Genomic DNA, 45308 nt, shown 5'->3' with positions numbered 1-45308 from the left:
CCTTTAGGGATGGCTATTTAGCGTATCGTATCTATAACTATAAAAGTTATCAGACTATAGTACTAAACAGCCCGTTGTAAAAGCATAGACTTTATATGGCCTATTGCTTTTGTCGGGTTCAATCCTTTAGGACACACGCTTACACAGTTCATGATTCCATGACAGCGGAATACGCTGAATGCATCATCAAGCTCGTTAAGACGCTCTTCGGTAGCAGTGTCACGGCTATCAATCAAGAAGCGATATGCGTGTAGCAGACCTGCCGGACCGATAAACTTGTCTGGGTTCCACCAAAAAGATGGGCACGATGTTGAACAACATGCACACAGAATACACTCATACAAACCATCTAGCTTGGCACGCTCTTCAGGTGACTGAAGATGCTCACGCGCTGGCGGCTGTTTGCTGTCATTGATTAAGAATGGCTTAATCTTTTCATATTGAGTATAGAACTGAGTCATGTCAACAACAAGGTCACGTACTACAGGTAGACCTGGAAGTGGACGAACTACTATTTTACCTTTGCCCAAAGCAGAAAGCGGAGTAATACACGCTAGGCCATTTTTGCCGTTCATGTTTACACCGTCTGAACCACATACACCTTCGCGGCAAGAGCGACGGAAAGAAAGCGTCGGATCCTGCTCTTTAAGTGCAAGTAGCGCGTCTAGCACCATCATGTCCTGACCTTCCTCTACTTCTAGAGTGTAGTCTTGCATGCGAGGCTTCGCATCTACTTCAGGGTTGTAACGATAAATCGAAAAAGTTAATTGCATGATCGTTGCCTCTCTTAATATGAACGCACTTTAGGCGGGAATGCTTCCCTAAGCTTAGGCGCCATATTCACTTCACGTTTAAGCATTTTATCAGTGTTCGGATCGTAGATGCTGTGGCATAACCAGTTGTCATCGTCACGGTCCGGGAAGTCGAAGCGGCTGTGTGCGCCACGGCTTTCCGTTCTGAAGTTCGCTGCTACTGCTGTGCTGTACGCGGTTTCCATTAGGTTATCAAGCTCTAAACATTCAATACGTTGAGTGTTAAAGTCTGAACTCTTGTCGTCAAGGCGTGCATGCTTAAGACGCTCGCGAATTTCGCTAAGTTCCTTAAGACCTTCCGCCATGGCTTCACCTTCACGGAATACTGAGAAGTTAAGCTGCATGCATTCTTGCAAGTCTTTCTTAATTTGAACTGGGTCTTCGCCCTTTCCTTTCTCTGAATTTTCCCAACGATTGAAACGTGTCATCGAGGCTTCTAGGTCAGACTCAGACGCGTCGCGTGTTGGTGCCATGTCAGATAATGTCTTACCAAGGTGTAAACCAGTCGCACGACCGAATACAACAAGGTCAAGTAGAGAGTTACCGCCAAGACGGTTCGCACCGTGTACTGATACACAGGCAATCTCACCACAAGCAAATAGGCCATTTACTACTTTGTCGTTACCATTTTCATCAACCGTTAGGCACTGGCCATCAACGTTTGTAGGAATACCACCCATCATATAGTGACAAGTAGGAATTACTGGAATTGGCTCTTTAACTGGGTCAACGTGTGCGAATGTACGCGATAATTCAAGAATACCTGGCAGACGAGATTCAAGAACGTCTTTACCTAGGTGGTCAAGCTTAAGCTTAATGTGTGTACCCCACGGGCCTTCACAACCACGACCTTCACGAATTTCAGTCATCATTGAACGTGCAACAACGTCACGACCTGCAAGGTCTTTCGCGTTAGGTGCATAACGTTCCATGAAGCGTTCGCCGTCTTTATTTAAAAGGTAACCACCTTCACCACGACAACCTTCCGTTACCAATGTACCTGCGCCAGCAATACCCGTTGGGTGGAACTGCCACATTTCCATGTCTTGAACCGCAACGCCTGCACGTAGTGCCATACCAACACCGTCACCGGTATTGATGTGCGCGTTTGTCGTTGAAGCATAGATACGACCCGCACCACCAGTTGCAAGAACAACGGCACGAGACTTGAAGTAAACTACTTCGCCAGTTTCGATGTCAATTGCTGTACAACCTACAACGTCACCGTCTTGGTTTTTCACTAGGTCTAGTGCATACCACTCAGAGAATACTTTGGTTTTGTTCTTTACGTTCTGTTGGTAAAGAAGGTGAAGTAGTGCATGGCCTGTACGGTCTGCTGCAGCTGCCGTACGAGCGCCCTGCTCGCCGCCAAAGTTTCTTGACTGACCGCCGAAAGGACGTTGGTAAATCTTGCCGTTTTCAAAACGAGAAAATGGTAAACCCATGTTCTCCATTTCGATAATAGCTTCTGGACCAGTTTTACACATGTACTCGATAGCGTCTTGGTCACCGATGTAATCAGACCCCTTAACGGTGTCATACATGTGCCATTCCCAGTTGTCTTCGTGTGAATTACCTAGCGCTACGGTAATACCACCCTGTGCAGACACAGTGTGAGAACGGGTTGGAAATACTTTTGAAAGCAGTGCGCATGATTTGCCAGATTCTGAAATCTGTAGTGCCGCGCGCATACCTGCACCGCCAGCACCAATTACAACTGCATCAAACTCGTGAACGGGTAAACTCATTTTACACTCCCCACAGTACGAATAGGCCAACAGCTACATAGCCGAACGCGATGATATTTAAAATATATTGTAGTCCTGCGCGCAGACCTGCTGATTTAACATAGTCTGTCAGCACCTGCCAAAGGCCGATGCGCACATGGATCATCACTGCTATTAGCGTTGCCAATGTGAAAACTTTCATAGCTAAGCCAGAGAACAACCCTCGCCATTCGATAAATGTTAGGTTATCGGTGGTGATAAAGAACCACGCCATGAAAACCGAGTACGCGAAAATAATTGCTGCGGTAGCGCGAAGTGACACGTAGTCTTGTACGCCGTCACGCTTAATGCTTGCTTGGTTGGTTACCATATTGCAACTCCCAATACTACGGTCAGTACAACCCAAAGTGCGATAACTGCTTTTGCACTTGTATTGCCCGACTCTAATTCTTCCCAGTGACCTAAATCCATAACAACGTGTCTTAGGCCTCCTAGAATGTGATATGTCAGCGCTGAAGCTGTGCCAATTGCGACAAATTTTCCAAGGAAACCGTCCATTATTGCTTGTACGTCCGCAAAACCTTCAGGCGAGTGAACAGAAACTGCCCATGCCCAAATAACAAAAAGTAGCGCGAAGAACATTGCAACACCGGTTACACGGTGGAGAATTGACGAAATAGCAGAAGGCGGAAATTTAATAGTATTGAGTTCTAAATTTACTGGTCTTTGCTTTTTCACAATGTATGCCTGTTTAATCCGTAGGGGATAATGAATTTCTTACCTTATTATGTCCTGGGTAAGTGAATTCGATTTTTAACCTGTTAATTGCCTCACTCCATGAGTTGTTAACAATTTGTGAATTATTCTTTAATGCCTGTAACAGAATAATTATTCCATTCTCAGAGCACCGCTGAGTATATCCAGCGTAGTATATAATTACAATTTTTTGTGCCGTAGTAAGACTTTAGTCTTTATATACACTTTTGAGGTAATTATTTTTCATTAAAAATAGATCAAAATTGTACGCAACACCTTAAAATGGGCGCTTTGACAGTGTTTAAAGTTTACCAGCAGCTAATTGGAATAACTATGCATATCAACGAGAAATTAAGCACTTTTAATCTATTCGCGCATTTAATCCACACTAAAAGGTTACTTTTTAATCTTAACTGATAATATATTTATCGTTCGGTGGTTTACCTTTGTCGAAAAGCCATTGATAATTGAACTGTATCGGGCAAAGTGAATTCCAGCCACGTTAATTAATAGTTATCTGATTGCTATTATTTTTTTAAGCAATTTGGAATATTTATTGTGCAAATATGCAATTAAATTGACTTGGGGGTGCATAATAAAGTACAAATACGCCCACTTTTCCCAACGAAGCGGACATTTTCGTCCGTTTTCGCTGCAAACAGAACCATTCTGAGGAGAGCATTTTATGGCAGATCAGAAAGCCATTCTTAAAGCCGGCGGTAAGGAAATCGAGCTTCCTATCTTGTCTGGCACCGAAGGACAAGATGTAATCGACGTCCGTACGTTAGGCCAACACGGTTATTTCACGTACGACCCAGGTTTTATGGCGACAGGATCTTGCGAGTCTTCAATTACCTACATTGATGGCGCTCAAGGTGTATTACTACACCGCGGTTTCCCTATCGAAGAATTAGCGCGTGATGCAGACTATCTAGAAGTTTGTCACATGCTTCTTCACGGTGATGCACCAACAAAAGAACAGTACGAAGAATTCAAAGACACGATTACTCGTCACACCATGGTACATGAACAAATTAATATGTTCTTCCATGGTTTCCGCAACGACGCGCACCCTATGGCAATGCTTTGCGGTACCGTTGGCGCTATGTCTTCGTTCTATCATAGTGATTTAGACGTTTCTAACGAAGAGCAGCGCAAACGCAGCGCACACCGTCTAATCGCTAAAATGCCAACGCTTGTTGCTATGTGCTACAAGTACAACATTGGCCAACCATTCGTTTACCCACGTAACGACCTAAGCTACGCAGCTAACTTCCTAAACATGATGTTCTCTGTTCCAGCAGAAGAATATCAAATTAGCCCAGCTGTTGAGCGTGCGATGGACCGTATCTTTACGCTTCATGCTGACCATGAGCAAAATGCGTCAACGTCTACCGTTCGTCTTGCTGGTTCTTCTGGTGCAAACCCATACGCATGTATTTCTGCTGGTGTTGCATCACTTTGGGGCCCTGCTCACGGTGGCGCCAACGAAGCATGTCTGAATATGCTTGAAGAAATCGGTACTGTGGACCGCATTCCAGAGTTTATCGCACGTGCTAAAGATAAGAACGACCCGTTCCGTCTTATGGGCTTCGGTCACCGCGTATACAAAAACCACGATCCTCGTGCCACTGTAATGCGTGAAAGCTGTCACGAAGTACTAAGCGAACTTAACGTTAAAGATCCACTACTAGAAGTAGCAATGGAACTTGAAAAAATTGCGTTAAGTGACCCGTACTTCGCCGAGAAGAAACTGTTCCCGAACGTTGATTTCTACTCAGGTATCGTACTTAAAGCGATTGGTATTCCAACTAACATGTTTACGTGTATCTTTGCCCTATCTCGTACAGTAGGCTGGATTTCACACTGGCATGAAATGATGAGCGACCCTAAACAAAAAATCGGTCGTCCTCGTCAGCTTTACACTGGCCATAACCAGCGTAAGTACACGCCAATTAAGTAGTAAGTCAGGTAATACTGAACTAAGAGCTACGTTTAATAGTAAAAATAGCGCCTTCATGGCGCTATTTTTGTTTACACAATTTATATTTAAGGAACACCCATGCCCTATTCTGCGGTATTTCTAGGTATTGCTGGTCTCATTCCTTTTGTTGCTATGCCATTGGCTTATCAACTCAACCTTTTATCACTAACACAAAGTGCGGTTTATTTTGTTCAATATTCTGCTGTGCTACTGTCTTTCTTTGGCGGTATTCATTGGTGGGACTCAGTCAGTAACCAGCGTTATGATAAGCAAATGCTCATCGCTATGTTGCCAACTATTGTTGGGTGGCTGTGCTTAGTATTCTCACACGATGTGAAGGTGTTTGGTGTCTTATCATTAAGCTACGTCGCCGTACTTATTTACGACAAGTTCATCCTTAGCCTTCCTAAAGAGCAGATTGTAAGTTACATAAGCCTGCGAATGGGGTTAACCAGCATTGTCGTTATTTGTCACGCTTGGATGATTTATTTACTTGTGTAGAGTAGAGCTTGTATTGGTTTTTGTTAAACTCAGCACTCTTTAAACGCACCTTAAAACGCTACTCCTTAGCATAGGATAAGCACTTTATCGCGAAAAAATGGCCCAAACACACTCGAGATTGGTTATGCGTAACCAGGCAACTTATTGATACTAATAAATATTAATAAAAAAGGCGATAATATTAAATTATCGCCTTCACTATTACTCATTTTCGTCTTTTACAACGAATAGTATTCGCTATTCAGAACGAATGAGCGAAAGTAGCTCTTCTGTTTTCTGTTCCATCAAGGCTATGTCGCCCTTGCTCTCTACGTTTAAACGTATAACCGGCTCAGTGTTCGATTTACGTAAATTAAAGCGCCATGTGTCGAATTCTAATCCTAACCCGTCAGTTGTGTCGATAACGCTAGCGAGAGGTTGATACTTGCTAGTAACTCGTTCAAGTGCCGCGTCAGCATCTTTGAGTTTACTGTTAATTTCACCTGACGAGGGGAACGCCTGAATACGTTCTTTTACCATACTTGCTAGTGTTTGTTTTTTCACACATACCAATTCAGCAATTAATAGCCAAGGAATCATTCCCGAATCACAGTAGGCAAAATCTCTAAAGTAGTGATGCGCACTCATTTCTCCGCCGTAAACAGCGTCTTCTTTACGCATACGCTCTTTAATAAACGCATGACCTGTTTTGGATTTGATAGGTGTACCGCCGGCATTTGCTACGATATCTTCTGTGTTCCAGTATACTCGTGGGTCATAAATAATTTTGCTGTCGGTATTTTTCTCGATAAAGGCTTCAGCAAGCAAGCCAACAATGTAATACCCTTCAATAAATTCACCGTCTGCATCAAACAAGAAACAGCGGTCGAAATCACCATCCCAGGCAATACCAAAATCAGCACGTGATGATTTAACTGCGTCAGCGGTGTCTGCACGATTTTCAGGTAACAGTGGATTAGGTATACCATTTGGAAAAGTACCATCCGCATTGTGATGTACTTTTATAAATTCAATTGGTACACCCTGCACTTTCATCTCTTTTTCTATTGCATCGAGTGCTGGGCCTGCTGCACCGTTTCCTGCATTTACCACAACTTTAAGCGGCGTAAAATTATTTAAATTTACATAAGACAACATGTGAGAAACATAGTCAGACATGCACGACTTAACAGCATATTTATCGGTTTTAACCAAATTCTCTTCTTTTACATGAGCTGTACCGTTAAAAAACGCGTCAGCGTCAATTGTGGCTCTCTCAGTGTAATGTGCTAATCGCTCTGCTACATAATCGTCTTCTAAGGCTTCCGCTTTCGCTTTAATCGCGTTTAAACCAGTGTCTCCACTAATAGGAATCGAACCAGCCTTAACCAGCTTCATACCGTTGTAATTAATGGGATTGTGGCTTGCAGTTATTTCAATACCGCCGTCAACACCAAGGTGTTTGGTCGCAAAGTAAATTTCTTCTGTTCCTGCCATGCCGATATCAGTTACTGTTGCACCAGCGTCGATAATACCTGCGCTTAACGCTAGTTTTAATGGTGTTGACGTAAGGCGTACATCACTACCAACTACAACAGTTTTCGCATTTAGCTCTTGAGCGAAAGCATAACCAATTCGGTACGCTATCGCTTCTGTTAGCTGTGAGTTTAATTCGCCACGAATATCGTATGCTTTAAAGCAGGTAATTGGGGTTGCCATTTAGATCAAAATTCCCTGTGTTTTAACTATTTATAATTACTTCACCGTCTTTTACTATTCAGACGCACACATGGCTGTTTGAATAGTAAGAGAGAAGAAAATATGTGTGTAAACATCTTTATATTAAATCATCAGGGGAAATGAATTACTATTTCATTTTGTGAAAAAGCCGAATCTGTTTAACATCAGTTTAGATGTTCTAACGTAAAGTAGGTGCTGTTTAAAAGCTTACCCTTATGACGATATTTCTTTGAAAAGCAAAGCGTCGGTTTAAAACCGTTTTTAACGAGTACTTTTTCAGACGCTGGATTGTTGTCCATTACTTCTGAGGTTAGAGTAGACAAACCGATATTTTTAGCTTGCTCTACTAAACGTCTAACGCAACGAGAAGCAATGCCTTTGCCGCTTACTCCTTCTGCAACTCGATAGCCAATTTCCCCTGTTTTGCCTGCAATATTTTTAAGGTTAGCACGGGCTACTATGTTCTTATCTTGAGTGTCATTAATAACAACATAGCAGAACGCTTTATTTTGCCTTTGTAAGTAAACTAACTCGCTAATGTGGTTGCCAACACCTGCCAAAGAGTAAAAATCTTCGTCCCTCGGCGCTATCGACTTTTCGAAATAGGCTTTGTTTTTAAGCTCAAAATCTAAAAGTGATAGCACGTGTTTTTCACCAATACTTTCAAAATTCATCGGTTGTGTTGCCCCTTAAAGGCCATGACAAATAAGTAAACAATATCAACCTTAGCATTTTAATGATAAACGGAAACGCCTTACTGCTTTGCTAGCCTACCACCTTGATAATCATTAAACGCCTCCATAGTCTTTTGCTGAGAATGCATCACAAAAGGGCCAGATTTGACCCACAGGGTCTCGTTCGGCTTACCTGGTACTACTACAAATTTACATTCCTGCTGCAATACAACATTACTCGATACTTTCGCGGCCGTGGGCCGACATAAGGTCTTGTTCGGGCCCTGTCGGGATAACTTGCGTTGGGTTTATCATGGTATGACTGAAGTAATAGTGTCTTTTAATATGATCAAAATTCACCGTATCGGCAACACCTGGTACTTGATAAAGCTCTTTCATATAACCGTAGATATTGGGATAGTCTGCAATTTGCTTCCTATTACATTTGAAGTGCCCGTGATAGACAGCATCGAAGCGGATCAGCGTCGTAAATAAACGCCAGTCGGCTTCGGTGATTTGATTGCCAACCAAATAGCGTTGTTTGCCCAACCTTTCCTCAACCATATTTAAAGCATGGAACAAAGCATTCACTGCCTCTTCGTAGGCCTCTTGTGTTGTAGCAAACCCCGCTTTATACACCCCGTTGTTTATATCGTGATATACCATGTTATTAATAATATTGATTTCCTCACGCAGGGCTTCAGGGTAATAATCATCATTATTATCAGTGAGTGCGTTAAATCCGCTGTTGAAAATGCGAATGATCTCGGCTGATTCATTATTGACGATAGTTTCAGCTTGCTTATCCCACAGGATTGGAACCGTTACGCGAGTGGTTATCTCAGGCTTTGCCTTTGTGTAAATTTGATGCGCATAGTCAAAATTATAAAGCTTATCACCCGTCGCCCCTGGATAATCTTTAAATTCCCAACCTTGATTGAGCATTTCTGGGTGAACTACAGAAACATCAATATGGGTCTCCAGTCCCTTGAGCTTTCTAAATATAAGCGCTCTGTGCGCCCATGGGCAGGCTAACGAAACGTATAGATGATAGCGGCCTGACTCAGCTGGGAAGCTTGCGTCTTCACTTTTGCTAATCGTGTCACGGAACTTAGATGCCTGACGTTCGAATTTGCCACCGTTTTTATTGGTGTCATACCATTTATCTTGCCACTTTCCATCAACAAGTAAGCCCATGTGCCTGCTCCTTCTCTATACTCAATTACCTAATGGATGTATTGAAACATGTAATGAGTTGAACGTATGTCGCTTAAAATCGGATTTATTATTCGAAAAAACTGGAGTGTATTGATCTTTAGTATTCACTTTTGAGATGATGCGCGCCCTACTAGCGTGTTTGAGCGTTTTTACGTAAGCACACGCCTTTGTGTTAGTTTATTTTTAAGTGAAGTGAAGCATGTCTGATGACCCTCGTTTAGGCGGTATTGTGCGTTTGTACGGTGCACAACAAACCAATAATTTAGCCAATAGTCATGTGGCCGTAGTCGGCATTGGCGGTGTTGGAAGTTGGACAGCTGAAGCACTGGCACGTTCGGGCATTGGCAATATTACCCTGATTGATTTGGACGATGTTTGCGTAACCAACACCAACCGGCAAATACATGCGCTCTCAAACACCATCGGAGACGCAAAGGTCGACGCAATTGCAGCTCGAATCAAGTTAATAAATCCAGCTTGCAACGTGAACTGTGTTGAGGATTTCGTGACGCCTGAAAATACAACCACATTGCTCACCAAAGAAATGCACGCGGTGGTCGATGCCACTGACAGTATTCGAGCTAAAGCTTCGATGATAGCTCACTGCAAACGCAGTAAAATTCCCATTGTTACCGTTGGCGGCGCTGGCGGTCAGATAGATCCAACGCAAGTTACAAAAGGCGATTTAGCTAAAACAACGCAAGATCCACTTGCCGCTAAGCTTCGCAGCGAACTTCGACGTAACTATAATTTTAGTAAAAACCCCAAGCGCCGCTTTGGGGTTGAATGTATATATTCTACAGAGCAACTGCGCTATCCACAGCCAGACGGGTCGGTTTGCTACAATAAATCAGCGATGGAAGGCGGCACACGGCTTGACTGTGCAGGCGGTTTTGGTGCTGTTGTTACAGTAACGGCCACATTTGGCATGTTCGCCGCAGCAAGCGTAATTAATAGATTAACTGGACAAAAATAGACTTTAGCCGATAACTTACGCACAATAGTCGAAAATGTATAACACCTTGTCTTGAGAGCTTTTTCAGCGCTAACTTGGTGTAATAAAAGTACTGGTGAGAAGGAGAACAAAATGTCACCTGATGAACTCAATAAATTAATGGCAGATTGCGCGAAGGACGCTGTGGTTACTGCAGCTGATGAGTTCGAAATTGTCCTCGACCACTCACCTGCTAGCGTAGCACTGGTAGATGACATTTTACTTAGCTTCGTTGATAAATATCACGATTTAGCATTAGAAGACGAAGCAGTGTTTACAATCTGCAACATCTTTGGCGCCTATATTGGCGAGATATTAAAAGCACAGCTAGATGGTGATTGGATTTACGATCAGTCAAATCCAAAAGCTCCTGCAGTATTCCTTAAAGTTGGTGAAAATACCTATGCGTTAGCAGGTATCTGCTATGAGCGTTTAGTTAACGATAGTCAAATCAGTGTTCAGGCTTACTATGAACAAGCATTGGGCAACCACTTACGCAGCCACTAATGCAATCACAGGTTTCGCACTCAGTTGAAAGCTAACAAAACTGAGTGCGGATGTTACGCCCTTAAAAATGTTTTCAAGGATCGGGGGTCTGCCAATCCTCTACCATCCACTTTAAATGACGACTTTTTGAAATTGCATACAAGGCTATGCTGTAAAAAACAATTTTTACGCCCGTAATATATTCAAACCCCCAGTGATGGTGCATGGTGTAATAAAGCTGAACACTCAACAACGCTAATACGCCTAATTGTGCTAACGGGATAACAAAGCGTCGCCAAGCTAGATACCCTTTTTTCCACAAGCGATCTCGTTGACTTACCAAAGATAAAGCAATTAAAACTGGTAGGCTTGCCGCCAAACCCAATCCCAACGATTCTTTTTGCGGGTAAAAAAACGCAAGAAGTTCGTTAGTTTGCGTACGAGAAGCAAGTGAAAAAACAAACGCGAGCCAGTCTATGCATAAGAGAATACATAAGCTATAGAACCAGCGAGGAGGAAGAATTCGCCCTGACTCATCGTAAAAAGTTAGCGGTAATTTCAGCATGTATTCTCTTATATTTTTGAAGCCCTGAACTCGCAAAACCTGTTAGGTAATGGCATGCGGTAAACGTAGTTTCTTTTCAAGAAAGAGTTAAGTGGGGATGAGCACCTTATTTTTAAACCTTGCCATATATGGTTGGCTCGTGAAGTTTATTTTTATCAGGGTTATAATCGCCTGTGAAAAGCAATCACTGGTCTATATTAGCGGTCCCTTTAAAGCTTATACCGCCTAGCAGAGTTATATATACTGCGCATAGGTGGGTTTTGCTGTATAATCCGCGGCCATTTTAAGCTCAGTCATTTTCTAGGTGATATTTTAGATGACAGTAGAAACGTTTAATCCAAATAAAGTAGTAAATAAAACCACGACGCTTGAAACGCCGGTGAAGGTATTAAGTGATAACAAACCTTCGCAGCAAAGCAATGGCAGCAGAATTGGTTTTGTTAGCTTAGGTTGCCCTAAGAACTTGGTTGATTCAGAGCGTATTCTTACTCAACTTCGCACCGAAGGTTATGATGTGGTGCCTACCTATAATGATGCAGACTTAGTTATCGTTAATACCTGTGGATTTATCGATGCTGCTGTTGAAGAGTCGCTAGATACCATAGGCGAAGCACTCAAAGAAAACGGTAAAGTAATTGTAACTGGGTGCTTAGGCGTTAAAGAAGACGAAATCAGAGAGCTTCACCCTAATGTATTGGCTATCACCGGCCCCCATGCTTATGAAACGGTAGTGGAACAGGTGCACGAGCATCTTCCCAAACCTGAGCACAATCCGTTTGAAGATCTCATTCCTGATCACGGCGTTAAATTAACGCCTCGTCACTATGCCTATTTAAAGATTTCAGAAGGCTGCAACCACCGATGCACATTCTGCATAATTCCTTCTATGCGTGGCGACCTCGTCAGCCGCCCTGTCGGTAATGTGCTTGATGAAGCTAAGCGTTTGAAAGATGCCGGTGTTAAAGAACTATTGGTTATTTCACAAGACACCAGTGCTTATGGCGTTGATGTTAAGCATAGAACAGGGTTCTGGAACGGCATGCCGGTTAAAGCACACATGCAGCAGTTGTGTGAAAAACTGGGCGAAATGGGTATTTGGGTACGCTTACACTAGTTTACCCTTATCCACATGTAGATGACCTTATTCCCTTAATGAACGAAGGTAAAATTCTTCCGTACTTGGATATTCCGTTTCAACACGCCAACAAACGCATACTCAAATTAATGAAACGTCCTGGCAGTGCTGAACGCGTACTTGAGCGTGTTAAAAAATGGCGTGAACAATGTCCATCACTGGTAATCCGCTCGACATTTATTGTAGGTTTCCCTGGGGAAACGGAAGAAGAGTTTGAAGAACTATTGGATTTCCTTCGTGAAGCTCAACTAGACCGTGTTGGCGCGTTCGCTTACTCACCTGTTGACGGGGCAAGAGCAAACGACCTACCTGACCCAGTACCAGAAGATATAAAACAAGCCCGCCTTGCGCGCTTTATGGAAGTACAGGGTGAAATCAGCTCGGCTCGTCTACAAGCTAGAATTGGCAACGAATATCAAGTTGTCATCGATAGTGTCGATGCAGAAGGCGCAGTAGGTCGAACATATGCAGATGCACCAGAAGTTGACGGCTTAGTACATTTAAACGGCGTTTATGACGTAAAACCGGGCGACCGTGTATGGGCAGAAGTAATACACGCAAACGAGCACGACGTTTGGGCTGTTCTGTCTGAAGAACAGGATGAAGAAGACGAAGGCGCTGATCCCGCGCTGTAACTTTCGGTTAAACAGCGGTCTATACTCACAAGCCATCTATTCGTTACTTCTATAACCCTATCGTCTAATTGCTAGTCGATAGGGTTTTATGTATAACAAACCCTATACACAACTGAACAAGTAATACAAAACACGCCATCTTCTGTGGTACGTGAATAAAATATAGCAATGTTACCCTACCCCAAACCGAGACATTCTTCCCGCCGCATTTTGTCGTTTGGCATATTGGTCATTTTGGCTTATGTGTTTGCACCCCGCGCGCTCGCTAGCACAGAGTGTAAAACTTTACGCACCGCGGGAGCACAGCAGTGGTTTCCTTACGCTTTTAACGAATTTGAAGGGAGGTTAAAAGCCACGGGGATAGCCTTTGACGTTTTAACGCTATTATCGCAAGATTTGGGCGTCACACTAAAAATAGAAACCGGATTACCTTGGAAACGCATTGAATCTAAACTCGACGCGGGTGAACTTGATATTCTGGCGGGTAACTATTGGAACGAAACCCGAAGTCGAAAGTGGCTTATCACCGCACCGTTCGCAACAGATGAGGTATACGTTGTGCTCTCGCCCTCATTGGTGCAGACACGAGGTACCGAGATTTCGCTTAGTGCACTTACGCAATATATTGGTGTGATGCCACGAGGTATAAGCTTAGGTGAAAAATTCGATAGCATTAAGTCAAACTTGAAAATTATCGAAGTTAAAGACCACGATAAGATGTATGAAATGATACGTCGACATCGTGCTGACTACGCAGTTTCACCACAAAGCGCAGCGCAAAGCCACTTGGATGCGCCGGAGAACGATGGCATGCAATTAAGTCAGGCACCTATATCATCAAACAATGTGCATTTTGCTATCTCTGCGAAATCAAAATGTGCATCGCTATTCCCAGAGTTTAACGATGCCCTTAGCGCTCGTTTGAAAGACGGGTCTATTGAGCAGATTATTAACACTTATAATCTAACGCACTAGCGATCTAAGTCTCAATACGAAGACGTAGTTGAAAGGCAAAATAGAAAAATTAAAGGATAAGATAAAAGAGCGCTTAGTTATAAGCGCTCTTCGATATAAGACATTTACGTTTGATTTCGTGGCAACTTAGCAATCAGCCTACCATGGCAATACTTCACCATTTGAATGAATAAAGCGACCCGCGTTAGTAACGTTTAGCTCGTCGATGCGCTGTGACAAACGTTCTGCACAGGTGTCGGCGTCAATATCCCCAGCTCCGTTTACCATTTCAGTTTGAACGAATCCAGGATGGAAAATTCCTACTGCAATGCCTCGTGGCTTCAGATCATTGGCCATGGAAACCCCTGCCGAGTTTAAAGCAGCCTTAGACATTCTATAGCCGTAATAACCGCCTGAGCCATTATCTGCCATTGAACCCATGCGACTGGTGATTAACGCAATTTTGCTATCTTGCGCCATTGCAGGTAATAGTGTTTGGCTAACTAACAATGGTCCCAATGCATTTACTCGAAATTGGTAATCTATGGTATTTGGGTCCCAATCTTCAAGACTTTCACGACCAAGCACACCTGCATTATTAATAAGTAAATCGATGTTTACGTCCATTAAAGGTGCAAGCTTTTCAGCTAACATTTCGGGCTGGGATACATCTACACCTTTGATGATTGTAACACCCGCACTGTTTAGCTCGTCGCAACTGTTTCGGCAAGTGGCGTAAACTTTCGCGCCACGTGCTTTATATTGTTTGGTGAGCGCAAGGCCTATACCTCTGTTGCCACCGGTAATAACTACGTTCATAACGGTTCCCTTGTTACTCTGTGTATACGTTAAAAAGGTTTGACTAACCTTTTACAAGAACTGGCTGTTTCTATAAGGCTTCTTGCTAAATGACTGATAAGCGTCAGCCCTATCTCAGCACTCGTTTCTTATTGTTTTATAGTCTTCAAAAGTCGTTCTAGATCTTCTGGTGTATCAATTCCAACTGGCGGCGGAGCTATTGCTACCTCGCAGTGAATTTTATCGCCATACCATATGGCTCGAAGCTGTTCTAAAGACTCAATTTGTTCAAGTGAACTAGGTGCATAGGCCACATATTGCTTAACGTAGTCAGCGCGATAGGCATAAATACCTATGTGACGATTGTACAGTTGTGTATTAGCAGATTGTGGATTTGCCATCATAAAATCGCGTTCAAACGGTATAGGAGAACGTGAGAAATAGATAGACTCACCTTTTTCGTTGACCAAGACCTTTACGATATTAGGGTTAAACACATCTTCAACACGTTCAATTGGCGTTGAAAGTGTAGCCATTTGGCACTGGGGCGCGTTAGCCAGGTTATCTGCAACCTGCCTGATATTCTCAGCAGGAATGAAAGGCTCGTCCCCTTGTACGTTAACCACAATGGTAGAACTTTCAATGCCCTCTTTTTCGACAACTTCAGCAATACGCTCTGTTCCCGATTGATGATTTACAGACGTCATACATACTTGGGCAAAACCAGCCACTACGTTTTGAATTCGTTCGTCGTCTGTTGCCACAATGATGTTATCGGCTCCCGCCTCTTTAGCACGTTCAACAACGTGTTGAATCATCGGCTTCCCGTCAATAAGCGCTAAAGGTTTTCCAGGAAAGCGACTAGATCCGAATCGAGCGGGTATCACAACTGTAAAAGACATATCTTTATTTCGCCCTTAATTAAAAGTTTGATTGGCGCTTTGTTAGCGCGTTGCGTCGACGTCGTCTAACGACAATGCGGTAGCTTTGCTTTCAATAAGCACAGGAATGCCATCTTTAATATCAAAAGCCAATCTGTCAAAACGACACACTAATTGGGTGTTATCATCATTAAGTACTAATTTTCCCTTACACACTGGGCATGCCAAAACTTCTAAAAGCTTTTTATCAAAGGCCATTGTTATTATTCCTGTCCGTTTTGGTGGATTTTCAAACCTGCATTGGCAAGTTTAACGTTTACTAAATTGAAAAAGTCGGGGGCTAAATGCGCAGTAACTGGCAGAAACCAGCAGTCGTCATGGGCAAATGACGCTGCTTTTACAGCATCTTTTTCTGTCATTAGCACCCTGCCGCTAGGTATATCTGATGGACTGAACGCATGGTGATCTGTCAGCGGTGTAGTCGAAGAAAGTTTTATCCCCATTTCTTCAAGCTGAGAGAAAAAACGCTGAGGAGAACCTATTCCAGCAATTGCGCTACACGGTACTTTTTGTATTTCTTCAAGAGGACTGGTTTTTACTCTGTTTGAAACAGAAGTGAAGTCCCCTGCTACTAAGGTCATCAAATATTGAGGCGCTACCGCATTGCCAAATGTTGGCATTGAACGGCTGTTGTGAACAAGCGCATCAACGGTACTCAATCGCCACTGTCCTTCACGAAGGGGGCCCATTGGCAGCAAATAACCGCTTCCTACTTTTCTGTCGTCCATTACAACAACTTCAACATCTCGATGAAGCGCGTAATGCTGAAGACCGTCATCACAAATAATTAAATCGCAGTGTAACTCATCACTTAAGTAAGCGGCTCCGCGAGCACGCATAGGGTCGATGACTACGTCGCATTGGCTTCGAATAGCCAATAGGCGAGGCTCGTCACCCACTTCAGAAGCATCGTCTTCGCCATTCACTAATCGTGGATATGTAGGTGATTTAGCGCCATAACCTCGACTTAATATACCAACTTTAATGCCCTGGCTTTGATAGTATTCGGCCAACGCCAACACAACGGGTGTTTTACCGTTACCACCTACTGATATATTTCCTACCACCACAACGGGTACATTAGCCCTGAAGACTTTTTTAATACCCATATTAAACATTAATCGGCGAATTGCAGAGACAAAGTAAAACAACAGAGCAAGTGGTGCGAGAAGCCATACCATCGGGTGGCCAAAATACCACTTGTCGTGCTTGGTTTTACTTTGCGATTGACTCACTTAGCCTCACCAAATTGCAGTGCGTGAAGTTGCGCGTAATGACCACCTTTTTCAAGTAGTTCGTTATGTTTACCCTTTTCAATAATACGGCCCTGCTCCACCACCATAATGCAATCTGCGTTTTCGATGGTAGATAAGCGGTGCGCCACAACAATGCTGGTACATCGCTTTTGCAGGGTTTCCAGTGCGTCTTGAATTAGACGCTCAGACTCTGTGTCCAGGGCAGATGTCGCTTCGTCTAGAATAAGTATGGGGGCTTCTGCCAGTATCGCTCTCGCTATAGCAATACGCTGACGCTGACCGCCAGAAAGCATTAGACCATTTTCACCGATAGTCGTATCTAAACCTTCAGGCAAGTTTGATAGGAACTCTTCGACGTGCGCCATCTTAGCTGCATTTTCAATATCTTTGCGTGATACATTTTGTTTAGCACCATAAGCAATATTGTTCGCTATAGTGTCGTTAAATAATGTAACGTTTTGCGACACCACGGCAAACTGCGCCCGCAGATCCTTTAAGTCAATATCATTTAGCGACGTGTCATCTAAGCGAATTTCGCCCTCTTGCGGCACATAAAAACGCGTGAGCAGTGATGAAATCGTCGATTTACCACTTCCCGAGCGCCCCACTAATGCAATTGATTTTCCCGGGTTGGCGGTAAAGCTTACGTTTGACAACGCGGGAGTTTGTTTACCTGGGTAAGAAAACGTAACGTCATCAAACTCAATTTTCCCTGTTGCGCGTTTTACTTTGGTTTTACCTTTGTCTTCTTCGTCAGCTTCATCGAGAATTTCAAAAATACTGGCACAGGCTGCCATGCCTTTTTGAAATTGATTATTAATCGTGGTGAGCTGCTTAAGAGGTTTAAGTAGCATAACCATACAAAAGACCACATTAATAAACACACCAGCAGTTAGTTTTTCAAGCATGCCAGGCGTACTAGCGATAAATAGAACTACCGCAAGAGCAATTGACGCTATTACTTGAATTGACGACACACTTAAAATAGAGGTGACGTTCAGTTTCATTGATTGCTGTCGGTTGTGGTTGTTTTTCTGCTCAAAACGCTTTTGCTCAATTTCTTGACCACCAAACATGATCACAACTTTATGGCCTTTTACCGCTTGCTCTACCGACGATGTCAGGTTACCCATCGACTGTTGAATGTTTTTGCTCACAACGCGAAAGCGCTTGCTAACGATAGAAACAATTACCGCCACAACAGGGCCAATCAAAAGAAAGATAAGGGACAACTGCCACGAGTAGTAAAACATTACACACAATAAACCAATTACCAGTGCACCCTCGCGAACTAGCGTTAGCAACGCCTTACCAGAAGCATTGGCGACTTGCTCTGTATCATAGGTGACTTTACTGATGAGCCCGCCAACCGAATGATTGTCGTGAAAAGCTACTGGCAAGTGAATGTATTTTTCAAACAATTGCTGGCGCATGCGCATTACTACCTGTGCACCAATCCAGCTTAATGTATAGCTGCCTAAAAAGTTAAAAACACCGCGTAACAAAAACAACGGTACAATGGCATATGCAGCCAAACGAAGGTAGTCATGGTCGTTATTACCAAGTGATTCATCAATCATTGGCTGAAGCTGGGAGAATACAAAAGTATCTACCGCGGAATAACCAATCATACCAATAATGGCAAATACAAAAGGCACTTTATACGCTTTCAAATACTGTAAAAAGCGCTTAATTTGATAATCCGAGTTGTCGGTTTGTTGCATGTAGTTTTTTTAACCTGTTTAAAACGTTAACGAAAACGCGTTAACTATATTGTACTCGTTCTCGCTGTAATTCACTAATATAGCGGCAAAATTGGTTAGTCTGTCAACTAACTGAATAATGTGTGGCCACTTCATATCTATTTAAAGGTGTTCCCGAATATATGTACCTTCTGTTGCTATTTCCGCTTCACCGCTCAACCTTTAAGATGTCTCGGTGCTATCCCTCTTAAGTACCAGCGCTTCTGCAGTGTACCTCGCTGGGTATCTATAGAATAAGAACGGCTGTTAAACGTTACCCTTACATAGCCGTGCTTACTCGTTAAATACTGTTCTACTTTTTTGTGCTCGTAGCGTTTAGCCACGTCGCTTGCAGGAAATTGCCAACGATTCTCAAACCCTTGCGTAAAAATCACTGCTTCAGGCGCGACATGTTCTATGAAAATACCAGTAGAAGACGTTTTGCTACCGTGATGTGGCGCAATAAGAATATTAGCACTCAGGCTTTGAGAAACAGGTAATGACGCACCTTCTGTGGTCGACTCCTCTTCTATTTTACGTGTATCGTTTATTTCACGTGTGATCAGAGCGTACTCACTCGCCTTTTCAATATCACCAGGGATTAAAACGCTACCAGTTTCACTCGAAATTTTAGCCACACACGACATAGCATTGTTATCTTGCTTATTGCCATTAGGCGGCCAGAAAAAGCTAATGGTTAGTTCTTGCCATCGTATTTGTTTACCACGTTCGCAACCCTGTGTGGGGGAAAAGAAGGTTGCGTGCTGTGCTAACGGGTGTTGTTTAACTGACAGTAGTCCTCCTGCGTGATCGTTGTCACTATGTGTATGAATAACAACATCAACGTCTGTTACATGTGTACTTTCTAGAAAAGGCATTAAGTGTTGCGTTGCGGTAAGTGCAATGCCATTAAACTGAGCCCCTGAATCTATAATAATTGCCCTATCTCCCTTGGTTATGGCAATAGCGCTGGCTTGGCCGGCATCGAAAACGTGTAGCGTCCAAATCGCATCGTTTGCTGGTAACCATTTTTGAATGGAAGTAATAAAAGGAACTGAAAGAAGCATTATGCACAAAGGTTTGTAGCGCCATGCAGGCAGAAGATAAACGACAAATGCACCAATTAAACAGATTGCCGCGCCACTACTGACGTGAATATTTATAGCACTTATTGAGAGTTCACTAAGTACGTTTAAAAGCCACAACAAATGCCCTAAACAAGCATCACTTATCTGTAGTAGCATGCTTGCAAGCTGTTGAACTGACGTGAACGGAACAAAGTGAAGAAGCAAAAGAGATAATAGGCAAACAGGTAAAAGCAGGGTTATTACGGGTAAGGCAATTAAGTTAGCAACAAGAGCAATGACACTGGCACTACCAAACCATATCAGCGTTAGCGGCATCATTATTAGCGTAAGGGCAATTTGCATTTTAATAAGCGACACATACCAGGGTACCCGCTGGCTCCCCAATATAGAAACCAAAAACCAAATGAACACCACAGCACCTACGCTTAGGTAAAAACTCGCGCTTAGCATGGAAAAAGGAAAAAGCAGTAGACTCAAAGTCAGCATAGCCAGGCCAATATTTACTGGCCGCCAGGCGTTTCGAGACAACGATAACATGCAGCCAACCGTTAACAGAATCAACGCACGCACAACGGGTAACGCGCTACCACTTATTAACGAGTAACTAAAACAAGCAAAGACAAGCAGGCAGAGCACCATAGTTCTAATTGGCGCTTTACTATTTAATAACCTTGGAACACGTCGAGCTTTACCCTTTTGATTACATGTTTTAGCCTCTAAACTTCTAACGCCGGCCGACCAGTATTCTGCGCTAACTAATAAATTGAAAACCTGCGTTAGTAAAAAAATAATTGGATTGAAAGCCAATAAACAGACGCCGGCAATAAGCGATAGGTGCATACCAGATATACTGAAAATATGGCCAGTACCGGTACGTTGTAGTAGCCGCCAGTTTTCCGTTGTAAATCCAGACTTCTCACCTAGCAGTAGCGCACGCCACCAAGCATGATTGCTAAGTTTTAGATGGTTTAGGGTTGTAGAAAGTGCATAACGTAGGGAATGTTTGTGTCGTGTTTTATTGTGCTCTATGGATTTGATATATCCGGTCGCGTGAATGAACTGACTGAGTAACTGTTGCTGACGACTAGCCCCAATTGGATTAGCAGTACCATACGCTGGCTTAAGTTTAACAACAGCGGTAAACGTGTCGCCGTTGTGCAAGCACTCAAAGCTATTATATTGGTGCTTAGGGTTTGTAGTCTCTATAGGTGGTTGTGCTTGTTGCTTGTTTCCATTGTTGTGGAATTCGTAACGCTTATGACTGAGACGAGCTCTAAAATTAAAAACGCGAGACAATACGCTATTAAACGATGGTGATAGTAGGGTGTTGTCTAAAAATTCCGAGGTGCTTTTTCGATTTACCGACGTTATTCTGGCAACATAGTAAAAAGCCGCCTCTGCTTTACTAGCTGTGCCGGCAACACATCCCCCCGATACGACTTGACCTGAAATTGTGACATCTTGTTGAATTTTCCCTTGGGGCAGTTGCCAAGAGTAGTAAAAATGCCCTACACTCGCCACCCAAAGTACGCCAAGCACTAGTCCGCCCACGGCACAGGATAACTGAACGTCTATTAATGCTTCACTTGACGTAAGTCTTTTTGGAGAAAACAGCAAGATGATAAGCACGGCAATCAACAGAATAGCAATCATTAATGCCATGCTGTGAGTACTGGGGAGTTTTTGCCAAAAAACCGCGCTTATTGCGCTAGCGCAAAAACAGCTTAAGCAAATTGTGATACGATTGACCATGTTTATACGTAGCAATTAACAGTGGGTGAATGTGGCTGGTGCAAATACATGGTGCGCAGTTCCGTTTGCTGTTATTTTTTCTGTCTTTATTGATTTTATTTTCGAGATGCATTGATATTTATGCCTAAGAAATTTATCCGACGTTTTTTGCCAGATCACCAAAGTATTAAGCAAAACAAAGCTTTGAAAATTTTTGGTAGCGTATTACACGAACCTAATCTTTGGCATTTAAACCGTCGCTCTGCATCAGGTGCGTTTGGCATAGGCTTGTTTTTTGCGTTCTGGCCGGTTCCCTTTCAAATGTGGCTATCTGCAGGTTTAGCTATCCCTTTTCGCGCTAACCTCCCCTTATCAGTAGCAACCGTATGGATAACTAACCCATTTACTATCCCGCCTATATTCTATGGGGCTTATAAAGTTGGTACTACTGTACTTGGGACCAAACCTGAGCACTTTGAATTTCAGTTTAGCTGGCAATGGGTGGTAGAAAGTATCAATACCATTGGCCCTGCATTTTTAGTAGGTTGTGGAATTTGCTCTGTTGTATTTGGTTTAGCGGGTTATTTTTCTTTAAACTGGGTTTGGCGCTTTCAAGTAAAAAAAGCATGGGATAAACGCCGACAAATGCGTAGCAGAGCTGCCCAGTAACGCATCGAGTTAACGAGTAGAAGATAAATAGAAATTTTTTTTACAACAAGATTTAAGGAAAAGAGCCACATTGTAATGTGGCTCTTTTTTTGTCAATTTAGAATGAATAATCTATGCAAACTGCTCTAGAAAATAGGTTAAGCCTAGTGCTATTAACTAAGGCTTAGTTAGAGATACTACTTTTCGTGCTCTGACAAAAAAGCAATCAACGCAGCTTCATCCCACACTTCAACATCAAGCTCTTGGGCTTTCGTTAGCTTAGAACCCGCTTTCTCGCCTGCAACTAAGAAGTCTGTATTCTTACTTACGGAGCCAGCCACTTTTGCACCAAGTAACTGTAAACGAGCCTTCGCATCGGAGCGCCCCATTTCACTAAGCGTACCTGTAATAACGCAAGTTTTACCTTCTAGAGGTAAGTTATCCGAATCTTGTTTTTCAATGGCTGGCCAATTAATCCCTTCTTTCAAAAGCGCGTCAATAACATCGGTATTATGAGACTCTTTAAAAAAGTTGAATATGTGAGTAGCTACCACTTCACCAACGTCCTGAACTTCAACCAAGGCTTCAAGTGACGCCTCGCGAATTGCTTCTAAGGTCTCAAAGTGTGCCGCTAAGTTCGCTGCGGTAGCTTCGCCTACCTCGCGAATACCCAATGCGTATAGGAACTTGGCAAGCGTGGTTTGCTTTGATGCTTCAAGCGAAGACAAAAGTTTGCTCGCAGACTTCTCGGCCATACGCTCTAACCCAACGACATCACCTAGTGAAAGGGTAAAAAAGTCAGCAGGGCTATGCACAAGATCAGCGTCAACTAACTGATCAACTAACTTATCTCCTAAGCCGTCAATGTCGAACGCTTTACGCGAGGCAAAGTGCTTGAGTGCCTGTTTACGCTGCGCTGCACAGATTAACCCACCGGTACAGCGGGCTACCGCTTCATCTGCAAGCTTTTCAACCTGAGAGTTACACACTGGACAATGGCTTGGGAAAGTAATGTCGGTTTCACTCCCCGTGCGATTTGCTTCTACTACAGATACCACTTGAGGAATAACGTCACCTGCACGACGAATAACAACAGTGTCGCCAACCTTAACGCCCAATCTGGAAATTTCATCCTGATTGTGTAGCGTTGCATTAGACACTGTTACTCCGCCTACGAACACAGGTTCTAAACGGGCTACGGGAGTTATTGCGCCGGTTCTTCCCACTTGAAACTCAACATCGAGTAGCTTAGTCACTTCTTCTTGTGCGGGAAACTTCTGCGCGATAGCCCAGCGTGGTGCACGAGCTACAAAGCCAAGAGAATTCTGCAAGTCGATATGGTCGACCTTAAACACAACACCGTCGATGTCATACGGTAAACTATCGCGCTTTTCTAAAATATGATTGTAGTAACTCAAGCAGCCCTTCCCACCCTCGGCAGTGTCTATATCAGGGCATAGCGGCAGCCCCCATTCACCCAACTGCGCGAGGCGCGAACTGTGTGTTGTGGGCAATTCAAAGCTCTCAGGTTGCACTACGCCAAGCGAGTAGGCATAAAACATCAATGGACGCTTAGCGGTGATTTTTGAATTGAGTTGACGCAAACTGCCCGCGGCAGCATTACGAGGGTTGGCAAAGACCTTTTCGCCGGCTTCCTTTTGACGTTCGTTTAATTTTGCAAAACCCTCGCGCGGCATAAATACTTCACCACGTACTTCCACACGTTCGGGATAATGATCGCCACGAAGCGTCAAAGGTACGTTGGATATGGTACGCACGTTAGCAGTGATATTCTCACCAACCTGGCCGTCGCCACGAGTTGCAGCGCGAACTAACTCACCGTTTTCATACAGAATACTCACGGCTAAGCCATCAAGTTTAGGTTCGCAGCTAAAATGTAATGCTGCAGAATCTTTAAGCCTGTCTTTTAATCGCTTTTCGAATGCTAGCAATGATTCTTCGTCAAAGGCATTATCCAGCGACAGCATAGGAACATCATGAGTAACTTGCTCGAAAGCAGATAATGCAGCACCACCCACCTTCTGGCTAGGAGAATTCGGACTTTGAAGTTCAGGGTATTGTTTTTCAAGCGCAATTAGCGCCTGCATATCCCTATCGTAAACGGCATCGGGAACCGATGGGTCGTCTAGTACATAGTACTGGTAGTTGTACTCATTCAAAGTATTGCGAAGTTGTGCTACTTGTTGTTTTGCTTGTTCTAAAGAATCAGACATGGAGTTGTTATCACGCCGTTTTAATAGTTAAAAATTCTACAATTCGTTGCTTAGGGCTATTTACCAAAGCAACTTTATGTTTCAAATGGGGCTGCCCGCATCTAATCAAATAAAATCAGTTTTAAGGGAGCAGCCAAAACGATAACGCTACTTAATAGAAAAGGACCTGGGTATGAGCCAAGTCCTTTATATTGCGCTATCGTGCTTGCATGTATACACAGTGCGATTAAGGCACGAGTGAATAGACTTACGCTAGCTTCGTGCAATCATACGCTTGCGTTCAAATTCACGAATCTTCTCTACGTACTGTTGTAAACCCTGTTTCGTTAATACGCTTCGACGTCCATCTAGTACCTGAGCACCGAATTCGTCTGCTAACTTGCGCGCTGCGTTATGCATCATATTGAACACTTGATGTGGGTCACCCTCAATGGGCAATATCATGAACAATGAAATACCTTGGGTTTCAAAGTTTTCAAGGTTATCAATATCAAAGACCCCAGGTTTAAACATGTTAGCAAGGCTAAACAATACCGGCCCTTTGCCGTTTGAGTTAACATGGCGGTGGAAGATATCCTGATCGCCAAACTTGAACCCTAATGTTAGCAACATAGGCAAGAGCGCAGCACCAGAAATTGGCTCACCTTCTGGTGTTCTCACGTTTAATACCAATACTTCAGGTTCAATAGAAGATGACTTCGCAGGTTTTGATGTACTGCTAGCGCTATCATTATCAGCTTCATTTGCACTAAAGCTCTCATCACCTAAACCAACGCTATCGACCTCGCTCGTATCGAAATCTATACGCATTTGATCATCACCAAAATTTGGCTCTTCACGCTTTCTACTTGGTGTCTTGTTTCGCTTATTACGGGTAAAACGTCTTGGCTGTTCAATTTCGTTGCGACTTTCACTCGACGAAATTGAATCTTCAGGGGCGTCTAAACTAAAATCGCCGACGTTCCCTTGGTTTTTAACTGGCGCTTGCGGCGATGCGGTCTGTTCTTCAAGCGTAGGGTCTACATAGAACTTTTGTGCAGGACGCATTGGTTCCGCACTTGGCTTTTCATGTTGTCTGCTCGACTGCTCTGAAAATTGCCTATGTGACTGCGCTCCTTGCGCGTTATCTTCATTAGTAGAAGAAACTGATTGTGAGTTTTCTTCTGGCTGGCCCTTTGGTACTAGCGAATTATCCTCTTCATCGTCGCCTTCGCGAAGCAAGAAACCAGGGGGTTCAGGGAACTCAGTAACGTTTTCGTCGCTTCTGCTGGCACCTTTGCTCGATTCTCCATCTACAGAACGAGCTTGACCTTTCATATGTGGCTTGGGGTTCGTTACCACGGAACCATAAAGCTTTGGCGCTTTTTCAATTTGATCTTTTTTGTCTAATGACGTGGCAGAATTACCAACGCTGCCCGCATTATTATCAGCATTCTCGGCGTTAGCGCCCTCTTGATCATCATGCTCGGCGTTTGATACAACATGTTGAGATAGAGTACTACTTTCACCGTTTTCATCAGGCGCGTCGTCATCTTCCCCAAACGTTGCTGCACCATGCAAGCGCTCTTCATTGAAATCATGATGTGCAGAATTGTTTGCAAAATTTTCTGAAGCGTTGCTATGAGGCTCTTGGTTTTGCGCTTTGCCAACCACACGCACCGCACCAATGCCTAGTTCATCAAAGCCTTCCTGTGCATCTGCTTCTAAATCGCTATCATCATCTTGCCACTGACGGGGCTCTAAGCGCTCTTTTTCCGAAGGCTTGCTGTTTTTACGAATTTTCCAAATACCATGGGCAAGCACTGCAATAATAAAAACCGTGCCCCCTAGGAGTAAAAATAGACGTAATTGATCTTCCATTTAATTTCTTTCGCCCTTTGTTATGCTTCTGCGAAGGCTACAGCCTCGTCAACATCTACCGCTACCATACGCGAAACTCCAGGTTCCGCCATAGTAACACCGGTTAGGTGACTGGCCATTTCCATCGCTATTTTATTGTGGGTGATATAAATAAACTGCACTGTTTGTGACATTTCTGACACTAAGTTACAAAAGCGCCCTACATTTGCATCATCCAATGGTGCATCTACTTCATCCAGCAGACAAAATGGCGCCGGATTTAATCTGAAAATAGCAAACACCAATGATAAAGCGGTTAATGCTTTTTCTCCACCGCTTAAGAGGTGAATAGTACTATTTTTCTTACCAGGTGGGCGAGCCATTATCGTCACCCCTGTTTCTAATAAGTCGTCATCGGTAAGCGCAAGGTATGCCGACCCCCCGCCGAAGACCTTAGGGAATAACGTTTTAAGGTCATCATTAACCTGCTCGAAGGTATTCGAAAAGCGCGTACGCGTTTCTTTGTCAATCTTGCGAATGGCAGATTGCAGTGTTTCCAATGCTTCGGTAAGGTCGTTGTGCTGTGTATCTAAATGTGACTTTCTTTGTGACTGGGTTTCATATTCTTCAACCGCAGCTAAGTTTACCGCCCCTAAACGCTGCAAATTAGCCTGTGTTTTTTCAAGGTCTTCTTGCCAGCGCTTTTCATCGGCATCTTCGGGTAAGGTTTCTAAAATACTCTTGAGCGACTGTTGCGTTTCATCAAGCTGCTCTAAAATCGTATTCGCACGTACCCGATACCCTTCAATATCAATGTTGAGCTTATCGATATTTGTTTGTCGGGTTTGAATGTCTTTACCCAGTGCCTGATGCCCTTTTTCAGCTTCTCGTAACCATTGTTCTATATCTTCAAGACTACTTTGCTTCGCACTTTTTAATTGCTCAAGTTCCGCTTTGTTTTCCAACAGCGACTGGAGTTCTGCTTCTTGAATTTCTTCAGGAGACGTTAACTGTACAAGCTCTTGTTGCAGTCTTTCTTTGTTCTTTATGTATTCTTCACGCTGCTGCAGGTTACGCGTAACCTGCTGGCTATATAAATTTTGATGATTTTCAAGCTGCTGCTTTTTAAGTGCAAGTTCATGATTTTGAGTTGTTAATGTATCGACTAACGCGCGCAATTCTGATGTAGCTCGCTCATTCGCTTCACGCTTAGCGTTAACATCGTCAACGTGTACTTCGTGTTCTAAAATCTGCGCTTCTTGAAGCTCTAATTTTTCTGAAAGTTGGGCTAACTGCTCATCTTCTTTCGCTAGCATTGTGTCTTGCTTTACTAACTCATCGTTCAGTTTTGAAGTACGTGCAGACTGCTGCTGCCGTTGCATTTCAAGCAAAGAAAGTTTGTTTTTAAGTTGTGTGCGCTGACTCTCTTTCTCTCCTAAGGCATTCGTAATTGAATGCCTATGAACCTCACTGTGTTCAAGTTCCTGTTCAGCATGCTCGAACGAATGCGTAATATCAACTAGAAGGCTTTCTGTTTCTTCGATGCTATCTTTCAATGTTTTAATTTTATTGGCACGCTGCAAAGCACCGTCGTTCGCCTCACCAGGTTTGACGACCCATTGTTCGCTTGCCCAAAGCCCTGAGGGCGAAATCGCGCTACTAAACCCATGAGCTATGCCTTCAGGTTCGCTCTCATCTGCAAAGGCACTTTTAAAGCTACTTACAATCGTTTTCGCAAGTTCTTCATCGTCGCGACAAAGGTAAATGTCATTAAAGAATGCGGGGACACGCTGCGTTGAAGGACCACTGTTACTAGATTCAGCTAACAATGCATGCGCTAAGGAACCGGCTCTGGCCGCGGTTACAAACGCCTCGTCGGTGAATACTTTTATACCACTTGGTAGACTTTCTTTGGTTTGAAGTAGAGTTTGTATAGAGCAACTTTTAGCGACCACAGGGTCTTTAGCGTGTTGCAAAATAGACTCAATACACGGCGCAAGTGCTTGGTTAGAACTAAACTGCTGCCACAGTTTTTCTAAACCCTCTAACAACACATCTTCAAAGCTTGAGGCGTCTTGCTGAAGCGCTTCTAGTGCAGCTTTTGTGGAAAGTGCAGTTTGTAACTGGCCCTGCGCATCACGGCGCTTCGCCTCGATCGCGTTTACATCTGCGTGTTGCTTTTGCACTTGCTCGCTGGCTATTTGAAGTGACTGCTTTACTTCATCAATGTCAAAATCAAGCTCGCTACATTGCTCTTCTAAAAGCGCAACTTGGCTGGTGTAGTCTTCTTCATCTAATTGTTTTAACTCGTCTTGCAGTTCGCTAATGCGCTGGGAAGTACGAAGCTGCATGCTCATTGTAGACTGAATTTGGCTATGGCACTGCTGCACATTTTGACGAAGTTGATTGTACGTCTGCTCTTGCTCACGTGCTTTTACGTTGAACTCTCTTAAGGCCTGCTCAGCGTCTTCAAAGCGCTCTTTTGCGTGTTCTAATTCAGCTTCTTTTAATACAAACTCGGGCTCAATGCTTTCAAGTGCCTCATTTGACACTGCAAGCGCTTCCTGTGCCTCATCAATAGAATGATTAAGCAGTTCATGTTGTTCGTTAATTCTCGCTAATTCTTGCTCTACTTGTACTTTACGTTGTTTCGCATGCAGAGCATTTTGCTCTAATCGCGTGATCGCATTACTGGTAGTGAACAACTGCTGTTGTAGGTCGTCTATAGTGTGCTTTGTCTCAACTTGCTTGGTTTTATACGACTCAAGTCCTGCTTCGTCACCTTGTAGCCGAGCGACCAAATCATCAACTTCTAGTTGCAATGCTTGCTGCTGCTTTTGCAGCGCTTCAATATGTTCACTATTTTTCAGAAAACGAAGGGCTGCTAGCTGACCTTTCAACTCTCTGGCTTGTGCGCGAAGCGTTTTATAGCGGGTAGCTGCTGCAGCTTGACGCTGTAATTTTTCGAGTTGCTTTCCCAGTTCATCACGCACATCGTTTAAGCGTTCAAGGTTATCTTGCGTATGCCTAATACGATTTTCTGTTTCTCTACGGCGTTCTTTATACTTTGAAATACCCGCGGCTTCTTCAATAAATACACGCAGGTCTTGAGGTTTTGATTCAATAAGCCGTGATATCATTCCTTGTTCAATAATAGCGTAAGAGCGCGGCCCTAGCCCTGTTCCTAAAAAGAGATCGGTTACGTCGCGTCTGCGGCATCTGGTGCCGTTGAGAAAATAGGTTGAAGTAGCATCTCGTGTAACTAAGCGTTTAACGGACAGCTCATTATAGTTTGCAAATTCACCTACTATTCGCCCTGCACTGTTATCGAAAACAAGTTCTACGCTACATTGTCCCACAGGCTTACGCGAGGAAGAGCCATTAAAAATCACGTCAGTCATAGCATCACCGCGCAAGTTTTTGGCTGAACTTTCACCTAAAACCCAGCGAACAGCGTCGATAACATTCGATTTGCCACAGCCATTTGGGCCAACAATGGCGGTCATTTCTGCGGGAAACGGGATTGTGGTTGGCTCAACAAAGGACTTAAAACCCGCGAGCTTGATCTTCTTAAGCCTCACGCATCATCCCTCTGAAACACAGAGCTGACAGGCGATATCGTCATGCTATTAGCTAAAAACATGCTAACAATCGACTGAAACAGCAAATGATGTAGAAATGATGTAATCACACATAAGATTCTTTTGTTATTATGATTCGACTCTATCAAAACTAACAGCTTGTAACAATTACCATTTCAGTGAGTTAAGCACATAACTCACCTAGAGCGTATGATAGAGTGGATAACCAACAAACACTGCGTTTAAAGCGCGCAAAGGAGTACGAATGAGTTCAGGTGGTGTACATTATTTCTTCGAAGGTTTTTCGCTTATAAAAACCAAAGGTTTGAAGCGTTTTGTTTTTGTGCCCCTAACGATTAACTTAGTGCTCTTTTCCGGTGCCTTTTACTTCTTGTTTGGTCAGATAGAAATGGGCATTGCTTATGTTATCGACCTCGTACCTGAATGGTTAGGATGGATTAAAACTGCTATCAGCTTCTTCTTGTGGCCCTTAGCCGTCATTAGCGTATTACTTATTTTTGCACTCATTTTTGGCACGCTTGCCAACTGGATTGCAGCGCCTTTCAACGGCGTATTATCCGAAAAGGTTGAACGTCATTTAACGGGTCAAGACTTAGGAGACGAAGGCGTAATGTCATTGGTCAAAGACATTCCACGCACTGTAGGGCGCGAACTCACCAAACTTGTGTGGTATTTGCCTCGCGCTATTGGGTTTCTTTTACTTTTCTTTTTCTTGCCTATTATTGGGCAAGTACTGTGGTTCTTGTTTAACGCCTGGATGATGGCCATTCAATATTGCGACTACCCTTACGATAACCACAAAGTGGATTTCACACGTATGCGCTTGCACTTAGGTGAACACAAAGGAAAAGCGATGACCTTCGGAATGATGGTGAATGTATTCTCATTAATTCCCGTGGTTAACTTTATCGTTATGCCCGTGGCAATTTGTGGCGCGACTTCAATGTGGGTTCGAGAACTTAAGCATACTCTTCGTGATTAAATTTACAAACTCGTAGCTTATTGAATGATAGATGAAACCATGAAGTGAGGTGCTAATTCTTCCAGCAGCTTCACGTTCACCTTTCACAATAATTATTAAGGATATCTGTGAAGCTTAGGGCTGTTAATGGGAAGGACGTGTTATTTATTTACTGCCAGTAAATGCTTCGTATTCAGCTAACCAGTGTGCAGCCTCTGTTTGATTACCGCTATTGTGAAATGCTTGAAAGAAATTCATCGAGATAGGTCGCTGCAAATTTTGTTTTTCTAACTGCTGTTGCCAAAGCACTAAATATAAAGGTGGAATAACACCACTATCATGATGTTCCATAAATGTAATTCGTCGGCTGGGTTTATAGCTGTATTCACCTAATACTGTGCATGTTTTAGCACGAGCTATAATGGTAGTTGGGTCTATAGTTAGCCAATTTTCAACCGTGTTATGGGGCGCATACCAATATTCAGAATCAACAATTAGATTGGGTGGTGAAAAGTTGTCTATTCCATCTTTGTCACATAATTTGTTCGCCATGCCTTTACCAATAGGGTATTCATCAGCAAAACCGGCAAAGTGTGCTAGCTCGTGAACAAACACCGAATAAGCATCGCTAATATCTAAATACATTACGCCGTTTTGAACATTAGCCTTACCCTGCTCTGCCACCACTACTGCGTGGCTGAATTTGTGCTTTTTAGCAATGTTCGCTAACGGGGTAATATTACACCCCAAAACGCTGGTATTTTTAAAATTAGGATCGCAGTTTAGTACGTCTGACTTAAGCCAAATAGGTGGTGCTAAACAAATAGAAAGGTTTTGAAGGCGCTCATCGTTAGTAAATGATTCATATAGGCTGTGAGCACGCATGATTGTGGCCAAGTTGGTAGCAAAAGTCTGTACACGCTGAAGACAATTGTCATTACTTTCCCATTTGAATTTAGGAGACTGCCTTAACGCTTGGTCTACAGAATACGGCGTATAGAGCTTGATTGCTTCTAAGGCTTTCTCTGCTTGTAGATGCCCTTTTTTTGCGGCAAAACTAAAATGGGATTTAGCTTTTGAAAACTCTCCCTCACCCCACAAAAGACGAGCGTACTTAAATGCACTTTGCATGTCTAATGTAGCTGTTGCAGCGAGTAGCGGTTTGGCTAACTGCGGCTGGTCATGTAAAAGATACCAATCGGCCAGGGCAGCCTGAGCAGGTAAGTAGTTTTGCGAAGCTGCGCGCACCAGCCACTTTTCACGTTTTTCCGGTGAATCGGTAGACATAGCAAAAGCGAGTTGCGCCTCTGCTACCTCGCCCATTGCGGCAAGCCTCATAAAGCGCTGGGATGCACCTTCTTCACCCAATATTTGGTATAACAGCCAAGCTGCATCTGCATTTTCTAGATTTACAAGTTTTTCCAGAAAGTAGGTTGCAGTGTCTTCATCAATGATATCAGTAGAGGTGAACCCTGTGTTGTACGCATTTTCAAATTCACTAAGCAAGCGAGATTGTGCATTCTCACTGCCTTGCTTCGCTGCCAACCACAATAACGCTAGCGCTTCATGCTTACGATTATGAGCCTTTTTATCAGTATATTCAGCCTTATCAGGAGAATGGATATCATGAATGGAGCTATCGCTATTTTGAACCTTGATGTCGGCTGTTTCACTGTCAGAGTAAGAATTGCCCGAATTGTGAGTTAGCTCGCTTTCTAACGTTTGGCTTAACGGTGTAAGTATGCGGGTTGCGTTAGCAATAAGTTGAGGTACATAGCGCCCGCTGTCGCCCGCAACAATAAGCAGCGCAAACACCGCTAAAAATAAGCCTCGCATAACGCTTGTTTCTTACTCTTCGCTAACTAGGTCGTTACTAGCTTGTGCACGCAAACGGTTAAGTTCCATTCTTGCATAGCGGTGTTCAACGTAATCAAACACATTAGTGCTTAAGGCTAACTTAAAGTAATTAGACGCCACTCCACCGTTACCACGTTGAGTATGAAATTTGCCTAAGTAAAAATAGGCTTCACACAGTCTATCCGTTAGCGCTTTTTGACTTTTAACTCCGTTAAGTAATGAGTTAAGTACATCATTTTCGTTAACGGTACCTAGGAATAAGTCCACCAGCGTAGTTGCCCAATGATCGTGATCTAGGGTTGGTCGAATAGAGGCTAAATAGGTTTGCCCCTGAAGTGCTGATACTTCGTGGTGTGCAAAATACGCCCAAAGTGCGCGAAATGGGTCGCTATCATCTTTTTCGAAAAAGCGATTTAGATCGCTAGTGGCAAGTTCAGCGCGGCCACCGTAATACAGTGCAATACCGCGATTTAAAAACGCGAAATCGTACTCCGGGTTAATTTCTAGCGTCGAGTCAAAGGCATCGTAAGCCTGAATGAAGTCGCTCTGTTGAATGTAGTGAATTCCCATAGAATTATAGGCTTCAGCCAAATCTGGCTTTAAGTTAATTGCTTGGGTGTAGTCGAACTGCGCTAAACCTGATAGGCCCACACTGTCGTACAACATGCCTCGTTGAAAGTGTAGTTCTGCTTTGTCTTCCTTTGAAAGCGCTGGACTAGTAAGGACTTGATTATAGCGTGCAATTGCCATTTCAGAGCGTGGATTAATGGGCGCAGGCTCGGCTAAAAGCAAATTCCCCATTTGAGGTCTTTCTGAAACAGGTGGTGTCTGCGCACAACCGGTTAAAATAACAGCGAATATAGAAAAAAAGATGAGACTAACGTTTCTGCGCATGGTAAAAAAGCATTCTATAAAAAAAGAAAAAACCGCCTGAGCATTTAATATACGCTTGTTGCGGCGCTAATGCCGCCAACCTTCTCGCATTTGATGATAAAAGTAAAGCGTATTGGGTGGTTAACACAGGTAGCTATGAAGAAAAATAATTTAGAAAAACTATCACAACTTGCTTTTGATGCACAAAAAAACTCTCACTCGCCTTATTCCAACTTTAAAGTTGGTGCTGCGGTGCTTACTCCATCCGGCGAGACCTTTGCAGGGTGTAATGTAGAGAGCGCGGCCTTTCCTTTGGGCCAATGCGCCGAAGCCACTGCAATTGGCAATATGGTTACACAGGGTCAACAGCGTATTTCGCATATTGTTATTGCCAGCCCGAACGATGAGTTTTGTTTTCCATGCGGCGGTTGCAGACAAAAAATTGCTGAGTTCGCGCCAGATGAAACCCCAGTAACCATGGTTAGTCAAAATGGAGAAAAGTTTGAAACCACAATTGGTGAATTACTTCCAAATGCCTTTAGAGCGCACGATTTAGACAAATAGGCTTTATAACCATACCTTGCAATATGAAATAAACGAGGCTCAGGCAGCTCCTAAGCCTACTAGCCTCGTTTACGCTATCCTCTACATCAATACTTTATGCATCCATATGTCAGCACATCAAAGGCTTGGTAGACTGTTTAATAGACAGTATCCTTCCCTGGTCATCGAAGGCTAGCGCTACCAGGGTACCAACGCTGATATCACCTTCTATTCGGCCATTAATATTTAACGATGCAATCAGGCTTTCAGAAACAACAACGTGTTGATTATCACAATTCACTAAAAGCCAATACCCATCTTGCGATTGTAAAGTAGCAGGCTGCAGAGTTACCGCTTTAGCAACCAAATTGCTTTCAACATATTGGCGAGTGTAAGCATTGAAGCGCGCTTGATAATCGTTACTGGTTTTATTAGCCAGCAATTTATCTTCACCTTCAAAACCGTGATAATGCACAATATCTACACTGTGTGCAGCACTTCGCATACTCGGTGAGTGACGGCTTTGAAATGATCCAATGTTGTACACACCTAGCATGGCAACAATAGCAAAAGCCACGGCGGTAAATCGCAGGGTTGATGACGCAAAGTAGGCTCGAAGGTGCGAGGCCACAGTAGCGAACATTTGTTCTGTTTCACTTTCACTTGCTTTAGCCTTGTTATGTGCAAGCACGTTGGTGCGTACCCGAGCATTAACCTTCTCGGTCATAACGTCATTTTGCTTTTGTACCTGCTGGCTGCGTCTAAACGCATTTCGTAGATCTTTATCTGATGTAGACATGATTACAATTTCTCTAGCATGGTTTTGAGACTGTCTTTGGCATATCGAATTCGTGTTTTAACCGTTTCTTTTTCAGCGCCGCAAATATCGGCTATTTGCGAAAGATTAAAACCTTCAAACTGTAGCGAGAGCGCCTCTTTCTGTTTGTAAGGCAATTGCTGTATGCAGGCTTTAAACACGTCTTTTTCGAACCCTTTAGCCACATCATCTTCTACCGAAGACTGCGCGTGATTAACCCGCTCAGAAAGGGTAAATGCCTCTACGGTTTCGTTGCTATATTCAAGCTTGGCGTTTTTACGGAACTCATCAATAAGCGCTCGCCTTCCAATAGTGAACAGCCAAGCTTGGAAGTTGTCGCCGCTTTTAAATAAATGGTGATGCTCAATAACCTTTATCCATGTACGCTGGCATATATCTTCAGCTATGGTGCTATCGCTTAATACCTTAAGAAAATAAATTAACTTGTGACTGTGCAAATCAAAGAGCGCGGCTAACGATGCTTCATCACCATTTGCGCTGTATTGCAGCATTAGCCTCTCACTCACACCCAGCGCTTTTTCGCGCTTACCTTGAAACAGGCTTTGCAAGCTTGCGCCTATACTCATAGGCAATCCTTATTGTTCTAGTTTGAAATCTAATACTACAACCATACCTGTTTGACTAACAGGTTTGCCGCCATCCAGCTTAGGCTTGTACTTCCATTTTTTAAGCGCTCTGCGTGCTGCTCTATCAAACACACGTCTGGGCTCAGAATCTAGCACCATGATATCGGAAACAGCGCCGCTAGCGTTTACCGTAAACCCAAGCTTTACCCAACCTTCAATACCGTCGCGACTCGCTTCGGGAGGGTATGTAGGATCAACCCTAAATTGTGGCGTAGCCTGCATATCTCCTTGAGCAGTGTTCAGATTTATTGATACATCTAACGCAGTATTAGGAACATGTGTTTTTATTTCAAAATTACCGGGCCCATCGTTTGGTTCGGGGTCAATCTGAACCACTTTTTGTGGTGGTGTCTTGAGCACTTGCTCAATTGGTGCGATGGGCTTTTTAGTAATAGTTTGTTCATCTTCAGGCTGGTAGATGACGGGCTCGATAAACACAGGCGGCGTTTCAGTTATGCTTATCGTATCTTGCCTAGTAAGCTCTGCCATTAAAACAAAAAGCCCAGCGGTTACCGCTCCACCAGCAAGAGTAATAGACGCTACGTTTACAGCGCGTTTATAAAACGGTGTTTTTGAAAATGGTAGTTCAAAGTGCTGTGCCAGATTCTGTGCATTAGCGCTTGGTAGAATTGTTGTTTGCATATTGTTCCCCCTTTTTTCACTAAACGGGGGAACTCAAAGAAAGGGGTGAAATTATTTGGTTTTTTTACTCATCCTGCTGAATAAAAAAACCAAAACTGTTTATCTATTTTGATCACTTGGCCTTTCGCCTTCACGAACTTGCTTAGCCGATGCCTTCGCTTTGTTATTGTCTTGGGTTTTATTCAACTTAGCGGCTGCCATAAAGCCAATAATAAAAATGGCGAAGATAACCACGCCTACCCAAATTAATACGTTAAAAAGAAAGTCCATGTCATTCCCTACTCACAATTTTGTGAATTAACTTTAACATTTATTTGTTTGAGCAGGCGAATTAGATCACCTAGCCTAATTACTTTATGAAATGTGTTATTCAGATATCTCTACGCCAATAGCCATTACAGACTGACCATTTTTAATGGCTGGCATTTGATTAACCATCATAACCGTGCCATTAACAGGCGATTTAAGTGTTTCAACAAGATTACCAAAATAATCCGTAACAATACCTATATCTTGCCCTGTCATCACTTTATCGCCTATCACCACAGAAGCCTTAAAAAAACCGGTTTTTGAGCTTTTAGGATATTTTATTGTTTCATAAATAATTGCTTCGGCGTGCTGCTTCGGCTTTTCTGGTAGCATTTTTAGAAAATACATAGCGTTTTTAGCCACATCTAGTGCTTCAGCAACTGATTTTTCATCGGTCTGCGCCAAATGCCCAATTTCAGTAGTAAGGCCAGGCTTTCCCCTTGTCATCGCTGTGTTAGGGTAGGAAATTGAATTATTAGGATCTCTAGGGCGGTCGCCATACATAACGATATGCTGCATGCCTGTGGCCTTTGCAAATTCAAAGGTTAAAGCATCAAGTTCTTCGTCGCCAACAAAGGGAGAATAAACGTGATTCAGCAACGTTTGATTTGCGCTGCCAGAATGCATGTCGATCAAAAAGTCCGCTTTGCCGATAAACTCTCTGGTTAGCAACTCAGCAATTTGTTCCGTTGGTGTGCCGTCAGCACTTCCTGGAAATTCCCTATTCAGATTTTTCTCATCTTTAGGGTTTAACGCTATTCTATTTCCATGAAACCCGTCTAAGTTTGCCAAGTGCAACACAACCAGCACACCATTCATCTCTTTAGGATCTAAACTTTGCTGTAGTTGTTGTAAGGCATACATAGATGGGAACTCATCTCCATGAATACCAGCGGTAAGCAAAAGAGTCGGTCCTTCTCCACTGCCGTTTATAACGGTAACAGGCAAGGAAACGTTCTTCTCTTGCGCTAAATAAGACGACTTTTCGCCAGTATCTATTGTCACTCCCATTAACTCGAAAGGACCATTAGCTTTTGCCGGTACGCTAAATATACATAGCAAAACTGCTACAGCAGACGAGATAAAATTATTTTTCGATAGCATGGTCAAAAAACTTCTAAACTTAAATGAAGCACAGTAAGCCAGATTCATAGTGTTAGATCAATACGATAGTATCTATATGCCAACGTAAACTTCTAATCGCACCGCTTTTTACAAAACACACGTTCCTATTTTGATGCGCTAATAATACGCTTCAATAGACTATCTCTTCTCGTTATAAAAACGCTGTTTTCCACGTTTTCTTTCGTACTTTTAACAATTGCGAATTCAAGCGCTTCCAACGCTTTTTTCAGTTGACCATTTGCTTCATAGGCATCAGCCAAACTATCAAAAGCTTCAGCCTTGTAAGGAAATCGATGGGTGTTTTGTTCAAACAATCGTATGGCGGTATTAATGTCATTGTTAGCTAATGCTTTGTATCCCAATGTTTTCATAGAGGTGTAGTCGACAGTGGCGTTGTATTTGTAGGTTGAAGACTGTGTTTTATAAAAGTCATCGATGGCCATCTCGCCTTTATCAATAATATCTGCCGGTACATTAAGATTATTGTAAAGGTACTTAAGCGCCTCAATATTCCCAACTAAAGCGATAGTATTATGATTTTCAGAGGTATCCAGCTCAAATTTAGACATAAAACCATTAATGGACGTGCTTTCAACAAGTGACTTGTAACGCTCAAAACCGCTAAGCATTTGCCCACCTTCACTTCCCATGTTTACGTACAAGAATTTGTTGAGTCTGCCCTTTTGTTCGTAAAACGAGGCCGCTATATCGAGTATTACTTGGTTGTCCCACCACAAACTAGGGCTAAACGCGAAATACGCCTGAAATAAGTCGGGATTTTTGTGAAGTGTATAGATAGTAAATAACCCACTTAAAGAATGACCAGACAACACATTAAATTTGTTGGTACGATATTTTTTATCTACCCAAGGTCTAAGCTCTTTTTCCAGAAACCTAATAAAATTATCGGCGCCGCCTGATTCTCCTACCTTAGCGTAGTTTTCACTATGTGTAGGCGTAAAGTTAAGAGAAGGTTTTGTATTGGTAATTCCTATGACAATCATTTCATCAGCCATTTTAGACTGTACGAGTAAATCTAGTGTTCCTGACGTGTGGAAAACATTGCGCTGACCGTCGAGGAGGTACATAACAGGATATTGCGAGCTTTCGCTAATGTGGTAACTATTTGGAAGGTAAACTATTAATTCGCGCTTTTCTTTCAATATATCTGAGTAGATGTTTATCGTTGTTGCCTCGCCCCTTACTTTCGCTAAAGAGGTAGAGGGCAACATTCCATATACGACTAAAGCAATAATTATGAAAAGCTGGTACATGTTAATCCTTTTTTGATTTGTAGTTAGCTTCTGAAGTTTATACTGCTGTCACTGGCTTCTATGTCATACCATACACACTGGTGTATAGCTTTACCAAAATCGTCCTCGCTATCTTTTTCAATTGAATTTGCTGTTAACTGTCGCCCGTTGGGAACTCTCTATATAATTTCTGAACCTCGTGCGCTCTCTTTCTGAATCTGGTTGTTATTTCTTATCGCTAATTGAGCATTTGAGATTTTTTTAATTAAATAAATCGTTACAAAAGCCAGTGGTATGGAGAGTATTTCCGACACCTGTGAAATTAAGTTCACATTCATAATTTCTGAAATTTCTTCTGCCCTTCGCGACATGCGAAACACAGCCTGCCCAACCATGCTGTTCGCAATCCAAGAAAACCACCAAATTCCTATAACGAGGTTTGCTTTTTCTAGCTGCCAATTTTGCGGGTTGTGACTTGCCTTCCATATTTCTTTCATAGCTTGATAGGGCTTCCACAACGCCAATATAGGAATGAAATAAAAACCAATCGACCAACCAGGCGTAAACTCCATATTTTTTGCGCCCAAAAACCTCACATTCTGATTAGCTTGATAGATCCATTTTAGAATCAAAAAGCCTGACACTATGAACAGCGCCATGTAAGAAATCGCGATAATTTGCTGCCGTTGGTCGTTAGTTTCAGCGTCGGCTACCGCCATCTCTTGGCTAAAATAAACGCCATTTTGAAAGTCGGTTAAAAGCTGGTATTCCATTAAATTCGAGCCGATAGCGATTAACGCCATAAAAACTTGAACAAACAACAAATACTTTATCCACACTATAAGACGACTAGGGTCTTTGAATTCTTCTTTTTTATCTGACATTTCTACTTACTACCTTACGTCTTCGCCACTTTACCAATCTGAAAATTTAGTTTTCGTTGAGGATGTTAATTAAGACTAACTTTATTAATTTATTTTTAGCACAACTACGGAAAGCTTAGGCATTACTACGCTTTTTATCTTAGCCTTTTATCTAACAGTTCTTGGAGCGGCTTTGGAAGAAAGTTACGGGCCTTACGCGTAATATTAACTTCATTCTTTTGCCAGCATATTCCTACATACACTACGCCTAAACCAATTGCTGTTAACGCAATGGGGAAAAGCCAACTGTCTCTAAACACGTTAGAGGCTAAGTGCCCTAAATAAAAACAACTGCCTAAGGCACCAAATATCGCAAACACTTTTCGAACCAATAATGCGCCTAGCCCGACCATGGCAAGGTTTATACAGAAATAGAAAAACTTTGAAAGTTCGCTGTCCGAGTTTTGGCTGGTAAGCCCGCCCCAAAACGCAACAACGCCAAACAGATATAACCAAAATGCGTAGTCAGCAGAATGCCTTGACCGTATATCAACCCAAAAGGCCAACGAGATCATAAATATGCCGAAGTACATAGACACTTTTGCACGGAATTCCCACGTGTAGGAATTCCATATATCGTCTTGGTCGATGAGAAGCATGACAGCATCCATACTGATGTACCACAGTGTTACTGCAATAGGCATTATCAAAAACGGATACTTGTAGCGCCAAGCTACAATTAAGCTGGTCACCAAGGTGCCAAGCTCCATGTACAACCACAGCCATTTAACGCGTGTATGAAACTGACGATAGACTGCATCGTCTTCGGGCCAGAGGCCAAGCCACTGCTGAAAACCGTAGATAGCAAGCGGTGTTAAACACACTACAAAGGTTGCGCAAATACCGGCAGGAATAATAAGGTTTTTATTTGCTAAAGAGTTCGCTAACTTTAACCCTACGCCAGCGTAGAGCAATGATATGAAGATTATCCCCAGTCCGCCAAACTGTTCCCACCCCAAATTCATAAACAAGGTCATGGCACCGATAGCAATAAGGCCGCCCAAGTAATAGAGAATATGGGTAAAGGTGAAAGCGGGAGCATGCTGGCTTTCTGCCTGAAAGAAGCTGTATAAGTCAATGCCCTGCTGTTCAGAGATGATATTCTTCGCTACTGCTTTTTTAATACTTGCTTTCGATACTTCCATGTACTTCTCTGATTTAGCTTGTAGAAATGAGAACTTTTACTTTACTGGGTTATAGGTAAAAAACCAGCCTGAAGAAGTTACAGAGTATTAATTGCGTGTTTTTCGTAAGCTTTCTCAGATTTGTTCCACGTTAAGTGGCCAAAAGCGATACCTGCAATGGGAAAAATGAACAAAGCAATGGTTGGGCGTACCCAAATATTTTCCGATGGTTCAATAAACTCCATCAATACGGCCCAGAAAATGGCAGTAGGCACACCCCACCCTAAAACACCGTTTACTAAAACGAAGCGCTGTTTTCCTTTCTCTCGCGTTTTTGCCCACTTTTCCATATTCATGTAAATATCCTTTATGAATATTAAGCAATCAGCGCAAGACAGACCAAGACAACGGCTAAGCTAACAAAACCAACAGCGAAAGTTCTTCCTTCGTCTCTACCCGCTCGCGGGTATTTGCCAAAGGTTAGAAGCTTAAGCACCACATGGCCTGTACCAGTTATCACGACGTCAATAATAGCATCTACGACTATCCACTTGAGTATTCGAAGTATAAAGCGGCCCAGCGGTTCTAAAACGTCTTCCATAACTTTAATGCTCGTTTTTGCTTATGTTAAATAGTGCTTTTACCAAATAGTGCTTTTATTAAACAGTCGCTATCTTTTAATTTTGTCGCTAATGACGCACTTTGCTCAGCCTTCTCGTTCTTCTAACGGCAATACTATAAGCCAATTTCACCAATAAAAATCAAGGCCCACATAGCCAACACAGCGACAAAATTGATGGTAAACACCATACCACGCATTCTAATATTGTTGGTAAATATTTGAACAATGCTGTGCAACACTCTGCCAATTACAAATACCCAAGCCAAGTAGATTTGTACACTGTCTATTGGCTTATCCATTGCGATAAGCAATACACTGGCAATGTAAAAAAATATTGGCCACTCGAATTGATTGCTTAGGTTCGCGCTAATTTTAGGCTGAATATTGCTGAAAGGGTTTGAACCATCTTTGCTTTGCCCCACTCCCCATATAACCGGTGCGCGAGCTACAGTGAGTAATGCGTAAAGTACAGTACAAAGAAGTACATGCGTAAATAGTGGAAGTATTAAACTGGACATATTAGTGAGTTACACGTTCACTTTATACTTCAAATCAAGGGCTTCATCACCTGTCATTCCACGGAAACCCCACTGATACTTTTCTTGTTCTTTAATCGTAATCTCGATATCTACGGGTGAAATCTCCAACTCTAGCTCAATTTGTTTAAACAATGCTTTTATCAGTGACTTTTGCGTGTGTATTTCTCGCCCTTTCATCATGTTTATTTCGATAACTGTGTATGCCTCACTTCTACCATCAGGGTAAAAGAAGTCGTCTTTTGACAGCGGCACAAAGCGATGCGCTCTTTTATTTTCCGGTAAGCCTAAGACTGATTGCATACAAGAATGAATAACATCTGATAGCTTACGTTTTATTGGGTTTAATTGTTTGTCTATGCCATAGATTACGATCACGTTGCCGTCCTTTGCGTTTATTGTATTGCTAACGGAGTTTTAGTTATTTTAAGCAGACTTAACACCTCACCATTACTCTTCATATTTTCTTATCACAGCTACTTTACCATCTTCAATCTCTAACACTTCCAATGTTTGATACTGGAGTTCAACTAGCTCTTTGGTTTGTGGGTGAATGCCCTTACTCGTTGCAGTGTATGAAATAGCTACCGCATTGTGCGCAGGTATAATGTGGTTGAGTTGGGCGGTATAAGAGACGTGTGCCCCCAAGTAATAAAGCATCCCCTCACGAATTCGTACTTTACCATCGGGCATGCGGGAATCGTCAGAGTCGTACGGCAAATGCTGATGAGCAACATCACTACTAAGCAGCGATAGATATTTATCTAAATCATGCTCTGTAGCATTTGGAGATTGCGTTGCTGACCACGCCGTAAAGTATTGTTTGCCAAATTCCTCTAAATCAATTTGTGCAAATGCTTGTGTCGGCCACAAATAAATGAGTAATGAAAGAAAAACGCTTTTCATGAAAACCTCCCTGTTGATTTTTGGTCAAACGCTAAGCTAGGTTTCACTTATCGCCTTGCTAACATTTAAGTTTCATAGCTTCGATAGTTCGTTAACGTTAGTTGAAATAGAACATAGTTGTCGTTTTATTGTTTCTATTAGTAAATCAGGTGAGTCTACACCTAAGTATACGGCATGCTTACCATTTATAGGTGAATGTAGCTTTATTATCACGTTAGGTACACCCGAGTAGTTAAACCGTTTTATACCCTTATCTCTCTTCACGAACCTTGTGTTTGTGCTGATATCAGAGATGTTTGAAAAAGTGATTGTAAACGGTTGAAACAACCCGTATCGAACAATGAGGTTATCTTTATAAATCGAAATGGGCCGTATTGCCACAGCTTTATATTCAGCATAGAAAAAAGCTAACCCAAATAGAGTAAAGGCCGAAACTATGTTGGCAACTGAGCTAGACCAAATATAATGTAGTAGCAGATGCACAAGCGGCAACTCGATCATCATGACCACAATGAAGCCCATCAAATTACTTTGCGCACCATCTTTTTTATAGTAGTAAAAATGCTGATTACCCAGATATGTACTGGTTTTAATGCGTGAAGCGAATAATGCGAAAGACCACATACGTCCCTCGAACTGAAGTAAGTTGCTAAGCAACGATGAGCCAAAGATACGTTCTATAGGTATTTGCAACGCTAAATCGGGGTCTTCTTTTTTAATAAGAAGTGCGCGAACTGCGATACTTACCGTTATTAAGGTACCTATTTCTAATGCTAACAAAGCTCCGATAGCAAAGTAGCGGCCACTTTCAAGGTAGTGAAACATCACCTTGTTTTGTTCTGGAATAATAATCGCGCCAATAAAAACCGCACTACAACACAATACAATGGCTTTCAAAACCGCTTTTTGCTTGTCTGACTCGCACAAAAAACACAGTACTGGCAGTACTAGTAATGTATCTAGCATAAACAACCACTCGTGCTTTTCATCACCATAGTCGTTGATAAAGTTCGAGGAGGAATAGTAAAACCACCACCAAAGAGATGCTAAGCATAAGAAAGCTAGAGGGATAGAGCTTTTAAAGCGAGTGTTCATTGTACGGCTCTATAAAATCATGATAATCGAGTAGATTAACAGCCAAAGAATTTGGCATCCGTAACTTAGGCGTTGATAAAGCCCTGGTACAGTTTTTCGTTCAAGGGATTTTGCTAGTTTATAAGAAAAGTAAACACAGCCAATAACGCTCGATGCTGACAGAATCCTCAGCGGCCAAGCATAGTAGCTAGAGAAAGTAACAATCAGCGGCGCCACGATAAACGAAACTAACATAATTAGCCCTGACCACGTATGGATTTTACAACTTTTCGAAGGTGTTGTTGTATATGGGTCGGCGTCCATTGGGAAGTAGCCACAAACCCAAGTACAGATGCCATGTAGTATTGTCATTGCACCGATAACCATAGTTGGCATATGGCCTGGATGTGAGTTAATGAGGTAATAACCAAACAGAGCGAATAATAAGCCCAACGGGTAATTATTGATTGCAGGAGAGAGTTTCTGTGTTGGGCTACCAAATGCACCGAGTTCACTACAAAACTGCTTCATATGACTATAGTTTGGATAGAAACGAGAAGCGATGTAAATGCCTAAAACTATCCAAACCGATGCTGCTATCCCCGTAAAAGATAAAAAGCTATACAAGATGGTGTCCTCCTTGATTTTATTGCGCTTTCAGTAATTAAGCGAAGTCCCTATTCATAAGCCGAAAAACGTTTTAACTGGCTTGGTGCGGGATATTTTGCGTTATCATTTTTTTATTTCCGCTATAGTTTTCATAAAACTGCTGGTGTGCAGTATAAGAGAACGTATCGTCTCTTTCCGTATATTGCCCTATCCAATCTATCAACATTGGTAAATTATTATCTTGGGCTTGTTTAGTCTTGTACTTATGGGGTTCCCAAGGTCTTGATTTCGCGTTAGCTATACACAACTCAACGGATAAATTCATAAATATAATCTCAGTAGACTGCGCTACTACAAGTTGCAGTAAGTCTGTGTAACACCCTTCAATTACCCAAGTCTCATTAGAAGCCGTAAAAGCCTGTATCTCTTGGTCCGACTCTTTAATCGG

44 protein-coding genes and 1 pseudogene are annotated in these 45308 nt (G+C 42.7%); 9 read left to right on the top strand and 36 right to left on the bottom strand.

The annotated features are described in order from the left end of the window. Positions 1 to 62 precede the first annotated feature (62 nt). The 4 genes from KL866_RS14975 to sdhC are packed head-to-tail and all read right to left on the bottom strand — an operon-like array spanning position 63 to position 3277. Positions 63 to 773 (bottom strand): succinate dehydrogenase iron-sulfur subunit, encoded by a 711-nt coding sequence (locus tag KL866_RS14975; protein ID WP_025255205.1) that lies wholly within the window; start codon positions 771 to 773, stop codon positions 63 to 65. A 14-nt stretch (positions 774 to 787) separates the two neighbouring features. Then, a complete protein-coding gene (gene sdhA, locus KL866_RS14970) occupies positions 788 to 2560 on the bottom strand; it encodes a succinate dehydrogenase flavoprotein subunit (RefSeq protein WP_025255204.1) in 1773 nt (590 codons plus the stop codon). 1 nt (position 2561) lies between these two features. Next, the gene (gene sdhD, locus KL866_RS14965; RefSeq protein ID WP_025255203.1) at positions 2562 to 2909 is read right to left on the bottom strand and encodes a succinate dehydrogenase, hydrophobic membrane anchor protein; all 348 of its coding nucleotides are present in this window, start codon (positions 2907 to 2909) and stop codon (positions 2562 to 2564) included. Further along, a complete protein-coding gene (sdhC, locus tag KL866_RS14960; RefSeq protein ID WP_214995769.1) occupies positions 2903 to 3277 on the bottom strand; it encodes a succinate dehydrogenase, cytochrome b556 subunit in 375 nt (124 codons plus the stop codon). The genes sdhD and sdhC overlap by 7 nt, the downstream gene beginning before the upstream one ends. 703 nt (positions 3278 to 3980) lie before the next feature. Between sdhC and KL866_RS14955 the strand changes: the two genes are divergently transcribed. Together KL866_RS14955 and KL866_RS14950 are read left to right on the top strand one after the other, a co-directional pair. Further along, on the top strand, positions 3981 to 5258 hold the full coding sequence (locus KL866_RS14955; RefSeq protein ID WP_025255201.1) for a citrate synthase: 1278 nt from the start codon (positions 3981 to 3983) through the stop codon (positions 5256 to 5258). A 99-nt stretch (positions 5259 to 5357) separates the two neighbouring features. Then, a complete protein-coding gene (locus tag KL866_RS14950) occupies positions 5358 to 5780 on the top strand; it encodes a DUF3429 domain-containing protein (protein ID WP_025255200.1) in 423 nt (140 codons plus the stop codon). Between the two features lie 237 nt (positions 5781 to 6017). On the opposite strand, the gene KL866_RS14945 is transcribed toward KL866_RS14950, so the two are convergent. The 4 genes from KL866_RS14945 to KL866_RS14930 form a co-directional block, all read right to left on the bottom strand. Further along, entirely contained in the window at positions 6018 to 7478 is a 1461-nt protein-coding gene (locus KL866_RS14945) for a phosphomannomutase CpsG (protein ID WP_214995767.1), read from the bottom strand. 185 nt (positions 7479 to 7663) lie between these two features. Then, positions 7664 to 8173: a GNAT family N-acetyltransferase gene (locus KL866_RS14940; protein ID WP_214995765.1), complete on the bottom strand. Its 510-nt coding sequence runs from the start codon at positions 8171 to 8173 to the stop codon at positions 7664 to 7666. A gap of 80 nt (positions 8174 to 8253) precedes the next feature. Then, positions 8254 to 8400, bottom strand: coding sequence for a pirin-like C-terminal cupin domain-containing protein (locus KL866_RS14935; RefSeq protein ID WP_081765835.1), 147 nt, complete (start codon positions 8398 to 8400; stop codon positions 8254 to 8256). Positions 8401 to 8407: 7 nt separating this feature from the next. Beyond that, on the bottom strand, positions 8408 to 9370 hold the full coding sequence (locus KL866_RS14930; protein ID WP_214995763.1) for a glutathione S-transferase family protein: 963 nt from the start codon (positions 9368 to 9370) through the stop codon (positions 8408 to 8410). A gap of 220 nt (positions 9371 to 9590) precedes the next feature. Between KL866_RS14930 and tcdA the strand changes: the two genes are divergently transcribed. Together tcdA and KL866_RS14920 are read left to right on the top strand one after the other, a co-directional pair. Further along, on the top strand, positions 9591 to 10367 hold the full coding sequence (tcdA, locus tag KL866_RS14925) for a tRNA cyclic N6-threonylcarbamoyladenosine(37) synthase TcdA (protein ID WP_025255196.1): 777 nt from the start codon (positions 9591 to 9593) through the stop codon (positions 10365 to 10367). Between the two features lie 111 nt (positions 10368 to 10478). Continuing rightward, positions 10479 to 10892, top strand: coding sequence for a hypothetical protein (locus tag KL866_RS14920; protein WP_025255195.1), 414 nt, complete (start codon positions 10479 to 10481; stop codon positions 10890 to 10892). Between the two features lie 73 nt (positions 10893 to 10965). Here the strand turns inward: KL866_RS14920 and KL866_RS14915 are convergent, their stop codons facing one another. Continuing rightward, a complete protein-coding gene (locus tag KL866_RS14915; RefSeq protein WP_025255194.1) occupies positions 10966 to 11436 on the bottom strand; it encodes a DUF2919 family protein in 471 nt (156 codons plus the stop codon). Positions 11437 to 11752: 316 nt separating this feature from the next. On the opposite strand from KL866_RS14915, the pseudogene rimO reads away from it, so the two are divergent. Together rimO and KL866_RS14905 are read left to right on the top strand one after the other, a co-directional pair. Beyond that, positions 11753 to 13206 (top strand): annotated as a pseudogene (gene rimO / locus KL866_RS14910) (30S ribosomal protein S12 methylthiotransferase RimO). Positions 13207 to 13449: 243 nt separating this feature from the next. Further along, entirely contained in the window at positions 13450 to 14181 is a 732-nt protein-coding gene (locus tag KL866_RS14905) for a transporter substrate-binding domain-containing protein (protein ID WP_311236157.1), read from the top strand. 138 nt (positions 14182 to 14319) lie between these two features. Here KL866_RS14905 and KL866_RS14900 read toward each other — a convergent pair whose 3' ends face one another. The 6 genes from KL866_RS14900 to KL866_RS14875 all read right to left on the bottom strand — a co-directional run bounded on the left by KL866_RS14900 (position 14320) and on the right by KL866_RS14875 (position 21647). After that, positions 14320 to 14979, bottom strand: coding sequence for an SDR family oxidoreductase (locus KL866_RS14900; RefSeq protein WP_214995761.1), 660 nt, complete (start codon positions 14977 to 14979; stop codon positions 14320 to 14322). Between the two features lie 128 nt (positions 14980 to 15107). Continuing rightward, complete coding sequence (gene kdsB / locus KL866_RS14895) at positions 15108 to 15860, bottom strand: 3-deoxy-manno-octulosonate cytidylyltransferase (protein ID WP_025255190.1); 753 nt, start codon at positions 15858 to 15860, stop codon at positions 15108 to 15110. Between the two features lie 42 nt (positions 15861 to 15902). After that, positions 15903 to 16097, bottom strand: coding sequence for a Trm112 family protein (locus KL866_RS14890; protein ID WP_025255189.1), 195 nt, complete (start codon positions 16095 to 16097; stop codon positions 15903 to 15905). Positions 16098 to 16102: 5 nt separating this feature from the next. Beyond that, positions 16103 to 17134, bottom strand: a complete 1032-nt coding sequence (gene lpxK, locus KL866_RS14885; RefSeq protein ID WP_025255188.1) for a tetraacyldisaccharide 4'-kinase — start codon at positions 17132 to 17134, stop codon at positions 16103 to 16105. After that, positions 17131 to 18879, bottom strand: a complete 1749-nt coding sequence (msbA, locus tag KL866_RS14880) for a lipid A export permease/ATP-binding protein MsbA (protein ID WP_025255187.1) — start codon at positions 18877 to 18879, stop codon at positions 17131 to 17133. The genes lpxK and msbA overlap by 4 nt, the downstream gene beginning before the upstream one ends. 194 nt (positions 18880 to 19073) lie before the next feature. Further along, positions 19074 to 21647, bottom strand: coding sequence for a DNA internalization-related competence protein ComEC/Rec2 (locus KL866_RS14875; protein ID WP_214995760.1), 2574 nt, complete (start codon positions 21645 to 21647; stop codon positions 19074 to 19076). Between the two features lie 210 nt (positions 21648 to 21857). On the opposite strand from KL866_RS14875, the gene KL866_RS14870 reads away from it, so the two are divergent. Continuing rightward, a complete protein-coding gene (locus KL866_RS14870; protein WP_025255185.1) occupies positions 21858 to 22385 on the top strand; it encodes a DUF2062 domain-containing protein in 528 nt (175 codons plus the stop codon). A 176-nt stretch (positions 22386 to 22561) separates the two neighbouring features. Here the strand turns inward: KL866_RS14870 and ligA are convergent, their stop codons facing one another. The 3 genes from ligA to smc form a co-directional block, all read right to left on the bottom strand. Then, the gene (gene ligA / locus KL866_RS14865) at positions 22562 to 24598 is read right to left on the bottom strand and encodes an NAD-dependent DNA ligase LigA (protein ID WP_214995758.1); all 2037 of its coding nucleotides are present in this window, start codon (positions 24596 to 24598) and stop codon (positions 22562 to 22564) included. Positions 24599 to 24850: 252 nt separating this feature from the next. Then, positions 24851 to 26458 (bottom strand): cell division protein ZipA, encoded by a 1608-nt coding sequence (zipA, locus tag KL866_RS14860; protein ID WP_025255183.1) that lies wholly within the window; start codon positions 26456 to 26458, stop codon positions 24851 to 24853. A 20-nt stretch (positions 26459 to 26478) separates the two neighbouring features. After that, entirely contained in the window at positions 26479 to 30018 is a 3540-nt protein-coding gene (gene smc / locus KL866_RS14855) for a chromosome segregation protein SMC (RefSeq protein ID WP_214995757.1), read from the bottom strand. 265 nt (positions 30019 to 30283) lie between these two features. On the opposite strand from smc, the gene cysZ reads away from it, so the two are divergent. Then, complete coding sequence (gene cysZ / locus KL866_RS14850; RefSeq protein ID WP_214995755.1) at positions 30284 to 31021, top strand: sulfate transporter CysZ; 738 nt, start codon at positions 30284 to 30286, stop codon at positions 31019 to 31021. 144 nt (positions 31022 to 31165) lie between these two features. Here cysZ and KL866_RS14845 read toward each other — a convergent pair whose 3' ends face one another. Both KL866_RS14845 and nlpI read right to left on the bottom strand, forming a co-directional pair. Beyond that, positions 31166 to 32836: a hypothetical protein gene (locus KL866_RS14845; RefSeq protein ID WP_025255180.1), complete on the bottom strand. Its 1671-nt coding sequence runs from the start codon at positions 32834 to 32836 to the stop codon at positions 31166 to 31168. 12 nt (positions 32837 to 32848) lie between these two features. After that, positions 32849 to 33751, bottom strand: coding sequence for a lipoprotein NlpI (gene nlpI / locus KL866_RS14840; protein WP_025255179.1), 903 nt, complete (start codon positions 33749 to 33751; stop codon positions 32849 to 32851). A 135-nt stretch (positions 33752 to 33886) separates the two neighbouring features. Here nlpI and cdd point away from each other — a divergent pair, with 135 nt between their 5' ends. Further along, a complete protein-coding gene (gene cdd, locus KL866_RS14835; RefSeq protein WP_025255178.1) occupies positions 33887 to 34294 on the top strand; it encodes a cytidine deaminase in 408 nt (135 codons plus the stop codon). A 109-nt stretch (positions 34295 to 34403) separates the two neighbouring features. Here the strand turns inward: cdd and KL866_RS14830 are convergent, their stop codons facing one another. From KL866_RS14830 to KL866_RS14755, 16 genes are all read right to left on the bottom strand, one after another. Then, complete coding sequence (locus KL866_RS14830; protein WP_214995753.1) at positions 34404 to 35072, bottom strand: hypothetical protein; 669 nt, start codon at positions 35070 to 35072, stop codon at positions 34404 to 34406. Between the two features lie 2 nt (positions 35073 to 35074). Beyond that, positions 35075 to 35677 carry an RNA polymerase sigma factor gene (locus KL866_RS14825; RefSeq protein ID WP_214995751.1) on the bottom strand — a complete coding sequence of 201 codons (603 nt, stop codon included), beginning with the start codon at positions 35675 to 35677 and terminating at the stop codon, positions 35075 to 35077. 9 nt (positions 35678 to 35686) lie between these two features. Beyond that, on the bottom strand, positions 35687 to 36379 hold the full coding sequence (locus KL866_RS14820) for an energy transducer TonB (RefSeq protein WP_214995750.1): 693 nt from the start codon (positions 36377 to 36379) through the stop codon (positions 35687 to 35689). Positions 36380 to 36478: 99 nt separating this feature from the next. Next, positions 36479 to 36649, bottom strand: a complete 171-nt coding sequence (locus KL866_RS14815) for a hypothetical protein (RefSeq protein ID WP_197025454.1) — start codon at positions 36647 to 36649, stop codon at positions 36479 to 36481. Positions 36650 to 36745: 96 nt separating this feature from the next. Further along, on the bottom strand, positions 36746 to 37792 hold the full coding sequence (locus KL866_RS14810; protein ID WP_251140087.1) for a succinylglutamate desuccinylase/aspartoacylase family protein: 1047 nt from the start codon (positions 37790 to 37792) through the stop codon (positions 36746 to 36748). A gap of 125 nt (positions 37793 to 37917) precedes the next feature. After that, positions 37918 to 39087, bottom strand: a complete 1170-nt coding sequence (locus tag KL866_RS14805) for an alpha/beta hydrolase-fold protein (protein WP_214995748.1) — start codon at positions 39085 to 39087, stop codon at positions 37918 to 37920. A 158-nt stretch (positions 39088 to 39245) separates the two neighbouring features. Further along, the gene (locus KL866_RS14800; RefSeq protein ID WP_214995746.1) at positions 39246 to 39950 is read right to left on the bottom strand and encodes a DUF4328 domain-containing protein; all 705 of its coding nucleotides are present in this window, start codon (positions 39948 to 39950) and stop codon (positions 39246 to 39248) included. 134 nt (positions 39951 to 40084) lie between these two features. Further along, positions 40085 to 41134, bottom strand: a complete 1050-nt coding sequence (locus KL866_RS14795; RefSeq protein WP_214995744.1) for a DUF2157 domain-containing protein — start codon at positions 41132 to 41134, stop codon at positions 40085 to 40087. Positions 41135 to 41211: 77 nt separating this feature from the next. Then, positions 41212 to 41469 (bottom strand): hypothetical protein, encoded by a 258-nt coding sequence (locus tag KL866_RS14790; protein ID WP_025255170.1) that lies wholly within the window; start codon positions 41467 to 41469, stop codon positions 41212 to 41214. Between the two features lie 20 nt (positions 41470 to 41489). Continuing rightward, positions 41490 to 41714: a hypothetical protein gene (locus KL866_RS14785; RefSeq protein WP_025255169.1), complete on the bottom strand. Its 225-nt coding sequence runs from the start codon at positions 41712 to 41714 to the stop codon at positions 41490 to 41492. A gap of 134 nt (positions 41715 to 41848) precedes the next feature. Continuing rightward, a complete protein-coding gene (locus KL866_RS14780) occupies positions 41849 to 42253 on the bottom strand; it encodes an MAPEG family protein (protein ID WP_214995742.1) in 405 nt (134 codons plus the stop codon). Between the two features lie 9 nt (positions 42254 to 42262). Continuing rightward, positions 42263 to 42649: a tautomerase family protein gene (locus KL866_RS14775; RefSeq protein WP_214995740.1), complete on the bottom strand. Its 387-nt coding sequence runs from the start codon at positions 42647 to 42649 to the stop codon at positions 42263 to 42265. Positions 42650 to 42721: 72 nt separating this feature from the next. Further along, entirely contained in the window at positions 42722 to 43177 is a 456-nt protein-coding gene (locus tag KL866_RS14770) for a nuclear transport factor 2 family protein (protein WP_214995738.1), read from the bottom strand. A 72-nt stretch (positions 43178 to 43249) separates the two neighbouring features. Then, positions 43250 to 44272: a hypothetical protein gene (locus tag KL866_RS14765; protein ID WP_214995737.1), complete on the bottom strand. Its 1023-nt coding sequence runs from the start codon at positions 44270 to 44272 to the stop codon at positions 43250 to 43252. 9 nt (positions 44273 to 44281) lie between these two features. After that, entirely contained in the window at positions 44282 to 44878 is a 597-nt protein-coding gene (locus KL866_RS14760; RefSeq protein WP_214995735.1) for a DUF998 domain-containing protein, read from the bottom strand. Positions 44879 to 44951: 73 nt separating this feature from the next. Further along, the coding region (locus KL866_RS14755) for a shikimate kinase (protein WP_214995734.1) at positions 44952 to 45308 on the bottom strand (357 nt) is incomplete at its 5' end.

The sequence above is a fragment of the Alteromonas sp. ALT199 genome, from assembly GCF_018619335.1.
GTDB lineage: Bacteria > Pseudomonadota > Gammaproteobacteria > Enterobacterales > Alteromonadaceae > Alteromonas.
Note: the sequence above shows the minus strand (reverse complement) of the source record. Positions and strands in the feature narration are given on the sequence as shown.

What these genes read in the sequence shown, in the direction of transcription:
- KL866_RS14975 (WP_025255205.1), bottom strand. Translation starts at nt 773, where the DNA reads ATGCAATTAACTTTTTCGATTTATCGTTACAACCCTGAAGTAGATGCG.
- KL866_RS14890 (WP_025255189.1), bottom strand. Translation starts at nt 16,097, where the DNA reads ATGGCCTTTGATAAAAAGCTTTTAGAAGTTTTGGCATGCCCAGTGTGT.
- cdd (WP_025255178.1), top strand. Translation starts at nt 33,887, where the DNA reads ATGAAGAAAAATAATTTAGAAAAACTATCACAACTTGCTTTTGATGCA.
- KL866_RS14955 (WP_025255201.1), top strand. Translation starts at nt 3,981, where the DNA reads ATGGCAGATCAGAAAGCCATTCTTAAAGCCGGCGGTAAGGAAATCGAG.
- zipA (WP_025255183.1), bottom strand. Translation starts at nt 26,458, where the DNA reads ATGGAAGATCAATTACGTCTATTTTTACTCCTAGGGGGCACGGTTTTT.
- KL866_RS14900 (WP_214995761.1), bottom strand. Translation starts at nt 14,979, where the DNA reads ATGAACGTAGTTATTACCGGTGGCAACAGAGGTATAGGCCTTGCGCTC.
- sdhD (WP_025255203.1), bottom strand. Translation starts at nt 2,909, where the DNA reads ATGGTAACCAACCAAGCAAGCATTAAGCGTGACGGCGTACAAGACTAC.
- KL866_RS14820 (WP_214995750.1), bottom strand. Translation starts at nt 36,379, where the DNA reads ATGCAAACAACAATTCTACCAAGCGCTAATGCACAGAATCTGGCACAG.
- KL866_RS14875 (WP_214995760.1), bottom strand. Translation starts at nt 21,647, where the DNA reads ATGGCATTAATGATTGCTATTCTGTTGATTGCCGTGCTTATCATCTTG.
- KL866_RS14770 (WP_214995738.1), bottom strand. Translation starts at nt 43,177, where the DNA reads ATGAAAAGCGTTTTTCTTTCATTACTCATTTATTTGTGGCCGACACAA.
- KL866_RS14780 (WP_214995742.1), bottom strand. Translation starts at nt 42,253, where the DNA reads ATGTCCAGTTTAATACTTCCACTATTTACGCATGTACTTCTTTGTACT.
- KL866_RS14920 (WP_025255195.1), top strand. Translation starts at nt 10,479, where the DNA reads ATGTCACCTGATGAACTCAATAAATTAATGGCAGATTGCGCGAAGGAC.
- KL866_RS14870 (WP_025255185.1), top strand. Translation starts at nt 21,858, where the DNA reads ATGCCTAAGAAATTTATCCGACGTTTTTTGCCAGATCACCAAAGTATT.
- KL866_RS14845 (WP_025255180.1), bottom strand. Translation starts at nt 32,836, where the DNA reads ATGCGAGGCTTATTTTTAGCGGTGTTTGCGCTGCTTATTGTTGCGGGC.
- KL866_RS14795 (WP_214995744.1), bottom strand. Translation starts at nt 41,134, where the DNA reads ATGGAAGTATCGAAAGCAAGTATTAAAAAAGCAGTAGCGAAGAATATC.
- KL866_RS14810 (WP_251140087.1), bottom strand. Translation starts at nt 37,792, where the DNA reads ATGCTATCGAAAAATAATTTTATCTCGTCTGCTGTAGCAGTTTTGCTA.
- KL866_RS14830 (WP_214995753.1), bottom strand. Translation starts at nt 35,072, where the DNA reads ATGTCTACATCAGATAAAGATCTACGAAATGCGTTTAGACGCAGCCAG.
- KL866_RS14825 (WP_214995751.1), bottom strand. Translation starts at nt 35,677, where the DNA reads ATGAGTATAGGCGCAAGCTTGCAAAGCCTGTTTCAAGGTAAGCGCGAA.
- msbA (WP_025255187.1), bottom strand. Translation starts at nt 18,879, where the DNA reads ATGCAACAAACCGACAACTCGGATTATCAAATTAAGCGCTTTTTACAG.
- KL866_RS14815 (WP_197025454.1), bottom strand. Translation starts at nt 36,649, where the DNA reads ATGGACTTTCTTTTTAACGTATTAATTTGGGTAGGCGTGGTTATCTTC.
- KL866_RS14915 (WP_025255194.1), bottom strand. Translation starts at nt 11,436, where the DNA reads ATGCTGAAATTACCGCTAACTTTTTACGATGAGTCAGGGCGAATTCTT.
- tcdA (WP_025255196.1), top strand. Translation starts at nt 9,591, where the DNA reads ATGTCTGATGACCCTCGTTTAGGCGGTATTGTGCGTTTGTACGGTGCA.
- KL866_RS14805 (WP_214995748.1), bottom strand. Translation starts at nt 39,087, where the DNA reads ATGTACCAGCTTTTCATAATTATTGCTTTAGTCGTATATGGAATGTTG.
- KL866_RS14940 (WP_214995765.1), bottom strand. Translation starts at nt 8,173, where the DNA reads ATGAATTTTGAAAGTATTGGTGAAAAACACGTGCTATCACTTTTAGAT.
- KL866_RS14950 (WP_025255200.1), top strand. Translation starts at nt 5,358, where the DNA reads ATGCCCTATTCTGCGGTATTTCTAGGTATTGCTGGTCTCATTCCTTTT.
- KL866_RS14945 (WP_214995767.1), bottom strand. Translation starts at nt 7,478, where the DNA reads ATGGCAACCCCAATTACCTGCTTTAAAGCATACGATATTCGTGGCGAA.
- KL866_RS14930 (WP_214995763.1), bottom strand. Translation starts at nt 9,370, where the DNA reads ATGGGCTTACTTGTTGATGGAAAGTGGCAAGATAAATGGTATGACACC.
- KL866_RS14785 (WP_025255169.1), bottom strand. Translation starts at nt 41,714, where the DNA reads ATGGAAGACGTTTTAGAACCGCTGGGCCGCTTTATACTTCGAATACTC.
- sdhA (WP_025255204.1), bottom strand. Translation starts at nt 2,560, where the DNA reads ATGAGTTTACCCGTTCACGAGTTTGATGCAGTTGTAATTGGTGCTGGC.
- cysZ (WP_214995755.1), top strand. Translation starts at nt 30,284, where the DNA reads ATGAGTTCAGGTGGTGTACATTATTTCTTCGAAGGTTTTTCGCTTATA.
- KL866_RS14765 (WP_214995737.1), bottom strand. Translation starts at nt 44,272, where the DNA reads ATGAACACTCGCTTTAAAAGCTCTATCCCTCTAGCTTTCTTATGCTTA.
- nlpI (WP_025255179.1), bottom strand. Translation starts at nt 33,751, where the DNA reads ATGCGCAGAAACGTTAGTCTCATCTTTTTTTCTATATTCGCTGTTATT.
- kdsB (WP_025255190.1), bottom strand. Translation starts at nt 15,860, where the DNA reads ATGTCTTTTACAGTTGTGATACCCGCTCGATTCGGATCTAGTCGCTTT.
- KL866_RS14800 (WP_214995746.1), bottom strand. Translation starts at nt 39,950, where the DNA reads ATGTCAGATAAAAAAGAAGAATTCAAAGACCCTAGTCGTCTTATAGTG.
- KL866_RS14790 (WP_025255170.1), bottom strand. Translation starts at nt 41,469, where the DNA reads ATGAATATGGAAAAGTGGGCAAAAACGCGAGAGAAAGGAAAACAGCGC.
- ligA (WP_214995758.1), bottom strand. Translation starts at nt 24,598, where the DNA reads ATGTCTGATTCTTTAGAACAAGCAAAACAACAAGTAGCACAACTTCGC.